Source organism: Xenorhabdus anantnagensis, assembly GCF_028598555.1.
In the GTDB taxonomy this organism is placed as follows: Bacteria; Pseudomonadota; Gammaproteobacteria; order Enterobacterales; family Enterobacteriaceae; genus Xenorhabdus; species Xenorhabdus anantnagensis.
Window position 1 is genome coordinate 230686 of the sequence record NZ_JAQRFN010000003.1, and the last position, 40481, is coordinate 271166.

Here is a 40481-nt window from a genome sequence, read left to right on the forward strand (position 1 = left end):
TCTTGGCGCAACTCACACAATACTGAGAAAATCTGTGCAACTCTTTCTGGTCGATTTGGCTGCCCCTGAAACCCCGACAATGGCATATCAGGTGCATCTGTTTCCAATACCAAAGCTGACAAAGGCAATTGTGAAATAGTGTTACGTGTTTTTTGTGCCCTATCGTAGGTAATTGTTCCCCCAACACCAATGTAAAACCCCAGGCGAATAAAGGCTTGGGCTTGGGACAAACTACCTGAGAAACCATGAACAACCCCTGTTCGTGGTAACTTATGCTTTCTCAAGATTGCAGCCAATTGATCATGGCTTTTTCTGGAATGAAGTATTACGGGTAAATCATGTTGTTTAGCCAGTTTTAGCTGCGCTTCTAACATACTTTTCTGCTTTTCAATCTGCGGATCAGGCATATAAAGGTCAAGGCCAATTTCACCTACTGCTACACATTTAGCATCTTTTTCCTGTAGCTTCTGATCCAACTCATCCAGATGAACCGCTTGATGTTCAGCAATATAGAGTGGATGCAAACCAAATGCAGCATAGATTGGGGAATAATCCTCAGCCAACGCCGTAACTCTCTGGAAGTTCATTTGACTTATCGTGGGAACGATAATTTTTTCCACGCCCATTTGCCTGGCTTGGTTCAGACTCTCTATTTCATCACCCACAAAAGGGAAAAAATCAAAATGGCAATGTGTATCAATAAACATCTATTTGTCCAAGTTATCCATCATGCTCGTTTCTGTCGTTTGCACATTTTCCATCACATCAGATGCTGGGGGTTCCACTTTAGGGCAATGATTGACGCTGTTCAGGAAATGATTTCTCCGAAAATAATTATGACTGACACCATCAGAATTTAATTTCATACGGCTTACCCCATAAATCTTACGTTCTGCATGTCCAAATTTTCCTTCAACAAAAGTATGCCCAATCGTTGCCAGAAAATATCGTCCACAACGCCGTCCCAAATGATAATCCTGATTGAGTGCACTGAGCCTGCTTCCTAATGCCATTGTAACCAATGGTGCTGGTGGATAGATTTCGAAGATTTGTACACCATCCGGTGGATCTTCGATAAATTTCTGTGTTCGGCGATAACTCTGTGCATGAAGGTTGATCATCTTGACCATTTTTTGCAGGCTACTAACTTCTAACCAGCGCTCCATGCGCTTGAACCACTGGGGCGTATAATAAAGTTGTGAAGGAACTGTCCGAATCACGACGATAGTATCCGCTCCTCGGCGATAGGCTTCTTGCACTGGAATAGCATCACAAATGCCACCATCTTGATAAACCACATCACTAAGAGTAACACCATTACGATAAAATCCCGGAATGGCACTTGAGGCTTTGACGATATCCATCCAATTCCGCTCATTAGGATGCAGATAATCCGGCTCAAAATTATCAGCGCGGCAAGCGCACATATAAAATTCACGCCCAGCATCAAACTGACTCATTGCAACAGGAATATTGAGTGGCAATTGCTCAGATATGGTATCAATATACCAATCCAGATCGATTAAATGCCCACCGCGAACAAAACGGAATGGATTAAAGAAGGTTGAATCTGTTGTATAACGGTTGATCACTTTACGTGCATAGCCACGCTGACCACAAATATAGGCAGAAAGGTTCTGAGCTCCCGCCGACGTCCCAAGGAACAACTCAAAAGGATTAAAACCAAGACGGAGGAATTCATCCAAAACACCAGCGGTAAAAATCCCCCTTTGACCACCTCCTTCACAAACAAGCGCAATTTTTCCTGGCTTTATCTGTGACTTATAAGCTAAGGGTTCTATATTACCCAACGTTATTGGAATATGCTTTCCCACACTTCCTCCTCTAAAAGTCAACGACAGCATCAAGGATAACCCACACGCTGAATAGCTAGTTATATAATCAGGATCAGCCAATAAAAATGCAAGTTGGTAGATGAAGAGTATAATTATTAACATAGCAATAAATTATTCGAATACAACGACGAATAGCATTCTCTGTTAGATAATCTACTAATTGAGCAGGGTTTTATTGAGGGAGAAAGAGGTAAAAAGAGTGGCTTATTACTAGCCACTCTTTCAATGATTCCAGTTATTTTTTTAACTATTACTTTATTTTCTAACTACTACTTTATTTTCTAACTACCACTTTATTTTTTAACTACTACCGTATTTTTAACTACTACTAAGGAATACCGCACAGACTTAATGCCTTTCACACTCTTAGCCAGAGCAACTACTTTGGTTTTCTGAGCTTGGCTTTTAACAAAGCCTGCAATATAGACAATGCCTTTGTCTGTTTTCACTAGAATGTCATTAATGTTTAAATTCTTTTGTAGCCGCAATTTATCTTTTACTGCGGTAGTAATCTGAGTGTCATTAACAGAGTTACCTGCATTCGGCAAGCGTTTAACAACTTTTTCCTCTGATTTTTTTAATGGCTGATTAACTTTCTGCGCCGTTCCTTGCGATGATGGTGTATTTCCTGAAAGGATATTATTTGCAAAAGCACTGCTACTTACCAGTACTGATCCTAAAACGACTGCCACTAATGAATGTGCAATTCGAGACTTATTCATACTATCACCTTATTTAACATGGGCTAAGACTTTCAACAAGCAGTGTATTATTTAGACAATCACAGTGTGTCGGTATATCAATTAGACAGCTGAAATCGGCTTGACGCTAATATTACAGAAAGCAACATAAACGTTTATTAAACAAGAATCTTATTCTTAAAATTTATATATAAGTAGAATAAAATAACAAATAAAACAAAAATCAATAGAATCAATGATATTGTCTACTGATAAGGTTGTTGTTTTAGTTGAGTAGTGTTCAAGGTAACAGGAGTAAAAATGAAGGGTTTGATAGGCGATCAAATTGATCTAATTGGGGAAAAATGATCACAACATTTTTCATGCTGATAAACCCCATGATTATTTTAAACAGGGTTTATCAGCGATCTGAGCCAACAGGATTGTTGGCCCTGAAAAGAATATCAGTGTTCCCGTGTCTTACGGAAAGCAACATCAGGATAGCGTTCACTGGTCAAGTTTAAATTGACCATTGTTGGTGCAATGTAAGTTAAGTTATCACCACCATCAAAAGCCAAGTTCTGCTCATTTTTACGCTTGAACTCTTCCAGTTTCTTCGCATCGCTGCACTCTACCCAGCGGGCCGTGGAAACGTTAACTGGCTCATACAGCGCTTCAACGTTGTATTCACTCTTCAAACGAGCAACAACAACATCAAACTGAAGCACACCAACTGCCCCTACGATCAGATCGTTATTGGAAAGAGGGCGGAATACCTGTACAGCACCTTCTTCTGACAATTGCACCAGACCTTTCAGCAATTGCTTCTGTTTCAACGGATCACGCAGACGAATACGGCGGAATAATTCAGGTGCGAAGTTAGGAATACCAGTAAACTTCAGCTCTTCACCTTGGGTAAAAGTATCCCCAATCTGAATGGTGCCATGATTGTGCAGGCCGATAATATCCCCTGGGTAAGCGTGCTCAACATGAGAACGATCTCCCGCCATAAAAGTCAGTGCATCAGAAATGACGACATCTTTCTTAATGCGGACTTGACGCAGTTTCATGCCCTTTTCATATTTACCGGAAACAACCCGTAAAAATGCTACGCGGTCACGGTGTTTCGGGTCCATATTGGCCTGAATTTTGAAAACAAAGCCTGTGAATTTCTCTTCACTGGAAGTCACTTCACGTGCATCAGTCTGACGAGGCATAGGAGTTGGGGCCCATTTAACAAGACCATCCAGCATGTGATCAACACCAAAGTTACCCAATGCAGTGCCGAAAAAGACAGGTGTCAGTTCGCCCTGTAAAAAGGCTTCCTGATCAAATTCATGGGAGGCCCCTTTGACGAGTTCCAGCTCTTCGCGTAATTGGTTCGCCAGCTCTTCACCTACTGCCGCATCTAGTTCAGGATTATCCAACCCTTTGATAGCACGGACTTCCTGAATGGTATGCCCTTGACCAGACTGATACAGGTAAATTTCATCAAAATAGAGATGATAGACACCTTTGAAAGATTTGCCACAGCCGATTGGCCATGTAATCGGGCTACAGGCAATGTTCAGTTCATTTTCTACTTCATCCATCAGCTCCATCGGATCACGAATATCACGGTCGAGCTTGTTCATGAATGTCAGGATCGGCGTATCACGCAGACGAGTAACTTCCATCAACTTACGAGTACGATCTTCAACCCCTTTCGCCGCATCAATGACCATCAAACAGCAGTCAACGGCCGTCAAAGTACGATAGGTATCTTCAGAGAAGTCTTCATGCCCAGGGGTATCCAGTAAGTTAACCAGACAATCACTATAAGGGAACTGCATTACGGAAGTGGTAATGGAGATTCCACGCTGTTTTTCCATTTCCATCCAGTCTGATTTAGCGTGCTGGTTAGAGCCCCGGCCTTTTACCGTACCTGCTTTCTGGATCGCCTGTCCGAACAATAATACTTTTTCAGTAATCGTTGTTTTACCCGCATCGGGATGGGAAATTATTGCAAAAGTGCGCCGTTTCGCGACTTCTTGCAGAAATGGGGAATTTGACATCAATTGGTATCTTCTAGTCTGTGCACGGATTGATACCATTTGGAAGCGCCTCTTGCTGGCGCTTCGCTTTTCAATCCGTCATGTTAATCGTGATTGGCGGTTATTTTCGCTGAACTTGGACTTATAAACAACCAATGATATTCAAGATAGAGCATAAGCCAATCATTAATTAATTCAGTTGAAATTTGATAATGTTACATACTGCTTTACAACAATTTTCATGAGCATCCTTCACCCACCAAACAACGGCAACGCCATAATAATGGCATCTTCTTTCCCTGACTCTGTCGGATAATAATTCTTACGGATGGAAACTTCATTGAAGCCTATATCTTCATATAAACGAATGGCAGATTGATTCGAACGCCGTACCTCAAGCCACAGCGTGTTGATCTGTTTTTCAGGCAATATATTAATGAGATGCATAAGCAATGCCCTGCCGTGTCCACGCGATTGATGTTCAGGATGAATTGCAATATTAAATAGCGTGGCTTCATCCATGACATATTGTGTTATCGCAAAACCGATAATCTGGTTATTCTGCGTTATCTTATAGTTGATATAACGTTCTCCCTGATTGGAGTAAAAGGTTTTTTCACTCCACGGAAACGCATGGCTGGCCTGTTCTATTTGAAATGCGGCTGGAAGATCAACGAGAGTTAATAGAGAAATATTCTTCATAATGGTAAATTTGTTGCCAAAGAGCGCGTTTTGCATTCCCATCAAGAGATAAGTCATTTAATGCCGGGCTTCTCAAAGAAATCCCTTGTATTGATAAGGTAATATCAACCCCTAACAGCCAGCATGGGCAGTGGATTGATTCTGAAAGTAGCTCAACATCTTTTGTCGTGATGCAATATACCGATGAGGCATCAATCCCCATGGCTGTAAAAATATCAGCAAACAATGAATGACTTAAGTCAATTTGATCATAACTAATGATCAATAGACGGGTTGAATCAGGGATGAGGACAGATAATTCACCTTGCAAGGTCATTGGGCTACGCAAAACCCATTGGGTGATCCCCAGTTGGGAGAGTAATCTGTCACGCTTCGTCATCGTGTTTTATTCCATCTGCCATAAAAAATAACAGGTAATATATTATCAGAGGGCTTATCTCTGCGCCAATCAGCATGGCATTCAGTTCTGCCCGCTGATACTTATACTTGGATAAAGATTTATAGGAGCTATACATAGATGTCAGTATTAACCCCGGCCAGCGAAGTTATCCTGCGCCATTATGAGCAATTCCGCGATCATCATCTACTCTTTGCCGGTGATCTTCAGGACAATCTGGCAACGGAAATTGAAGCTGCAAGTGTGCGTGTGCATACTAGCCAATATCACCATTGGCAATCCCTGATCCGTCAGCTTGGTGATAATGCCTGGTTTGGCCTTTTAGCGGACAGCACATTTATTAAAGAGTGTGACACACTGATTTATTATTGGCCGAAAAGCAAGCAGGAAGCGCGTTTCCAACTACGTAATCTGTTCTCCATCCTGCCTCCCGGAACGGATATTTTTATCGTGGGTGAGAACCGTACTGGCGTACGCAGTGTTGATAAATTAATGGAAGGTATTACTACTTTCCACAAAATTGATACAGCACGTCGTTGCAGTCTGTTTTATGGTCAATTGAAAAATCAGGTTCAGTTTGATCAAAACAATTGGTGGAACAGCTATCAGGTGGGAGATGTCACGGTCAATACGCTGCCCGGTGTATTCAGCCAAGATGATTTGGATGTCGGCAGTCGTCTGCTGCTTTCCACTTTTGATGCCCCTATCTCTGGCAGCCTGTTGGATGTTGCTTGTGGTGCCGGGGTACTGGCAACCGTATTGGGTAAAAAGAACCCTGATCTGTCCCTGACACTAAGCGATGTCAATGCTGCCGCTATCACATCCAGCAAGGCAACACTGAAAGCCAATAAGCTGGAAGGCAATGTGGTCACCAGTAATGTGTATTCTGCCATTGAAGAAAAATTCAACTGGATTATTTCTAATCCACCATTCCATGATGGCTTGAAAACTAACTTGGTTGCTGCCGATGATATGATTCGCATGGCACCAAATTACCTTAAACCCGGTGGTAAATTGCGGATCGTCGCAAACGCTTTTTTACCTTATCCTGACCTGCTGGATAATACCTTTGGTAACCATGAAGTCATTGCGCAAACAGGTAAATTCAAAGTATACCAAGCGACGAAGAAATAACTCAGGCATTCAATGCAGCCTTGTTTTGCCTGCTCCAGTTTAATGGGCAGGCAATTTCTATTTTTCAGCATCTTATCTCTGTCTTCCACAAGCATGTCGACATGCCGATTTTTACGGCAATCACACGTTTTCTCACTAAATAATGATTGACGCCAGCTATAAAATCTCTAGAATGCGCCTCCAAGCTATCCGTTTAAGTGATAGTGTCTGATATATGCGAGGGTGGCGGAATTGGTAGACGCGCTAGCTTCAGGTGTTAGTGTTCTTACGGACGTGGGGGTTCAAGTCCCCCCCTTCGCACCAAATCAGATAGCTATCAGTTAAATGAAATCGGTTAAATGAAATCGGTTGAGCAAACAAGATAAATGGCAGTACCTGCGAGGGTGGCGGAATTGGTAGACGCGCTAGCTTCAGGTGTTAGTGTCCTTACGGACGTGGGGGTTCAAGTCCCCCCCTTCGCACCACTGTTTCATTTTTCTTTCCTTTCTTATCTTGTGCTTTCCCTTCTTATGATTTCCTCAATCTTATTTGATCCTTCTAATAATTTAACTGTTGATTTTATTGCTTACTCAAAGCCTCAATTCCCTTTCGAAAGTTTGCCAAAAACATCAATTCCCAACGCCCCATTATAAGTTTTTACTCCCGTTGCCCAAGCCGTGGCAGAAGCGGCTGAATCTGTCACATAGTTGGGTTTCTGAGTCTTCTTGTCTAACTTTCCTTGCAGTCAGATGAATAGGATGAGAAATCATCGTGTTAAGTTGCTCGGATAATAGATATGTCACATGACACTTATTTGAACCTATGACGACATTCTTATGACAGCGCTTTTCTGCAAGGCAAGTTTTTCAAAAAGGCAAGTTTTTCAAAAAGACAAGTTTTTCAAAAAGACAAAGTATTCAGTAAGGCAGGAAGAGGAAAATAAGAGGAAAATGAGCGCTTCAATGACCAAAGACCAAGTAGCGCTCTAGATCAATATAAACTCACTATTCCATCAATAACGCACCATGACCGATTTCAGTTCCGTGTAATGTTCAATAAATGCACTGCCAAACTCACGGCCAATCCCTGAAGATTTCCAGCCACCAAACGGGAGCGCAGGATCTAGGAACGTATGCATGTTGATCCAAACAATGCCTGCTTCAATGCGTGAAGTCATACGCATTGCTTTGCTCATATTGTTCGTCCATAAACTGGCAGACAACCCAAATGGCGTTGCATTCATCATGCCAATTAGCTCTTCCTCATCGTCATAACTGAGGAAAGTACCGATCGGCCCGAATGTCTCCTCTTTCATTAACGTATCTTCGGCACTATTGGCTTTCACGATCGTGGGGGCGACAAAAAATCCCGGCCCTTCCAGTGCGTGGCCTCCGTAGACAATTTCGCAACCTTCCTGACGCGCTTTTTCAAACAGAGACAGAATCTTGTCATAATGCGCTTTGTTTGCCAGAGGCCCCATTTCCGTTGATTCATCAAGGGGGGAGCCGATTTTCATCGCAGATAATCGTTCAGAAAGTAACGTTAAAACATCATCCATGTGAACAGATGGAATATAAAAACGCTCCGCAGCCGCGCAGATTTGCCCTTGATACACGTATCCCGCTTCCAATATGCCATCAACGATTTTCTCAACGGTCATATCCGGCAGAAAAGCCGCTGCGTTTTTTCCCCCAAGCTCCAGTGTTGTGCGCTTCAATCCCTGCTCCAGAGCCGATTTACCTACGATCATGCCTGTTGGAACTGAACCTGTAAAAGTGACTTTGGCACATTGAGGATGACTAATCAGAGAAGATCCAATGCGAGCACCTGAACCATTGACGATATTGATTACGCCATCAGGAATCCCCGCTTCTTTTGCCAGTTCAGCCACACGCAACATGGTTAAGGGAGTATATTCGCTGGGTTTAAGCACAATGGTACAACCACTGGTCAATGCTGCGCCCAATTTCCAAATCGCTATCATGATGGAGAAATTCCACGGAATAATACCGACCACAACGCCAATGGGTTCACGATGAGTAAAGGCGCTATATTTTTCTCCTTTAAGCGATGGCAATGAGACATTCAATGTTTCGCCAGTAATTTTGCTCGACCATCCCGCAAAATAGCGTAAATAATCGGCTGATGCCCCCACTTCCAGCATGCGGGATAATTGAATTGGTTTACCAGAACATAAACTTTCCAGTTGTGCCAGCTCCTCACCATTTTTCTGCAATAGATCAGCCAGCCGATTCAGGCAATTTCCCCGCTCTATAGGGGAGATTTGTGCCCATGATCCGTGAAAAGCGGCTGATGCCGCCTGCATTGCCTGATTAACTTCGGCCTCTCCTCCCTGATTGACCGTCGCTATCATTTCACCAGAAGCTGGGTTAACGATGGAAAAAGTTTCCTTTTCCTGACCAAGAATAGAGACTCCATTAATATAATGACCGTGAGAACGCTGCAAGAAAGCAGTAACCGACTCCAGCAACTTAATTTCACTCATCATCTTTTCCTCTGTCTAGCCGGATATTTACCCGTTTATACAAGCCATGTAGTGTTTGACGAAACGCTCGCCAGTGATTTCCCACAATACTTCCGTCCCTTTTACCGCAAACCACGAGTCGCCTTTATGATATTCAACCGTAACCCCTGTTTTGACATCAGTCAGTTTCACTGAGCCTTCATGCACCGTTGCCATTTCATCAAAGGAATAGGTCATTTTAAATGTGCCCTTGGTACAGGCGAAAATACCACATGTCAGATTATGCGATGGTTCCCCATGGGTCATGGCTACACTCACTTGCGGATCTCCCTCCACCACAATAGAACCAAGATTGGTGATGCTGCCAATTGGCATTAATTCAGGAAGTGCTTTATCTAACAATAACGGCTTTATCATGGCTTTTACCTTTTAATAGTGACTGTTCAAAAAAATAGTGACCGTTCAAAAAATAGTTACTGTTCAAAAAATAGTAAAAAGAAAATAGTGACAAAAAATCTAAACGGCGATAAAACTAACGGCGTCCTTGCCAATAACCTGAAGTTTGGTGCCAAGTCTTACTGGCTGAGAGCAGTAAATTTCTCAATCTGTCTTTCCCGATAATATTGAGGTGTGGAATCGAACTCAGTAACGAATAACGATCTGAGCCTTCACTCATTCCTTCAGCCAGAATTTTGCAGATAATGTGGCTAGGCGTCACACCAAAACCAGAATACCCTTGAACATAGAACACATTTTTATGATCAGGCAGAGAACCAATTTGCGGAAACAGATTGGCGCTGCAACATAATGGCCCGCCCCATGCCAGTTCTATCTTCACATCTTTCAAGTAAGGGAAAGTTTTGAGCATGAGATTGCGGTTCCATGCTTTTAAATCAGAAGGTATATATTCAATGAAATGTGTCGCGCCGCCATATAGCAAACGGTTTTCTTTGGTAACACGATAGTAATCGATGACCGGGCTAATATCGCTGTATGCCCCACGAATAGGACTGATCCTTTCAATCAAATCGTCCGACAGTTCTTCTGTCATCAATTGGAAGGCGTAGGTATTGATCGTTTTTCTATAAATAGTCGGTTCGAGTCCATCCAAAAAACCATTGCATGCCCACAACATCTTATTGGCACGAACTGACCCCATGGGTGTGCGAACTGTGACCCTAGGGCCATACTCTACGTTCACAACCTGGCTGTTTTCAAAAATCTTGACACCGTATTCAGTGACAGCCTTGGCTTCTCCCAACAGTAAATTGAGCGAATGAACATGCCCGCCCCCCATGTGTTTTAATGCACTGGTATAGCGGTCCGAACCAATAATTTTCTTAACATCCGCACCAGTATAAAGTTCAATTTCTTCATCAGGGGAAGCCGAACGAAATTCCTGCAACCAACTATGCAATGTTTTATCATGTCGCGGATTCCAGCCAAGATAAGCATAACCTTGGCAAAAATCAGCCTGAATATCATATTTGGCAATTCGATCACGAATTATCCCTGCGCCCAAGCTACTAATTTTAAATATGGTTTCTAAACCTTTTTTACCCGTATGGCGTTTGATCTTATTCAAGTCATGACCAATACCCGTCATCACTTGACCACCATTACGGCCTGTACCGCCATATCCCAAAGTCCGGCCTTCCAAAATCGCAATATTAGTGATGCCTTTTTCTGCCAGCTCTAATGCCGTATTGATACCAGAAAAACCTCCGCCAATGATAACTACATCAACATCCAAATCTTCTGTCAGCATTGGGAAACGAAGATCATATTTTTTTGTTGCCGCATAGTATGTTAATGAATCAAGTTGATTATTCATGTTATATACCCCATGAGCATCTGCTTATCCCCTGATGGTGTTCAGCTGATCACCTTGCTACTCCGTTTCTCAGGGGGATTTATCACATTTACTGAATATTAGTTATTCAGGTGTATTAACAAAGCAATAAAGGGTCGAAATATTAACAAATTGATATAAATAACAATTAACGCACTTAATGTCTGATATATATATGAATCATATGTAATTGAAATGCTCAAATCATTTGTTGTTTTCATGTTAATCAAATCACAATTATTCAAATATTTATTAACAAGATGTAACTTTTATATTTTCAATTTGTGATGGATTGGGAGGAATTTTTTCTGTTAGTGAATTATTCTGAAAAAAGATATTTATATATGTACCTAGTAGATTTCAAGTTATCACTAACAAAACAACGACTTGAAAATAATGGGTATGTGCCCTTCATCTTTCAAGTTGCCTCTTTGTTGGCTGCACTCACTCACCCCGATCACATAGTTATCTATGCTCCCGGGGATTCGCTCCCTTGCCGCCGCGACGCATCTTGAAATCCATTGGGTATAGTTACTGAAAGGAATAAATATGCTACCGAAGAAAATTATCCTTGACTGCGATCCCGGACATGATGATGCCATTGCTCTCCTGCTTGCCCATGGGAATCCGAATATTGAGCTGTTGGCTGTCACAACCGTTGTTGGCAATCAAACCCTGAGTAAAGTAACCCGCAATGCCCTTTGCATTGCACGCATCGCCAATATTCACAATGTTCCTTTCGCAGCAGGATGCCACCGCCCACTTGTTCGAGAGATCAAGACAGCCCCAGATATTCATGGTGAAACTGGCTTAGATGGCCCCATTCTCCCTGAACCAACAATGAAATTAGATGCTCGCCATGCAGTTGATTTACTTATTGATGTGATTATGGAAAATCCGCCCAAAAGTGTGACTCTGGTTCCAACTGCGGGTTTGACAAACATCGCTATGGCCGCACGCAAAGCACCGCAAATCGTTGAGCGGGTGAAGGAAGTCGTATTGATGGGAGGGGGTTATCATAAAGGAAACAGAAGTGCAGTTGCGGAGTTCAATATTGTGATCGATCCAGAAGCCGCACACATTGTTTTTAATGAAAAATGGCCGCTGACGATGGTTGGTTTAGATCTCACTCATCAAGCTCAAGCAACACCTGAAATTATCGAGGCAATCGCTCAAATTAAGACACATTCCTCGCAATTCGTGTTGGATGCGCTGAAATTTTATGGGGATAGATATCGTGAGCATCAGGGATTTGGTTATCCTCCAGTTCATGATCCCTGTGCTGTCGCTTATGTGATCGATCCTGATGTTATGACGACCCAAAAAGTTCCCGTTAATATCGAGCTAACGGGAGCATTAACAACCGGAATGACAGTGGCAGATTTCCGTTTCCCTCCACCTGAAGATTGCCATACACAAGTTGCTGTCAAATTGGATCACAGCAAGTTCTGGCAATTAGTGATTGATGCCCTGAAAAATATTGGTGAAACTGCTTACTGATTTATTAAAACCAATCATTGATTTATTAAAACCAATTACTGATTTATTAATTAATTCAATATCTTCTTTGGCTGTTGAGCCTACCACTCGCCTCAATGGTCAAAGAAGTCTCTTCAAATTAACCGGAATCCTATCAATATTGCACTGCATAAGATCAAGAACAATGTGGCATATTGTAGTACCTTGTCAGACAAATGCTTCATCAGATACTTGGCAAAAGGGATCGCCAGCAAAGAACCCACAAACAGCACCAACGCCAGTTTCCAATCCGTATATCCTCCATGTGCATAAGCAACAGCAGATGAACCGGATAACATCATTGTGACAAATAAGGAAACACCAACCGCTTGTTTGATACTCATTTGCGCATAGCGTAGTAGTAATGGCAATACCACGATGCCACCACCAACTCCCGTTGCTCCGAGCACCAATCCAGCCCCTGTACCGGGCAGTAAAAGAGGCTTAATCAGTCTGGATTGTGGTTGCATTTGGCCCATTTTTAACTGCGGCTGACGTATTCGACGATAAAAAAGATACAGGGAAAATAAGATAGCCAATAAAACCAATAAATTAATTCCCCATTCAAGTTGTACCTGATAGTGGCTTACATGACTCAACATTGTTACTCCATAACTGGCCAATACCGTACCGGGTATCATGATCAGCAGAATAATCAAAGATTGACGTAAGGGAATATTGCCCATGCGAAAGTGCATGTAAGAAGATGATATTTTCATCAGCATTGAAAGAAGATTAGCCGTCGCTACAGAAGCCAATGCATCCAATCCGAAAAAATAGCTCAGGATCGGCAAAACTACCACACCACCACCAACACCAGTAGTACTGATAATTAAACCAACAACCGCTCCAATCGCAAGCTCAGGGATCAATGACACCATCTTTTCTCCCGCTTATGTCTAATCAAAGTACATTATTTCATCAAATTCCAGCAATCATTGCTCATAATATGACAAAAAAAATATCATATTCAAAAACAGAATATGTATCTCAGCTTCGTATTAAAGAGAAATAACAAGAGAAAAATGATTTTTCAGTCGCAGCTTTATTGGCTGCAACTTGAAAGACGATGGGTAAAGAGAATATTTAATGGGGAGGATGTATTGTTTCGAAATTGAACAGCTCATTAAGTTCAATCTGTAGTCCATTTGCTATTACATAAATAATTTCCAAGGTAGGATTCCTGACACCACGCTCAATGCCACTGACATAGGTTCGATCCAACCCACATTTATCAGCAAAAGCTTCCTGTGACATCCCAGCTTCTCTCCTGAGATACCTAATTCTTTGTCCAAAAAGGGATTTGATGCTGTTCGATTTTTTCATCCGATAAGTATCGATTCGTGTTACTTATCCGACCACGGACTATAAGTCACGTTTCAATTTGAGTTATGCTATGATATGTGACTTATAATCTACTTAACACTTACTTTTTGATTGAAAAATAATAGATAATTGGAGATCTTAAGGATGGAAAAAAAAGACTGGCATTCTGCTGATATCATCGCTGAATTGAAAAAGCGCGGAACCACATTGTCAGAAGTATCACGGGCAGCAGGGCTGGCATCATCCACTCTTGCCAATGCATTGCAACGACACTGGCCAAAAGGTGAGCGTCTTATCGCCGCAGCACTGGAGCGCACGCCAGAAGAAATATGGCCTTCGCGTTATGAAAGAAAATGATGATTGTAAAATAGACCCAGCCTAGCTGGGTTTATTCACATAAGATCAACTCGCCAGCTTTAAGCCAATAATGCCTATCACAATCAAGACAAGGCTCAACACTCTGGCAAAATTCGCCGATTCCCCTAATACCATAATGCCGAAAATCGCCGTACCTACAGCGCCAATACCTGTCCACACAGCATAAGCAGTTCCTGCCGGCAGGTTTTTCATCGCATAGGCCAATAGCCCCACACTGACAGTCATCGCGCTAATCGTAATTACACTTGGCATCAAACGTGAAAAACCCTGAGTATATTTCAGGCCTACCGCCCACACCACTTCCAACAGACCAGCAATAAGAAGGATCAACCAAGACATGCCTTTCCCTTTATATGATGACTAGTGGGGCCGTCCCCAATGAAATGACGTTTATCCAGGTCGTCCAGGATAACGATAAGAAATGAAACTGAATTATAGCTATCCGATCTGGCAGTCGCAATAATAACGACCGATGAGCTACAACAAAAAAACCGCAACCTCTAGACGAAGAGGCTACGGTTTTTTTAAATAACAAACGCGGTTATTTTACGCGAGATACATATTCGTTAGAACGGGTATCAACTTTGATGATTTCGCCGATCTGTACAAACAGAGGTACTTTTACCACAGCACCAGTGCTCAACGTTGCAGGTTTACCACCAGTACCAGCGGTATCACCTTTCAGACCTGGATCGGTTTCAACCACTTCCAGCTCAACGAAGTTTGGGGGAGTAACAGCGATAGGACGGCCATCCCACAGAGTCAGAATACATTCTGCCTGATCGATCAGCCATTTTGCATTGTCACCAACGGCTTTCGCATCCGCAGCCAGCTGCTCGAAAGTTTCGTTATTCATGAAATGCCAGAATTCACCATCGTTGTACAAATAAGTCAGGTTGGCATCCATGACATCTGCACTTTCAGCAGAATCTGTTGATTTAAAAGTTTTTTCCAGCAGTTTACCAGAAATCAGTTTACGAATACGAACACGGGCAAATGCCTGACCTTTACCTGGTTTAACAAATTCACTGTCCAGAATAGCGCACGGCTCGCCATCTAACATGATTTTAAGACCTGAACGGAATTCATTGGTACTATAAGTAGCCATGGAGATCCTCTAATTTTTAACAAAATGGCTTAGCCAAAAAATGGCACACATTATAACCCATATTCACCCCCTCAGAGAAGTCTGGCTAAAACAACTTGCGGATGTTATTACTGATCCCAACGAGTTGTTACAACTATTATCCTTAAACACGCATGCAATGCTGCAAGAAGGCAATGAAGCAAAGCGTTTGTTTCCTCTGCGTGTACCAAGAGCATTTGTAACACGAATGAAAAAGGGCGATCCCCGAGATCCTCTTTTATTACAAGTTCTGACCTCACGGGAAGAATTTGCTACGTCCTCTGGTTTCTCTACTGATCCACTGGATGAACAACGCAGTGTCGTTCCTGGTCTTTTACATAAATATCGCAATCGGGCTTTGCTATTGGTCAAAGGAGGATGCGCAGTCAATTGTCGTTATTGTTTCCGTCGCCATTTCCCTTATGAAGGCAATAAAGGTAACAAAAACAACTGGCAGCTTGCTTTGGATTATATTGAACAGCACCCAGAGCTTGACGAAATTATCTTCTCTGGTGGTGATCCGCTCATGGCCAAGGATCATGAACTGGACTGGTTAATCAGTCGAATTGAATCCATTCCACACATTAAGCGGTTGCGGATCCATACGCGCTTGCCGGTTGTAATCCCCGATCGGATCACTCTTTCACTGTGTGATCGTTTAGCACAAACCAATTTGCAGGTGATCATGGTGACCCACATCAACCATGCAAATGAAATTGATGATGCGTTCCGCGAAAGCATGATAAAGCTAAAGCAAGCGGGTGTGACACTTCTGAATCAAAGTGTGATGCTACGTGATATCAATGATAATGCAGATACTCTGGCTGATTTAAGTAATGCGCTATTCGATGCAGGTATATTGCCTTACTACATTCACGTTCTGGACAAAGTTCAAGGTGCCGCACATTTTCTTGTGGGAGATGAAGAAGCAAAAGCTATCATGCGAGAATTATTAACTAAAGTCTCTGGCTATCTGGTTCCGAGTCTGACAAGGGAAATTGGTGGAGAGCCAAGCAAAACGCCTCTGGATTTAGGGCTAACCCAGAACCAGTGACATTCCTCATACCAGCCAATCACTGATTAATTTCACGCCATCATTGAAGATCTTTTGGATGGGCAGCGCACAGAAACCGAATGTATATACCCTTCGTCTTTCAAGTTGCCTCTTTGTTGGCTGCGCTCACTCACCCCGGTCACATAGTGATCTATGCTCCCGGGGATTCGCTTCCTTGCCGCCGCGACGCAGCTTGAAATCCATTGGCTATATGCAACCCTTGATATTTTGAAACATTCTTTCTGAGCATTGCCCAAACCACTTTCTCACCAACCTCATCGATTTTTTACATCCACATACAGATAAACCGCACCATTTCATCTATGAGGCTACATTTTTTGCTTTTTGTTTTTTTATGGCATTGACTATATGTCATTAGTGCTTATGGACACTTATAGACCTGACCCACCATTTTGCTATCAAGGGGAACAAAACTAGCCAATAATCCCTCTGATGGGCTGCTTACACCATAAATAACATTGCCACCTATTTCAGCCGCTTTATTGCGTAAATCATTGGCGGCACTACGCATAGAGCTGCTCTCATTGCTAACGCCATTGAGCCAGTTGCTTTGCATACCAGCAACTTCCCCTAACCGCTGGCATTCGCTGCCTGGTTGAGTATCGACAAAACGCACATTAGCACCGGCAGAAGTTAATTGATGATTTGTTGTACAGCCTGCCAACAATAATACTGACGCCCCAAGCAACATTTTGATTCGCATAACTTTCCTCATTGATTATAGGGATTCCTACCATGATGATAAATATACCCTTTCGTATCCGATTAAGACAAAAAAATAAAAAGGCGAGCAGTGTTTTTCTGCTCGCCTTCAAAGTTTTATCCTAGTAGATGGAGAACTCACTCCATCATCAGGGTAAACAGCATTACATCATGCCGCCCATACCACCCATGCCGCCCATGCCACCAGCAGCACCTAAGTCAGCTTTGTCATCTTTAGGCAGTTCAGTCACCATTGCTTCGGTAGTGATCATCAGACCTGCGATAGAAGCTGCGAACTGCAGTGCAGAACGGGTTACTTTAGTTGGATCCAGGATACCCATATCGATCATATCGCCGTACTGTTCAGTTGCAGCGTTATAACCGTAGTTGTCTTTACCCGCTTTCACGTTGTTTACAACAACAGATGGTTCTTCACCTGCGTTGTCTACGATCTGACGCATTGGCGCTTCCATTGCACGCAGTGCAACACGGATACCTACGTTTTGATCTTCGTTGTCACCAGTCAGCTCAGAAATAGTAGCAGCTACGCGAACCAGAGCAACACCACCACCAGCAACAACACCTTCTTCTACAGCCGCACGGGTTGCGTGCAATGCATCGTCAACGCGAGCGCGTTTTTCTTTCATTTCAATTTCAGTTGCTGCACCGACTTTGATTACTGCAACACCGCCCGCCAGTTTAGCTACGCGCTCTTGCAGTTTTTCACGGTCATAGTCAGAAGTAGATTCTTCGATTTGCTGACGGATTTGAGTAACACGTGCAGCAATTGTGCCTTCTTCACCTACGCCATCAATGATAATTGTGGTGTCTTTGTTGATAACAATACGTTTTGCCTGACCCAAATCTTCCAGAGTCGCTTTTTCCAGCTCCAGACCGATCTCTTCAGAGATAACAGTACCGTTAGTCAGGGTAGCGATATCTTGCAGCATTGCTTTACGGCGATCACCGAAGCCAGGTGCTTTAACCGCAGCCACTTTCACGATACCACGCATGTTGTTAACAACCAGAGTTGCCAGCGCTTCGCCTTCAACATCTTCAGCAATGATGATCAAAGGCTTGCTTGCTTTAGCTACGCCTTCCAGAACTGGCAGCAGTTCACGGATGTTGGAGATTTTCTTGTCAACCAGCAGGATGTATGGGTTTTCCAGTTCAACAGAACCAGACTCTGGTTTATTGATGAAATAAGGAGACAAGTAGCCACGGTCGAACTGCATACCTTCAACAACATCCAGCTCGTCTTCCAGACCAGTACCTTCTTCAACGGTGATTACACCTTCTTTACCGACTTTGTCCATCGCTTCTGCGATCAGTTTACCTACGGTTTCGTCGGAGTTTGCAGAGATAGTACCAACCTGTGCAATAGCAGTGGAATCAGAGCAAGGCACGGACAGTTTTTTCAGCTCTTCAACAGCAGAAATAACCGCTTTATCGATACCGCGCTTCAGGTCCATTGGGTTCATGCCAGCAGCAACAGCTTTCAGACCTTCAGTGACGATAGCTTGTGCCAATACGGTTGCTGTGGTAGTACCATCACCTGCTGCGTCATTGGCTTTAGAAGCGACTTCTTTAACCATCTGAGCGCCCATATTCTCGAATTTGTCTTCCAATTCGATTTCACGTGCTACAGATACACCGTCTTTCGTGATGACAGGTGCACCGAAAGATTTATCCAGAATTACGTTACGGCCTTTAGGGCCTAGGGTCACTTTAACTGCATCAGCCAGTACATTTACACCACGTAGCATTTTGCTGCGAGCATCATTACCAAATTTAACGTCTTTTGCTGCCATTGTGTCTTTCCTTTAAATTCGTTCAATTAAGAAGATCTGAATGTAACAAGATACTCAATTACGCTTCAACAATTGCCAGAATGTCACTTTCAGACATGATCAATACTTCTTCATTATCGATCTTTTCTGTTTTAACGCCGTAACCTTCATTAAAAATGACGGTATCACCCACTTTTACATCCAGCGCTTTCACTTCCCCATTTTCAAGGATGCGACCATTGCCGACTGCCAAAATTTCTCCACGGGTAGATTTACCCGCAGCAGAGCCTGTCAGAACAATCCCGCCAGCGGATTTTGATTCAACTTCTGTACGCTTGACGATAACGCGGTCATGTAATGGACGAATTTTCATTGGTAGATCTCCTATAAATAATAAAGTCCATATCAGGTAAGAGGATTGATACCAGACCTCAACAGAACCAGTACCATGAAGCTACAAGTTGGGGCTTGAGGTCATTACTTCAAGGGCGGGCTGCAAAAAATATTTTACTTTTTTCTTCCCCCACCGAAATTTCAACCAAAGCAGAGATCATTATTTCTTATTGTGCTCGCTGTCATGTTCGCCATGATTTTTTTGCTCACCGGATTTTTGATCATCCAATGTATAGGAAGAGCCATCTTGCCTGCGCTCATATTCTCCCTCAAATGTCTGCCCATTCTGACCATAACCACCGGCCTGATGACCAGAGCCAGATTTACCAGAACCATAAAAAGTATTCGGACGGTAAAAATTAATATGGGGCAATAACTTCGCTGTCAGGAGTTTTTGTACTGGGGACAGCAACAACAATAATCCGATAAAATCGGTGAAGAAGCCGGGCAGTATCAGCAAGAATCCAGCGATTACCAGAGAAACACTTTTGACTGCTTCTTCCGCTGGACTCTCACCCGCTGCGATTTTTTGCTGCATAGACATAAAATTCTTGATGCCTTGATTACGCACAAGGGACACACCAAGACAAGAGGTAAGGATAACCAACAACAGAGTCAACAGGACCCCAACTTCAGAGGCAACCCGAACAAACAGGACAGACTCGATGTAAACCAGAAGGCATATAAGAATAAGTGGGAGCCAGCGCACGTGGGTCTCCTTTCATCATTATTGAGAGTTCACACTATTTGATCATGCACACTATTTAATCATGCGCACTATATTAGATCACATAATATGGGGTTAGATAATACATGTGGGGATCATGGTGGCAGTTTTCAATACTTCGGATACTTAACTTTCTCCCTCCGTAATTGTGACTTTAGTCACACATATGTTATTTCATTAGTAAAATAGCATTATAAAGTGATCCAGGTTCAAGGCATTTCTCACAAATCCACATATGATCGCGCCAGCAATTCCATGATAAGTGATTAATATCAGGGAAATTGTTGTCGGCAACATTATTTCTCAACAAACACATAATAGAACAGTAAAAAACGCATCTAATTTAAGAAGGTTCTCATGTCAAACAACATTCGTATCGAAGAAGACCTGTTAGGTAAACGAGAAGTTCCTGCTGAAGCCTACTATGGTATTCACACTCTACGTGCGATTGAAAATTTTTATATTAGTGACCGTACCATCAACAACGTGCCTGAATTTATCCGAGGCATGGTGATGGTAAAGAAAGCCGCAGCACTGGCAAACAAAGAACTCCATACTATTCCGGGAAAAGTGGCGGACATTATTGTCAAAGCATGTGATGAAGTCCTCAATGCAGGCAAATGTATGGATCAATTCCCTGTTGATGTCTTTCAGGGTGGCGCAGGTACTTCACTGAACATGAATACCAATGAAGTACTGGCAAATATCGGCCTAGAGTTGATGGGGCATCAAAAGGGTGAATATGAGTACCTGAACCCAAATGATCACCTGAACAGAAGCCAGTCAACCAATGATGCTTATCCTACAGGCTTCCGTATTGCTGTTTATAACTCCCTGATGCACTTAATTGGTTCGATTGAGCTGCTGAAAGAAGGTTTCGACAAGAAAGGGGTTGAATTCGATGACATCCTGAAAATGGGCCGTACCCAGCTGCAAGATGCTGTCCCCATGACTCTGGGCCAAGAATTCCGTGCTTTTTCCATGCTGTTGAAAGAAGAGATCAAAAACATCACCCGTACGGCAGAACTGCTGCTGGAAGTCAATCTTGGCGCTACCGCTATCGGTACTGGTTTGAATACTGCACCAGGTTACCAACAACTGGTTGTTGAAAAATTGGCGGAAGTGACAGGCCTGCCTTGCCTGCCAGCAGAGGATTTGATCGAAGCGACTTCTGACTGCGGCGCTTACGTTATGGTTCACGGCGCGTTGAAGCGTCTGGCTGTTAAGATGTCCAAGATTTGTAACGACTTGCGCCTGCTCTCTTCCGGTCCCCGTACTGGCCTGAATGAAATCAACCTGCCAGAATTGCAGGCGGGTTCTTCCATCATGCCAGCTAAAGTTAACCCAGTTGTGCCAGAAGTCGTTAACCAAGTTTGCTTCAAAGTCATTGGTAACGATATGTGTATCACGATGGCAGCAGAAGCCGGTCAGTTGCAGCTTAACGTAATGGAACCAGCGATTGGTCAGGCTATGTTTGAATCTATGTCTATCCTGAGCAATGCATGCCGTAATCTGGTTGAAAAATGTGTCAACGGTATCACTGCCAATAAAGAAGTCTGTGAAAACTTCGTGTTCAACTCTATCGGCATCGTTACTTACCTGAATCCATTCATTGGCCATCATAATGGCGATATCGTGGGCAAGATCTGTGCTGAAACTGGCAAAAACGTCCGTGAAGTCGTGCTTGAGCGCGGTTTGCTGACCGAAGCTGAACTAGATGATATTTTCTCCGTTGAGAACCTAAAACATCCAACTTATAAAGCAAAACGTTTTGATGACTAATTAAATGATTATAATAACGAGTTCGTCTTAATTATTAAGGCACGCAATTCCAACCGGAAGCGTGCCTTTTTAATTTTCAGCAAACACAAAATATTAACCATTGATTTTCATAAGACTAAATAAATGAAGGAGTATTTAACATGTTAGCCGTAGAATTGGTTATTGTTCTGCTGGCCATTTTTCTGGGGGCAAGATTAGGGGGAATAGGTATTGGTTTCGCTGGTGGACTTGGTGTGATAATTCTCGCCGCCATTGGTGTTAAACCAGGCAGTATTCCATTTGATGTTATCTCTATAATCATGGCTGTCATTGCTGCGATATCAGCCATGCAAGTGGCTGGGGGGCTAGATTATCTAGTTCAGCAAACTGAGAAGTTACTGCGCAGGAATCCCAAATACATCACAATCCTTGCACCTATCGTCACTTATTTTCTGACGCTGTTTGCAGGTACGGGAAACATCTCACTGGCAACACTGCCAGTTATTGCAGAAGTTGCCAAAGAGCAGGGCATAAAACCATGCCGTCCACTCTCTACCGCCGTTGTCGCGGCCCAGATCGGGATCACTGCTTCCCCTATTTCTGCGGCTGTTGTTTACATGGCATCCATTATGGAAGGACAAGGCATCAGTTATATCCATCTGTTAATGGTATTATTGCCTTCAACATTTTGTGCCATCATCCTCATGTCATTCATTATTTCATGGCTTTTTGATTCCAAACTGTCGAATGACCCTGTTTACCAAAAACGCCTTGCAGATAACTTGGTTGAAATGCGCGGAGCCAGCCGGATTCAAATCAGGCCTAAAGCAAAACGCTCTGTTCTGTTGTTCCTTCTGGGTGTCGTTAGTGTCGTCATTTATGCCATTATCAACAGTCCGGGTGTCGGCCTTGTTGAGAAACCCCTGATGAACACTACAAATGCAATTTTGATCATCATGCTCAGTATTGCTACCCTTACCACCATTATTTGCTCCGTCGATACCGATGCCATCCTGAACTCAAGCACTTTTAAAGCTGGCATGAGCGCATGTATCTGTATTTTGGGAGTTGCGTGGTTAGGAGATACATTTGTTCAAGCTAACATGGGGTGGATCAAAGAAACTGCGGGGAGTTTGATTCATGCCCAACCGTGGTTGTTGGCAATTATATTCTTCTTCTGTTCAGCTTTGCTCTACTCACAAGCCGCAACAGCGAAGGCCTTGATGCCAATGGCTCTGGCGCTGCATGTCACGCCATTAACAGCGATCGCATCTTTCTCTGCCGTATCTGGCCTGTTTATCCTGCCAACTTACCCGACATTAGTTGCAGCCGTGCAGATGGATGATACCGGAACCACCCGTATCGGGCGTTTTGTTTTCAACCATCCATTCTTTATTCCAGGCACTATTGCCGTTGTATTGGCTGTCGCATTCGGTTTCCTGTTTGGTGGTATGATCTTATAGATTCATAAGAATATTTTGAAACGTTATTTCAGGGGGCTGTCATGCCCCTGAAATACCCCTTCCCAGCATCTTCTTCCCTTTCAAAAACATAGAATTGCCTTAATATTATACAATTAACTTTCTGCTATGAATATCATCGGTTATAGTTCAGGTTCTGATAAAGTTTACGAATCAAACCCACGATACAGGCAGGTTAAAGATTATCTTATGATGAAACGTATTCTCATGTTGTTTCTCCTGTTCAGCGGTATCGCTCTGTCTCCTAACAAAGCTAGCGCACTGTTTGAACAATCCGAGAAAAATCTCTACCTTCCTGCTGATCAGGCATTCATGTTTGATTTTCAGCAACAAGGAAATAAACTCACACTGAACTGGGATATCAAACCCGGTTATTACCTCTATCGAAAACAATTCAGTATCACTCCCAGTCAAGAAGCATCATTGGGTAAAATGACGTATGCCAAAGGCATCGATCATAAAGATGAGTTTTTTGGTGAGACAGAGGTTTATTTTCAATCAGCGCGTATTGATATCCCTATCCTATCAGCCACCAACGATGGCTCTCTTCAGGTTACTTATCAAGGATGCGCAGAGGCGGGTTATTGTTATCCACCTGAAACCCTGAACGTACCATTACAAGCCGTTGTTGCTTCCACCCAACCCAATAATGAAACCGCGATTTCAGCCAATACCGCGACAAATACAAATAAAGAAAACAGCCTCCCACAAGAATCTATGCAACAGGGAGATGCTCTCTCCAAGCCTCATGACACCCCATTTTCGCCGCTCTGGGCATTGTTAATTGGCATAGGAATCGCTTTTACTCCCTGTGTACTGCCCTTGTATCCGCTGATTTCCAGCATTATTTTGGGCCAAAAACGCCCTGACAGCTTGAAGCGAATTTTTTGGCTCGCCATGAGTTATGTTCAGGGGATGGCGCTCACTTATACTATACTTGGTGTAGTCGTAGCGACCGCTGGCTTACAATTTCAAGCGGCCCTGCAAAATCCTTATATCCTTATAGGGCTGTCCGTACTGTTTATCTTGCTCTCCTTATCAATGTTTGGGCTATATACATTACAACTTCCTTCTTCTGCCCAAACTCGTTTAGTAAATTGGAGCAACCAACAGCAAAGCGGCTCTTACATTGGTGTGTTCGTGATGGGAGCTTTAGCGGGGTTAATAGCCTCTCCCTGCACTACCGCACCGCTCAGTGCTATTTTGCTTTATATCGCCCAAAGCGGTAACACATTGGTCGGAGGATTGACTCTGTACCTCTACGCATTGGGAATGGGGTTGCCGCTTATCGCAGTCACACTATTTGGTCACAAACTCCTGCCACGCAGTGGCCCGTGGATGCAGTACGTCAAGGAAGCCTTCGGATTCATTATATTGGCTCTGCCAGTCTTCCTGCTTGAACGCGTGCTTGGCGATACATGGGGCATAAGATTGTGGAGCTTATTAGCTGTATCTTTCTTTGGTTGGGCACTTACATTAACACTAGGTAGCAAAAATGGCTGGATGCGTGTATTGCAGATTATCCTACTGGCTCTGGCTCTTATTGTTTCACGTCCTTTGCAAGATTGGGTGTGGGGAAACCCTACGGCGGAACAGCAAAAAACCACCCTGCAATTTCAAAAAATCAATAATTGGCAGGAATTAAGCCAAATTTTAGCTGAGAATCGCCATCAACCGATTATGTTAGATCTGTATGCTGAGTGGTGTGTAGCTTGCAAGGAGTTTGAAAAATATACTTTTAGTGATCCACAAGTACAGACACAATTGAACCAATTCCTTTTGTTACAGGCGGATGTCACGGATAACAGCCCAAAACAGAAAGAATTGTTGCAAAAACTGAATGTGTATGGACTTCCCACTATCTTGTTTTTTGATACGCAGGGAAAAGAGCTAACCGATTTTCAAGTCAATGGATTCATGGACGCACAGCGTTTTAACCGGCAGCTACAGCGACTACAACAAAACCTACAACAAAAATAATCTGGAAGGAGAGCAACTGTGCAACGTGAATATGTGCTTAGACATGTTCTTAACTCATTGGAACAGCATGGACTGTCAGCAACACTGGAGACACTTTTAACTCCCCTGAATATCGACATTAGCCAAATAAAGTATTTTTGGCCCGATCGTGAAGCGCTGCTTTATGATTGTCTTCGCTATCACAGCCAACAGATTGAAATCTGGCAGCGCCAAACCCTACTGGATGAGACCTTAAGTCCTGAGCAAAAACTATTGGCACGTTATGATGCCCTCAAGGAGAAAGTCCAAGAATATCGTTATCCGGGCTGTTTGTTCATTGCTGCTTGCAGTGCTTTTCCTGACTTTGATCACCCAATCCACCAATTGGCAGAATTGCAAAAACAAAATTCTTTCCATTACACGGAAGAGTTATTGCAACAACTTGATATTAATGACAGTAATCAAGTCGCCAAACAGATGGAACTTATCCTTGAAGGATGTCTCAGTAAGTTATTAGTGAACAGAGAGCTTGAAGATGTCAACATAGCGAAACTGCTGGCACAGGATATACTAACCATCGCAAAATGCCGAAAAAATGGGGCGTTAAGTTAACAAAAAACAGCCTTAGCTGAATAACCACACTAAATTGGTATAAAAATACAGCAAACAATCAATTTTAATAGTTTTTTTGCAGAAAGTGTTTGACGGACTGGGCTGAATACGGTTTAATGCGCCCCGTTAGCCCGGATAGCTCAGTCGGTAGAGCAGGGGATTGAAAATCCCCGTGTCGGTGGTTCGATTCCGCCTCCGGGCACCACTTCAACTTCCAGTGAAGTCCAGCCCAGTAAAACAATTCCTGCTAAATCCAGCAAAATCAACATCCATTCTTATTTTTAGGTCCAGTTTCGTCTGTTGCAATCAAGATGCAGCGAAGGGCATAATTCGGGGCACTTACCGTTCGATTAAAGGAATGCCCTTAATAATGAAACTAAACGCACGACAAATCGAAACTGCAAAACCCAAAGAAAAAACCTACAAACTCGCCGATGGCGGGGCCTTTATTTAGAAGTCTCGTCACGCGGTTCAAAATACTGGCGCATGAAGTATTACCGCCCGACCGATAAGAAAGAAGATCGTCTGGCATTTGGTGTTTATCCGGCAGTATCGTTAGCCGATGCCCGCGCCAGACGGGATGAAGCCAAAAAGCTGATGGCACAGGGCATCGATCCCAAAGCTGAGAAAAGAGGTGCCCCCTCTCCTGCCAAAGTAAACACTTTTGAACAGGTCGCCCGTGCATGGCATGCCAGTAACAAACGTTGGAGCGACAGCCACCGTCAAAAAATCCTGCACAGCCTTGAGCAATATATTTTCCCCCATATCGGCGCCAGAGATATTACCACATTACGCACCATCCAGCTTTTAGCGCCCGTCAAGGCCATTGATGAGCAGGGCAAACACGATATCGCCCAGCGGCTGCGCCAGCGTATCACTGCCATCATGCGCTACGCCGTCCAGAATGATATTCTGGAATCCAACCCGGCTAATGACATGGCAGGCGCACTTACCACCGCAAAATCTCGTCACCATCCCGCCCTACCCCATGAACATTTGCCCGATTTTCTGACTCGCTTATCTGCCTATCGTGGCCGCCTGCTGACCAAGATCGCGGTAGAACTGGCACTACTAACGTTTGTCCGCTCCAGTGAGCTGAGATTTGCCCGCTGGCAGGAAATCGACCTTGAAAACGCGGTGTGGAAAATTCCTGCCACAAGGCAACCCATTAAAGGCGTTCGCTTTTCTGAGCGCGGCATGAAAATGAAAACCGATCATATTGTCCCCTTGAGCCATCAGGCGGTTCGGCTTATCAATGCTTTACACAAACTGAGCGGTAACTGTGACGTGATGTTCCCCAGCGATCATGGTTCCGCGAAAGTGATGAGTGAAAACACCGTCAACAAGGCGCTACAGGCGATGGGCTACGACACCCAAACCGACCTCTGCGGGCATGGCTTCCGCACAATGGCGCGCGGTGCAATGGGCGAATCCGGACTGTGGAGCGATGACGCCATCGAACGCCAGCTCAGCCATATCGAAAGAAATAACGTCCGGGCGGCGTATATCCACACGTCTAAACATCTGGACGAACGGCGGCTGATGATGCAGTGGTGGGCGGATTATCTGGATGCGAACCGGGAAAAATCCATTACACCGTATGATTTCGCCAAACCGCAACGCGACAGAAAAAACCGCTAGTACAACTTGCAACCCATTAATTCTCATCGAGAGAAAAAGAATTAACGCTGTGCATTTAATCTTGCTTTTTAAATAATCCGCCTGTCATTAAACAACGTCCACGATGAGCGCTCAAGGACTCGGTAACAGGAGAATTAAAATGACAGTGGCAGCATTAAAAATAAGCCTGATTCGTTTGCCAGAAGTTCAACGCAGGACGGGTTATAGCAAGGCGTGGATCTACAAACTGATTAGCGATGGAGCATTCCCAAAACAGGTCAAAATCGGCTCGCGCTCAGTCGCTTTTATCGAAGCAGAGATTGATGACTGGATTGCACAGAGGATCGCGGAATCACGCGCGGCATAACAGACAAAAGAGTATGACATAAGAAACAGAATATAAAACACAATGCCCCGAAGTGCGTCCAACACTACGAGGCGTTTCACCAACAATCATTAAGCAAGGTAAAAATGATGGCTGATACACAGCATACCCAAACTCGCCCTGAATTTACAGTTCAAAAAACAGCAAGCACCCAAAAACCGCTTGACCTGATCCAGACAGTGAAAACATCCGCGATGTATTCCTGGGGAAACCTGTTGCCTGCCTGTGGCATCAATATCCCGACAAAAGGAAAACATGGTGCCTGCCCTGTCTGCGGTGGTACTGTCCGCTTTCACTTTATCGACAACCATCATCACGGCAACTGGCACTGCCGCCAGTGCGATGCTCCGAACTATGGTGATGGGCTGGATTTAGTGGCAAGAACCAACCGGATCACAATTACGGAAGCAGCCAAAGTTGTCGCGGATGCACTCGCATTACCTTTGCCCGAACCCAAGCCCGCCAAAGAAAACCTCTATCCAACACAACCCATTGCCGAAAGAGTCGCGGCACTGATAGCGCAGACTGTCGCCGGGCAATCTCCCTATTTGATTGCAAAAGGACTGCATTGCTCTAATCAACGGTTGTTGCCTGATAATTCGACAGTATTGGCACTGACAATACCGGATAAAAAAGTCACAGGTGCGCAGATTATCAAACCCAATGGAGAGAAAAAACTACTGTCTGGCAGCCAGAAAAAAGGGGCGTTTATTTCTGTCTCAGAACTGGAAGAAAACTCCGATACGGTGATCATTACCGAAGGCTATGCTACCGCACTCACTGTCAGTCAATTATATAAAGGTGCAGTTCTGGCGGCATTGGATGCAAGTAATTTGTATTCTGTCGCTAAAGCCGTTCGGGAACGTTGGCCAGACACGAAAATTATTATTACAGCAGATAACGACTGGCATCATCCCGACGAACTGGATAAGCACGGCAAACCGAAAGTGAATATCGGCAGAATCTCAGCAGAAAAAGCAGCTATTGCGGTTAATGGTTGGGTGACGTTACCACCGACAGAGCACAAAGCCGACTGGGACGATTACCGCCAACAGTATGGTGTGGAAGGGGCAAAGCTGGCCTTTACTCAGGGGCTTTATCAACCCGCGCCAACCAAGAAAAAAGCAGACGCTCAATCTAATGATACCGAATCTTTCAAGCTGACATTATGCCAGATGGGAGCCAGCCAGCGCGGAGAAGTCTTGCTGGCACGTTATGACGGAAATTTGGCGCTGGATGGCGCTTCGGAAACCGTGCATCACTATGACGGCATTGTCTGGCGTCCGGTCAGTGACCGCGATTTAAAACGGGAAATGGTCGCTGCCTTTATGGAAGAGAAACTACCGTACTCACCGCATGGTATCGGCTCTGCGGTAGATGCCCTGAAATTGCAGCTTCCTATGATGCAACCGCCAGAACGCCACTTAATCGGATTCAGTAACGGCGTATTTGACCTGAAAACGTGCCGATTCAGACCTCATCGTAAAAATGATTGGTTGCTGTTGGCTAATGACGTTGAATTCAATTCTCCTGCCTCGGGGGAAATCCTGAAAGACCATGCGCCACAGTTCTGGCAATGGCTCAACCGGGCGACAGCCAACTGTGAAAACAAATTTGATCGGGTACTGGCGGCCCTGTTTATGGTGTTGGCAAACCGTTACGACTGGCAGTTGTTTCTGGAAGTCACCGGCGCTGGGGGCAGTGGCAAAAGTATCTTTGCTGAAATCTGTTCAATGCTGGCAGGCAAAGGCAACACTGTTTCTGCGAGTATGGCTGCACTGGAAAACCCACGGGAACGGGCGCTAATTGTAGGATATTCGTTGATTATCCTGCCAGACCAGACCCGCTATGTGGGCGATGGCTCCGGTATCAAGGCGATTACTGGCGGTGATGAAGTTGCTATTGATCCGAAGCATAAACAACCTTATTCAACCCGTATCCCTGCGGTGGTTCTGGCAGTAAATAATAATGCCATGAGTTTCAGTGATCGCAGTGGTGGTGTATCTCGGCGTCGGGTGATTTTCAACTTTTCCGAAGTTGTGCCGGAAAATGAACGCGATCCACTTCTGCGAGATAAAATCGCAGCAGAATTGCCTGTGATTATTAGGCATCTGCTGCATCGGTTTGCTGACCCACAATCAGCAAAGCGTTTACTGGCAGAGCAACAGAAATCTGTGGAGGCGCTGGATATCAAACGCGGCACAGATCCATTGGTCGATTTTTGTGGTTATCTTATTGTTTCCCATGAAGTTGACGGCCTATTAATCGGCAATGCGGAAATTATGCCGTTCAATCCCCGTAAGTACCTTTATCACACCTATCTTGCTTATATGAAAGGCAATAACCTGAACAAACCTGTTTCCGTGACTCGCTTCGGAATGGATATGCCGGGCGCACTGGCGGAGTATGGGCAGTATTACCTGCGCAAGAAAAGCAAATACGGCATTCGCAGCAATCTGAGCCTGAATATCGACACCGCTATTGAGTGGATGCCAAAACTGGCAAGGGATAACCAGCCAGAAGAATAATTTTTTCTTTATTGATGATAATTTTAAAAGAAATATAAAAAAATGTTCACCACTATTCACCTTGTAATTTAAATCAGATATATCAAGGTATTATAAGATGAATAGTTATTTTTAAACTGTTCACCAGTCTTCATCACTATTCACCTTTAAATCAGGAAAAGGTGAATAGTGATGAAGACTGGTGATGAGTCTGATTTCAAGTCATCACCATTTAACAACATGAATTTAAATGAAAATAATCAAAGGTGAATAGGGTGAACAGTTTTATTACTAGTTCTTTAATAGGGTAGGCTGTGAAAATGTTTTTTCTGGCAGGCATAGTATTTTTCAAAGTCTCTGGTTTGTCTGGTTAATGTATTAGCCGGACAAACCAGAGAAGACAAGTGTAGCGCGTCAGTGTGATTTTAGATTTATCATGCACATCAGACAAATAAGATATGTGGACACTTACTTATCCCTAATACCACAGGGTGAGAGCGTGAATGATAGTAAAATGAGCTAAGTGATTGAAAATGACTTTTTGACACAGGCAGATATATTTATTTTTGTACAAAATAAAGACATTGTTGCTAACAAAGATTATTTATTCAGAGTAAAAAACGTTCATGCTCTCACCCTGCCTAATACCACGATAAGCAAGAATACTTCCATATTTGAATGTCTCACTATTAATGAAACAGTATTTAGGGTAATTGTTTTATAATACTCTTCATATGAGTGATAGTGATATCATATCCCAAATAGTTTCTTAATTTAAAAATATTCTCATTTGATTGTTTTAACGGAAATATTTTTACATCTGGAAACCATAAACTACTTCCAACAACTTATTAGAATATTTATTTTTATTACTTGCTTATTTTTATTACTACATTAATAATGCGTCTTACATAAGGTTTTTTATTTTTCTGTTTAATTTTAATATTTACACATTGAAATCATAACTTTTGTCAAAAATAATATTACAATTAATTAGGGTAATTATTTTATGTATGAGAACATTCTTAATGAAAAGCTAATGAAGTTAAAGGAAAATGGGCAATATCGTGAATTTGTAACATTAAATCGCATCTGCGGACAATATCCTTTGGCAAAAACAAATCATATGGAAAATGAAAATTCCGTTGTCGTTTGGTGTAGCAATGATTATCTAGGAATGTCCCAAAACCCTATTGTAATTGATGCTATGCATAAGGCAATTGATTTATTTGGTGCCGGATCTGGTGGTTCTAGAAATATTGGAGGGAATCACTATCAATATAAAGAATTAGAATCATCATTAGCTGAATGGCATAATAAAGAATCCGCATTAGTATTTCCAACAGGTTACAGTTCGAATGATGCAACTTTGCAATGTTTACTACGCCTATTTGAAAACTGCATTATTTTCTCTGATGAGCTAAACCATGCATCTATTATTAATGGGATACGTAGTACAAAAGCAGAATGTTTTAAATTTAAACATAACGACACAAAGCATTTAGAAAAATTACTATCAGAACAACCTTATAACCGACCTAAGATCATAGTTTTTGAATCAATTTATTCTATGGATGGTGATATTTCTCCAATTAAAGAAATTGCAGACCTTGCTAAGAAATATAATGCGTTAACTTATCTTGATGAAGTACATGCTGTTGGTATGTATGGCCCTAGAGGAGCAGGAATTGCTGCTGGGCTAGGTATTTCCGATTCAATAAATATTATTCAAGGTACTATGGCTAAAGGAATTGGTGTTATAGGTGGGTATGTCGCTGCCTCTGATACAATAATTGATGCAATTCGTTCTTTCGCTTCTGGTTTTATATTCACAACTTCATTACCTCCGGCCATAGTAGCGGCATGCTATGCAAGCATTGAATACTTAAAGACTTCTTGTATAGAAAGAGAAAAGTTACATTCAAAAACTGAAACACTTAAAAAATATTTTAAAAATGCAGGTATTCCGATTATGAATTCCAGTGAATCACATATACTACCAGTATTAGTTGGAGATGCAAAAAAATGCAAATCTGCAGCACAGCAGCTATTGATGAAATATAACATATATTTGCAAGCAATTAATTCACCTACAGTACCCATTGGAACAGAAAGATTTAGAGTTAATATTACTCCAAATCACTCCGATGAAAAAATGATACAATTAACGGATGCATTAGTTGAAGTTTTCTCTCTATTTAATATACCTTTTTCACATTCAATGAGTAAAAATATATAATAAATTATTTTATCATGTCACAATAAAATAATTCCACATCACTAAAACCTTATTAAAATTATTATGTTGGACTAACTATAATGAAAGAAAAATTATCAATTAGAAGAGCAATAATTGAAGATACTGAAGATTTAGTTGAGCTACGAAAAGTATTATTATCTAATGGAAATCTTCATTATTCAGCAAAAAATAAAGAGGATGATCTAGCTTGGCAAAAAGCATATCGCTCTTGGATTAAAAAGAACATATCAAATGAAAATGTATTACTTTTAGTTGGTACATATGGTAAAGATAAAAATATTTGCTCATGCGTAATAGGAATCATTGATTTACGTCCACCTATTGTAGGAGTGCTCGATGGCCGAATCTGTTGGGCACAATCTCTTGTAGTGCGTAGTGATAGAAGAGGTTTAGGAATTGCAGAGGTCATGGTGAATAGCTTAGAGAATTCTCTAATAGAGAATAATGTCCATAAAATACTTATGCAATCTAGTAAAATTGCAGAAAAATTCCATATAAGAAAAGGTTATATACACACTGGAGAAGAGTTATTTTTCAAAATAATTTAATGGGTAAACAGTATGATGAAGGTGCTAATTATTGGCATGGGTTTTTCAGGGAAAATATTTGTTGAATCATTTAATAAAATTTCTCATGAATATGAAAATGGCATTGACATAGCTTATACGTGTAGAACAGAAAAGAATATTAATTTAGTGTATTACCCTACTGTAAAGTCAGCATTAGAATTATTTAATCCTGATGTATTAGTAATATCTGTGAACGATGAAAATCATGGGGAGATATTATCTTTAATTAAAGATTATAAGGGATTTGTTATTTGTGAAAAACCCTTTGTAGATTCCAACTTTAAACTAAATACCGCAGAATATTTATTGAAAAATGCATCAGGATTCTGTTTAAACATGGTTGCGAGATATACAAAAGCATCTAGACTACTAAAAAAATATGTTGAAGATAATAATTTAAAATTAGTAAGAGCAAACTTTTTATGGAAGAAGAACAGAATTAATGATTATAGACCAACTACAGGTGTTATCAGCGAAATAATTCATCCATTAGATCTTATTCAGTGGATTAACAATAGTCTATTATCATTAGATGAAATAAATGGTGTAAAATCGGACTACTCAATATCCGGGGATGAAATTCCCGATAGTTCATTTATAGTTGGTAAAATAAATGGCTCTCTTGTTACCGGATATAGTAGTTTTGTTAGCTTATTTAGAAGAAGAGAATTAGATTTTGTTTTTCAAGACTCTTTAGGTAAATTAATATTTGCTCAATTATCGTTTGATACACCAAACTGGCATGAGCATTCAGTAAAAATTTGGACAGAAGAGAAGACCCACACTGATAACATTTTATACTTTAACTCTCTTGACCATGAATATATTGGAGACCGTAGATTAGAGCCTATTGTTAATATTATAAAGGATGTTACTGATTTCGTTATTCTAGGAAAAAACCCTGATTTCGATTTCCCGAACCTAAAAGATGCTATATATCTTCAAAAAAATCTTAATGAAATTAATAATAAGAAAAAATCATTTTATAAAGTAAAATACAATAACACAGAAGAAAGAATTTTACTAAGTGAGAATAGTGGGCTTGATCGATTAGGGTGAAAAATAGCAAGGGGTTTAAATTAAACCCCTTGCTGCTTTTTTAACCTCCCCAATAAAAAAATGATCTACTCTATCAAAATAATGTTTCTTATGAGAAAGATATATACTTCTATGTAACTTAATAGGTAAATCATGCAATTTTATCTTTTCAAAAGATTGTAAGAATAACTTTGGACCGATGGAAACACCAATTCCTAAATCAACCATTTTTGCAATTGTATTACAATCACTTACATGGGAATAAACATTAGGACTTATATTATTTTCATTGAAAAAAATCTCTATTTTATTTTTATATGGTGCCATTGGCATAATGAATTTATTGATATTGAAAAAACCGTTTAATGATACACCGTCTAAAGGTGACTCCATGTCTATCTTTGTTGCCATCACTAACTCATCCTCTAATATTGGAATTGACTCACACCCAAAATCATCACTAATTGTAAAACCAAAATCTATTAAATCATTTATAATCCATTCCTTAATTTCATCATACCCCCCTTCAAATAGTATAATATCAATAAATGGGTATGATTTATTTATCTCCTTTATAACTGAGGGTAGAATTGTTCTCTTTACACTCTCAAAAACTCCAATCCTCAAAACATAAGGAATATTTTCATCAATAAATTTCTTTTTCATCAAATTTCGGTTAATCTCTAATATCCTACATATATATGCATAGGCATTTATGCCATGATGAGTTAAACTCACTTTTCGGCCATTTCTCACAAATAAGAAAACCCCTAGTTCTTTTTCTAAAGCTGAAACCGCATGGCTTATTGCAGACTGTGTTTTGTTTAACTTTTCAGCAGCCTTAGAAAAACTTCCTGTCATAATCACTGTTTCAAAAATTTCATATTTAGTTATACTCATGATTTTTTTTCATACCTTCGCATTTAAATATTTCATTTTATTTATTACATCTTGTTGTATATACTAAAAAATGTACTAACATGAGGCTTTACCCTATTTAATGATTAACCACAATAACATTTTTACATAAAATATTATTACAACTTTATTAAATGCAAATAACCTTATTTACATAGGGAAGTGTAATTAAGCTAAATTACAAACTATTTGGGTGTAGACCTGTACTCTATATACTACATTTAAAATGGCATCAAGTTCATCACCATACTAATTAGTCACATTAATGAATTAAAATATGATATAAAGGCATAGCTGCATGAAAAAAATTATTTTTTTAGCTATAGGTATGTTTGCTCTGGGGTTTAATACCTATATTATAGCAGGAATTATACCTGGAGTTAGTGAGACATATCAAAAAAGTGCATCTCAAATTGGACAGGCTGTAAGTATATTTACTTTATGTTATGCAATTTCAGCCCCATTATTTGCTTCTCTCTTAGCAGGAAAATCGATTAAAAAAATTCTATTAATTTCTATAATAATTTTTGGGGTTGCAAATGCCTTAACCGCCATTGCTCCAAATTTTTCTGTATTCCTGATCTCTAGAGCGATTGCTGGGGTTAGTGCTGGCTTATTCTCTCCATTAGCTATAGCAGGCTCTACATTGCTAGTTTCTGCCGAAAAGAAAGGACGTGCCCTTGGATTAACAGTAGGTGGAATGAGTATCGGAACTGTGTTAGGCGTTCCTGTTGGCCTTTATCTCGCAAATCAATTTGGTTGGCAAGCTACAATGTGGTTTACTGTTATCCTTAGCTTTATCGCAGCCTTAAGCATATTCAAATTTTTCCCTTTTATCCCAGCAACCGCCCCTCCATCCATGAAAGATAGGGTTGTAATGTTTTTAGATAAACGAGTGACAATCACAGTGCTTATAACTCTTTTTGCTGGCCTTGCAAGTTTAGGGTTATATACATACTTATCTCCTTTATTACAGGATATTAGCGGTTCAAATAATATAACATCATATTTATGGGCATGGGGATTAGGTGGATTATTTGGAAGTTTATTAGTTGGGTACTTAATAGATTATTTTAAAAAAACAAAGTTATTAATTTTACTTATTTTAATATTATTAGCATGTTCTGTCATATGCATCCCGATAATGATTCACATACCATTAATAAAGTATCTACCATTCTTCATATGGGGCGCGATGGGATGGGCTGCGGGAGCACCTCAGCAACATCTTTTATTGTCTTATCAACCTAAACATGGCAGTGCAGTCATTGCTCTTAATAGCTCAATCAACTATCTGGGAAGCTCAATAGGTGCGATGTTAGGTGGTGTTGTCATATCTCTTGGAATAGGTACTATGGTTTTAATCTATTTTGCAGTATTTTTTATTTTAATTTCATTAATTCTACAATTTTATAGCATGAGAAATAGTGCGTTCAGAACAATATCTTCCGAGCAATGATTTATCACTCATAGTGACAATCGCTGCCACATTATTTTATATACTCTATGGATTTTGAGTTACCTCGCGATAGCAAGGGAATGCCCCCGTGAGCCTAGTACTACAGCCGTGATCCATATTGTGTCATGATGACTCTCTTCTTCCTAACACCAAGGGAGGTGTCCTATGACCTCACCTATCAACCTCTGGGAACAGGAGCTACGGGGCGTGCATTCCCGTCTGGCTCCGCTGTTTCACTCTGTCGGCTCTCAACACCGTTGTCTGGCTTATCTTCGTGGACTGCTCAGTGATGTAGAGCGTAAAAATAGCTGGCAACTGGCTGAATGGCTGGGCGAACACTCGCCTGATGGCATTCAATATTTTCTGGAACGTGCCCACTGGGATGCGGGGGCGGCCCGCGATATCTTATGCGACTATGTGACTGACCATCTCGGCGATGAGCAAGGCATCCTCATCATCGATGAAACCGGTTTTGTCAAAAAAGGCACCCACTCGGCTGGGGTACAGCGTCAATACAGTGGCACCGCTGGGCGCATTGAAAACAGCCAGATAGGCGTCTTCCTGTGTTACGCCGGCAAAGGCGGCCATGCCTTTCTTGATCGGGCCTTATACCTGCCCGAACAGTGGACCGAGGACCGATCCCGCTGTGCGGCCGCGGGCATACCTGACTCCGTGAGCTTTGCCACGAAACCCCAACTTGCCCGGCACATGCTGGAGCGGGCATTGGAGGCCGGAGTGCCCTGTCGTTGGGTCACCGCCGATGCCGTGTATGGGCATGACCGCCGCCTGCGATGCTGGCTGGAGTCGCGGCATCAATCCTTTGTATTAGCGATCCCCAGGAATGAATGGCTCTGGTGGCAAGGCCCACGCGATATCAGGGCGGACGTGATTGCAGCCAGTCTGACGCCTGACGATTGGAAAACCCAGTCCGCGGGGTTAGGGACAAAGGGAGAGCGTTGGTATGACTGGGCATAGATCCCGCTCTGGCGTTTGCAGATAAGTGAAGAAGAACAGCGTTATGGTCATTATCTGCTGGTCCGGCGTAGCCGGGCTGATAAACAAGAATGCGCTTATTATGTGGTGTATGCGCGTAAAGAAGAGACTGACCTGAAAACCCTGATTCAGGTCGCAGGACACCGCTGGGAAATTGAGAGCGGCTTTGACGAAACCAAAGGGGAATGTGGGCTGGATCATTACGAAGTGCGGCAGTGGCAGAGTGGGTACCGGCATATTACGCTGTCTCTACTGGCCCATGCGGTCCTGGCGGTCTTGCGGCTACAGGAGAAAAAAAACACCGGAGGGGCTGATAGCCCTGAGCGTATCGGAACTACGTAATCTGCTGTCAAAACTGATGAAAAAGCCAAGGGAAACCGTCGAACAGATTTTATCTTGGTCAGACTGGCGACGACGACACCAGTACCGCGCACAACAATATCATTATCGTCGTCGTGATAATCCTGTGCTTACAGATCAATTACGGCTGTAGTACTAGATACCTATTTGATAGGAACGAGTAAGTACAGCCAACAAAGGGACTCTAGACAATGTCGTCATAAAACCGGCCACCAAGTACTTTTCTGTCCTCTGCGTCATAAATCATGACGGTCAGCGGAAAAAAAGCATGCAGACTGACGGGATGACGTTTCCGGCAGCGGCCAGTCACCCAGCAGGTGGATGACTTTCAGCCGCTGCACGGCTTCCGTGAGGGTGGGTGATTCGCACACGGTCAGGGTGTTCTCCCGCAGAGACGGTGGCTTTTGGGGGTGCTGCATCAGGCCGGTCACCTGCACAGTAAACAGCTCTTCCCGTAATGCCGGTTCAGTATTGTCCGGTACGGGTAAAAAAATCGGGTTCATCTGTATTTCCTTGATTTGATGTCAAATAAAGAAAACACCCGCCCGATAGCGGGAAGGTGTTTTCGGCTCCCCGGTCAGGCGCTTAAGAAAAGGGTTAACAGCCTCATGGTCTGATAACGTCAGTGATGATTATTGTTGTTATGGATAAGTGAGGAACTGATAACTTCCTCTTTGGGCTTCATTGTCATGACCGACCCTATCAGGCCGTTTTCCGGGTGCTGCTGTGCATACTCCCGCAATTCACAGAACCGACAGGTATCCGCATTCGGCTCATTCAGCACGGCGATACGGGCAAGCACGATGGATGTCACTGCCAGCCCGAAAGCATCCGCAGAAAGCGTGGCTGTCAATTTCGTCTCCGGCAGATAAACCGAATAGGTTGTTGCCGCTGTGGGTATCATATACGCCAGTGATTCAGACACTTTCCGACTGCTCCATTGCTCAGGACAATACTCACCACACAACTGTGAGGCGGTATTCGCCAGCAGGAACCCCAGAAACAACCGTTCCAGCGGGGTTTTGCCGGGAAACACGACAGACAGCGCCAGACTGTCCAGCATAATCAGTTCATTGTCTGGCATCACGTTCTCCTGTTATGCACCCTTTAAGCCCAAAGCCGCCCGGATACACGAAGCCTGAGGATGTTGCCGCGCATATTCACGCAGGTCGCAAAACCGTTCAGCGTACCCGTCCAGCTTCATCAGGGCCGTCAGATAACCCAACACGCTCAGGGTTACCATCAGCCCAAAGGCATCGGCGGAGACTTCGCCTTTAAAGTCAGTCGCATCCACGTTGACAGCAGAGGAATCCAACCGTATCGGCACGACATAGACAATATTGTCTGACACTTTCCGGTACTGCCATCGGTCACACCGGTCATCGTCACAAAACACAGCGGCGGCTTTAATGAACGTGTGCTCCAGCAGCATCAGTTCCAGTGAACTGGTGTGCGGAAAAATTTCAGCAAAAGGGGATAATTCAGCCGCGGACACAGTGTGTGCCGTTGCCGGGGTGGTATTTTGTTGCATGGTATTCTCCTGACAAAACAACGGAGAACACCTGACCCAATGGGAAACGTGTTCCCCGTTGGGTGACTGGCCTGTTGGCCATGATGGATGAGATTAAGAAACCTTCATCGTCATCAGACTGACGATATCTGCTTCCAAAGGTGCGCAGATGTACCACACCGTGGTGTACTCCCTTGCAGGCTACAGGAGTGTTGCTGTCGCTGCCCGAAGGTGATCCTCACAAGCGACCGGATCATGGATAAGACTGACTACGCTAATAAACGGAAATCATCAGGTCAATGGGTAATTCATTTCCCGGGACAAAAAATAATGTCAGGAGCACGACGGGATTTTGGGGGAGTCAGGGGGAGTCAGGGAGAGGCAGTCAATACGAGGTGACCCGTTCTGGTCGTTTGTCTAAATCATTTATGCCCCATTTCAAGTTAAGTTCTCAAGAAAAATTAATTGCAAATTGATCACCATAACCTTCCAATAGCGTATTTAGCTCATACTCCATGGTATCTTGAGTCCAGGTGATAAAACGTCGCCAGTGGTATTTGGCTTGTTTCCAGACGACTTCAATCAGATTCAGCTCTGGGCTGTAGGCGGGAAGATAAAATAAAAGCATATTGTGCTCTTGTAACCAGCGATGTCTGATTTTTTCCGTGATCCCATGGTGGATACGCGCATTATCCAGCACTAAAAAAGTCAAACGGTTGTCTCCTTGTTTGGCGACCTGCTCTAAAAAATCAATCACATCAGCTCGCGTAATACTGCCTGAGGTTGTCTGGTAAAACAGCGTGTTGTCCGGGTAATTTAACGCCCCCATAACTGACCATCTGCCATGGGCTTGAGGCTCAGTCTCATGGGGTTTACCCCGTGGACTCCAGCCCTAT

The 40481-nt window shown here is 42.7% G+C and carries 37 protein-coding genes, 3 tRNA genes and 4 pseudogenes (1 of these 44 running past the window's edge); 20 read left to right on the forward strand and 24 right to left on the reverse strand.

What is annotated here, in order from left to right; translation table 11 throughout:
- The 6 genes from PSI14_RS04095 to PSI14_RS04120 all read right to left on the reverse strand — a co-directional run.
- A protein-coding gene (locus PSI14_RS04095; RefSeq protein WP_273574540.1) for a TatD family hydrolase crosses the window boundary here: on the reverse strand, positions 1–707 show its 5' portion. The gene continues 64 nt to the left of window position 1, outside the view; only the first 707 of its 771 coding nucleotides appear in the window; its start codon is at positions 705–707; its stop codon lies beyond the left edge, outside the window.
- Entirely contained in the window at positions 708–1835 is a 1128-nt protein-coding gene (locus PSI14_RS04100) for a patatin-like phospholipase family protein (protein WP_273574541.1), read from the reverse strand.
- A 314-nt stretch (positions 1836–2149) separates the two neighbouring features.
- Positions 2150–2578: a BON domain-containing protein gene (locus tag PSI14_RS04105; RefSeq protein ID WP_273574542.1), complete on the reverse strand. Its 429-nt coding sequence runs from the start codon at positions 2576–2578 to the stop codon at positions 2150–2152.
- 422 nt (positions 2579–3000) lie between these two features.
- Positions 3001–4590, reverse strand: a complete 1590-nt coding sequence (gene prfC, locus PSI14_RS04110; protein ID WP_273574543.1) for a peptide chain release factor 3 — start codon at positions 4588–4590, stop codon at positions 3001–3003.
- A 231-nt stretch (positions 4591–4821) separates the two neighbouring features.
- Complete coding sequence (rimI, locus tag PSI14_RS04115; RefSeq protein ID WP_273574544.1) at positions 4822–5271, reverse strand: ribosomal protein S18-alanine N-acetyltransferase; 450 nt, start codon at positions 5269–5271, stop codon at positions 4822–4824.
- Positions 5240–5650: a DNA polymerase III subunit psi gene (locus PSI14_RS04120; protein WP_273574545.1), complete on the reverse strand. Its 411-nt coding sequence runs from the start codon at positions 5648–5650 to the stop codon at positions 5240–5242. Before PSI14_RS04120 ends, rimI begins: the two co-directional genes overlap by 32 nt.
- Positions 5651–5788: 138 nt before the next feature.
- Here PSI14_RS04120 and rsmC point away from each other — a divergent pair, with 138 nt between their 5' ends.
- From rsmC to PSI14_RS04135, 3 genes are all read left to right on the forward strand, one after another.
- Positions 5789–6802, forward strand: coding sequence for a 16S rRNA (guanine(1207)-N(2))-methyltransferase RsmC (gene rsmC, locus PSI14_RS04125; protein WP_273574546.1), 1014 nt, complete (start codon positions 5789–5791; stop codon positions 6800–6802).
- Positions 6803–7018: 216 nt separating this feature from the next.
- Positions 7019–7105 (forward strand) — tRNA-Leu (locus PSI14_RS04130).
- Positions 7106–7179: 74 nt separating this feature from the next.
- Positions 7180–7266, forward strand: a tRNA-Leu gene (locus PSI14_RS04135).
- 131 nt (positions 7267–7397) lie between these two features.
- Here PSI14_RS04135 and PSI14_RS04140 read toward each other — a convergent pair.
- From PSI14_RS04140 to PSI14_RS04155, 4 genes and pseudogenes are all read right to left on the reverse strand, one after another.
- Positions 7398–7514, reverse strand: a pseudogene (locus tag PSI14_RS04140) (alkaline phosphatase); the annotation flags it as partial.
- Between the two features lie 279 nt (positions 7515–7793).
- Complete coding sequence (locus PSI14_RS04145; protein ID WP_273574547.1) at positions 7794–9287, reverse strand: aldehyde dehydrogenase family protein; 1494 nt, start codon at positions 9285–9287, stop codon at positions 7794–7796.
- Positions 9288–9314: 27 nt separating this feature from the next.
- Entirely contained in the window at positions 9315–9683 is a 369-nt protein-coding gene (locus PSI14_RS04150) for a cupin domain-containing protein (protein WP_273574548.1), read from the reverse strand.
- Positions 9684–9798: 115 nt separating this feature from the next.
- Entirely contained in the window at positions 9799–11100 is a 1302-nt protein-coding gene (locus PSI14_RS04155) for an NAD(P)/FAD-dependent oxidoreductase (protein WP_273574549.1), read from the reverse strand.
- Between the two features lie 567 nt (positions 11101–11667).
- On the opposite strand from PSI14_RS04155, the gene uriH reads away from it, so the two are divergent.
- Complete coding sequence (uriH, locus tag PSI14_RS04160) at positions 11668–12618, forward strand: uridine-preferring nucleoside hydrolase UriH (protein WP_273574550.1); 951 nt, start codon at positions 11668–11670, stop codon at positions 12616–12618.
- Between the two features lie 113 nt (positions 12619–12731).
- Here the strand turns inward: uriH and PSI14_RS04165 are convergent, their stop codons facing one another.
- Complete coding sequence (locus tag PSI14_RS04165) at positions 12732–13514, reverse strand: sulfite exporter TauE/SafE family protein (protein WP_370688813.1); 783 nt, start codon at positions 13512–13514, stop codon at positions 12732–12734.
- 208 nt (positions 13515–13722) lie between these two features.
- Positions 13723–13962, reverse strand: coding sequence for a helix-turn-helix domain-containing protein (locus tag PSI14_RS04170; protein WP_092517211.1), 240 nt, complete (start codon positions 13960–13962; stop codon positions 13723–13725).
- A gap of 144 nt (positions 13963–14106) precedes the next feature.
- Here PSI14_RS04170 and PSI14_RS04175 point away from each other — a divergent pair, with 144 nt between their 5' ends.
- A complete protein-coding gene (locus PSI14_RS04175; RefSeq protein WP_273555175.1) occupies positions 14107–14319 on the forward strand; it encodes a helix-turn-helix domain-containing protein in 213 nt (70 codons plus the stop codon).
- Between the two features lie 45 nt (positions 14320–14364).
- On the opposite strand, the gene sugE is transcribed toward PSI14_RS04175, so the two are convergent.
- Positions 14365–14679, reverse strand: a complete 315-nt coding sequence (gene sugE / locus PSI14_RS04180; protein ID WP_273574552.1) for a quaternary ammonium compound efflux SMR transporter SugE — start codon at positions 14677–14679, stop codon at positions 14365–14367.
- A 202-nt stretch (positions 14680–14881) separates the two neighbouring features.
- Complete coding sequence (gene efp, locus PSI14_RS04185) at positions 14882–15448, reverse strand: elongation factor P (protein WP_273574553.1); 567 nt, start codon at positions 15446–15448, stop codon at positions 14882–14884.
- Positions 15449–15488: 40 nt separating this feature from the next.
- Between efp and epmB the strand changes: the two genes are divergently transcribed.
- Positions 15489–16520, forward strand: coding sequence for an EF-P beta-lysylation protein EpmB (gene epmB, locus PSI14_RS04190; protein ID WP_273574554.1), 1032 nt, complete (start codon positions 15489–15491; stop codon positions 16518–16520).
- Between the two features lie 382 nt (positions 16521–16902).
- On the opposite strand, the gene PSI14_RS04195 is transcribed toward epmB, so the two are convergent.
- The 4 genes from PSI14_RS04195 to PSI14_RS04210 form a co-directional block, all read right to left on the reverse strand.
- Positions 16903–17244, reverse strand: a complete 342-nt coding sequence (locus PSI14_RS04195) for a DUF4156 domain-containing protein (protein WP_092517205.1) — start codon at positions 17242–17244, stop codon at positions 16903–16905.
- Positions 17245–17407: 163 nt separating this feature from the next.
- Positions 17408–19054 carry a chaperonin GroEL gene (gene groL / locus PSI14_RS04200; protein WP_273574555.1) on the reverse strand — a complete coding sequence of 549 codons (1647 nt, stop codon included), beginning with the start codon at positions 19052–19054 and terminating at the stop codon, positions 17408–17410.
- A gap of 58 nt (positions 19055–19112) precedes the next feature.
- On the reverse strand, positions 19113–19406 hold the full coding sequence (locus tag PSI14_RS04205) for a co-chaperone GroES (protein WP_010846340.1): 294 nt from the start codon (positions 19404–19406) through the stop codon (positions 19113–19115).
- Between the two features lie 180 nt (positions 19407–19586).
- Complete coding sequence (locus PSI14_RS04210; protein ID WP_273574560.1) at positions 19587–20135, reverse strand: FxsA family protein; 549 nt, start codon at positions 20133–20135, stop codon at positions 19587–19589.
- A 375-nt stretch (positions 20136–20510) separates the two neighbouring features.
- On the opposite strand from PSI14_RS04210, the gene aspA reads away from it, so the two are divergent.
- The 11 genes and pseudogenes from aspA (at position 20511) to PSI14_RS04265 (ending at position 34366) form a co-directional block, all read left to right on the forward strand.
- Positions 20511–21935 carry an aspartate ammonia-lyase gene (gene aspA / locus PSI14_RS04215; protein ID WP_273574562.1) on the forward strand — a complete coding sequence of 475 codons (1425 nt, stop codon included), beginning with the start codon at positions 20511–20513 and terminating at the stop codon, positions 21933–21935.
- A gap of 140 nt (positions 21936–22075) precedes the next feature.
- Positions 22076–23377, forward strand: a complete 1302-nt coding sequence (locus tag PSI14_RS04220; RefSeq protein ID WP_273574563.1) for an anaerobic C4-dicarboxylate transporter — start codon at positions 22076–22078, stop codon at positions 23375–23377.
- A gap of 207 nt (positions 23378–23584) precedes the next feature.
- A complete protein-coding gene (locus PSI14_RS04225) occupies positions 23585–25375 on the forward strand; it encodes a protein-disulfide reductase DsbD (RefSeq protein ID WP_273574564.1) in 1791 nt (596 codons plus the stop codon).
- 18 nt (positions 25376–25393) lie between these two features.
- Positions 25394–25966, forward strand: coding sequence for a division control transcriptional repressor DicD (gene dicD, locus PSI14_RS04230; protein WP_273574565.1), 573 nt, complete (start codon positions 25394–25396; stop codon positions 25964–25966).
- Between the two features lie 129 nt (positions 25967–26095).
- A tRNA-Phe gene (locus tag PSI14_RS04235) sits at positions 26096–26171 on the forward strand.
- A gap of 165 nt (positions 26172–26336) precedes the next feature.
- Positions 26337–27607, forward strand: a pseudogene (locus PSI14_RS04240) (tyrosine-type recombinase/integrase).
- Positions 27608–27746: 139 nt separating this feature from the next.
- Positions 27747–27953: a helix-turn-helix transcriptional regulator gene (locus PSI14_RS04245; protein WP_273574566.1), complete on the forward strand. Its 207-nt coding sequence runs from the start codon at positions 27747–27749 to the stop codon at positions 27951–27953.
- Between the two features lie 107 nt (positions 27954–28060).
- The gene (locus PSI14_RS04250; protein WP_273574567.1) at positions 28061–30499 is read left to right on the forward strand and encodes a toprim domain-containing protein; all 2439 of its coding nucleotides are present in this window, start codon (positions 28061–28063) and stop codon (positions 30497–30499) included.
- Positions 30500–31487: 988 nt separating this feature from the next.
- Positions 31488–32717, forward strand: coding sequence for a 5-aminolevulinate synthase (hemA, locus tag PSI14_RS04255; RefSeq protein WP_273574568.1), 1230 nt, complete (start codon positions 31488–31490; stop codon positions 32715–32717).
- Between the two features lie 80 nt (positions 32718–32797).
- Complete coding sequence (locus PSI14_RS04260) at positions 32798–33286, forward strand: GNAT family N-acetyltransferase (protein ID WP_273574570.1); 489 nt, start codon at positions 32798–32800, stop codon at positions 33284–33286.
- Between the two features lie 12 nt (positions 33287–33298).
- Positions 33299–34366 (forward strand): Gfo/Idh/MocA family oxidoreductase, encoded by a 1068-nt coding sequence (locus PSI14_RS04265; RefSeq protein WP_273574571.1) that lies wholly within the window; start codon positions 33299–33301, stop codon positions 34364–34366.
- A gap of 15 nt (positions 34367–34381) precedes the next feature.
- Here PSI14_RS04265 and PSI14_RS04270 read toward each other — a convergent pair whose 3' ends face one another.
- The gene (locus PSI14_RS04270; protein ID WP_273574572.1) at positions 34382–35245 is read right to left on the reverse strand and encodes a LysR family transcriptional regulator; all 864 of its coding nucleotides are present in this window, start codon (positions 35243–35245) and stop codon (positions 34382–34384) included.
- Positions 35246–35561: 316 nt separating this feature from the next.
- Here PSI14_RS04270 and PSI14_RS04275 point away from each other — a divergent pair, with 316 nt between their 5' ends.
- From PSI14_RS04275 to PSI14_RS04285, 3 genes and pseudogenes are all read left to right on the forward strand, one after another.
- A complete protein-coding gene (locus PSI14_RS04275; protein WP_273574573.1) occupies positions 35562–36722 on the forward strand; it encodes an MFS transporter in 1161 nt (386 codons plus the stop codon).
- A gap of 165 nt (positions 36723–36887) precedes the next feature.
- A pseudogene (locus PSI14_RS04280) lies at positions 36888–38057 on the forward strand (IS701 family transposase).
- Between the two features lie 16 nt (positions 38058–38073).
- Positions 38074–38208, forward strand: a complete 135-nt coding sequence (locus PSI14_RS04285) for a hypothetical protein (protein WP_273574574.1) — start codon at positions 38074–38076, stop codon at positions 38206–38208.
- A gap of 103 nt (positions 38209–38311) precedes the next feature.
- On the opposite strand, the gene PSI14_RS04290 is transcribed toward PSI14_RS04285, so the two are convergent.
- From PSI14_RS04290 to PSI14_RS04310, 5 genes and pseudogenes are all read right to left on the reverse strand, one after another.
- Positions 38312–38578, reverse strand: coding sequence for a hypothetical protein (locus tag PSI14_RS04290; protein ID WP_273574575.1), 267 nt, complete (start codon positions 38576–38578; stop codon positions 38312–38314).
- Between the two features lie 119 nt (positions 38579–38697).
- A complete protein-coding gene (locus tag PSI14_RS04295; protein WP_273574576.1) occupies positions 38698–39159 on the reverse strand; it encodes an antirestriction protein in 462 nt (153 codons plus the stop codon).
- Positions 39160–39171: 12 nt separating this feature from the next.
- Complete coding sequence (locus tag PSI14_RS04300; RefSeq protein ID WP_273574577.1) at positions 39172–39606, reverse strand: antirestriction protein; 435 nt, start codon at positions 39604–39606, stop codon at positions 39172–39174.
- Complete coding sequence (locus PSI14_RS04305; protein ID WP_273574578.1) at positions 39557–39763, reverse strand: hypothetical protein; 207 nt, start codon at positions 39761–39763, stop codon at positions 39557–39559. Before PSI14_RS04305 ends, PSI14_RS04300 begins: the two co-directional genes overlap by 50 nt.
- A 273-nt stretch (positions 39764–40036) precedes the next feature.
- Positions 40037–40465 (reverse strand): annotated as a pseudogene (locus PSI14_RS04310) (IS630 family transposase); the annotation flags it as partial.
- Positions 40466–40481 lie beyond the last annotated feature (16 nt).

What these genes read in the sequence shown, in the direction of transcription:
- PSI14_RS04245 (WP_273574566.1), top strand. Translation starts at nt 27,747, where the DNA reads ATGACAGTGGCAGCATTAAAAATAAGCCTGATTCGTTTGCCAGAAGTT.
- PSI14_RS04300 (WP_273574577.1), bottom strand. Translation starts at nt 39,606, where the DNA reads ATGCAACAAAATACCACCCCGGCAACGGCACACACTGTGTCCGCGGCT.
- efp (WP_273574553.1), bottom strand. Translation starts at nt 15,448, where the DNA reads ATGGCTACTTATAGTACCAATGAATTCCGTTCAGGTCTTAAAATCATG.
- uriH (WP_273574550.1), top strand. Translation starts at nt 11,668, where the DNA reads ATGCTACCGAAGAAAATTATCCTTGACTGCGATCCCGGACATGATGAT.
- aspA (WP_273574562.1), top strand. Translation starts at nt 20,511, where the DNA reads ATGTCAAACAACATTCGTATCGAAGAAGACCTGTTAGGTAAACGAGAA.
- PSI14_RS04275 (WP_273574573.1), top strand. Translation starts at nt 35,562, where the DNA reads ATGAAAAAAATTATTTTTTTAGCTATAGGTATGTTTGCTCTGGGGTTT.
- PSI14_RS04295 (WP_273574576.1), bottom strand. Translation starts at nt 39,159, where the DNA reads ATGCCAGACAATGAACTGATTATGCTGGACAGTCTGGCGCTGTCTGTC.
- hemA (WP_273574568.1), top strand. Translation starts at nt 31,488, where the DNA reads ATGTATGAGAACATTCTTAATGAAAAGCTAATGAAGTTAAAGGAAAAT.
- PSI14_RS04175 (WP_273555175.1), top strand. Translation starts at nt 14,107, where the DNA reads ATGGAAAAAAAAGACTGGCATTCTGCTGATATCATCGCTGAATTGAAA.
- PSI14_RS04285 (WP_273574574.1), top strand. Translation starts at nt 38,074, where the DNA reads ATGAAAAAGCCAAGGGAAACCGTCGAACAGATTTTATCTTGGTCAGAC.
- PSI14_RS04270 (WP_273574572.1), bottom strand. Translation starts at nt 35,245, where the DNA reads ATGAGTATAACTAAATATGAAATTTTTGAAACAGTGATTATGACAGGA.
- PSI14_RS04265 (WP_273574571.1), top strand. Translation starts at nt 33,299, where the DNA reads ATGATGAAGGTGCTAATTATTGGCATGGGTTTTTCAGGGAAAATATTT.
- rimI (WP_273574544.1), bottom strand. Translation starts at nt 5,271, where the DNA reads ATGAAGAATATTTCTCTATTAACTCTCGTTGATCTTCCAGCCGCATTT.
- PSI14_RS04220 (WP_273574563.1), top strand. Translation starts at nt 22,076, where the DNA reads ATGTTAGCCGTAGAATTGGTTATTGTTCTGCTGGCCATTTTTCTGGGG.
- PSI14_RS04170 (WP_092517211.1), bottom strand. Translation starts at nt 13,962, where the DNA reads ATGAAAAAATCGAACAGCATCAAATCCCTTTTTGGACAAAGAATTAGG.
- groL (WP_273574555.1), bottom strand. Translation starts at nt 19,054, where the DNA reads ATGGCAGCAAAAGACGTTAAATTTGGTAATGATGCTCGCAGCAAAATG.
- epmB (WP_273574554.1), top strand. Translation starts at nt 15,489, where the DNA reads ATGGCACACATTATAACCCATATTCACCCCCTCAGAGAAGTCTGGCTA.
- sugE (WP_273574552.1), bottom strand. Translation starts at nt 14,679, where the DNA reads ATGTCTTGGTTGATCCTTCTTATTGCTGGTCTGTTGGAAGTGGTGTGG.
- PSI14_RS04290 (WP_273574575.1), bottom strand. Translation starts at nt 38,578, where the DNA reads ATGAACCCGATTTTTTTACCCGTACCGGACAATACTGAACCGGCATTA.
- PSI14_RS04120 (WP_273574545.1), bottom strand. Translation starts at nt 5,650, where the DNA reads ATGACGAAGCGTGACAGATTACTCTCCCAACTGGGGATCACCCAATGG.
- rsmC (WP_273574546.1), top strand. Translation starts at nt 5,789, where the DNA reads ATGTCAGTATTAACCCCGGCCAGCGAAGTTATCCTGCGCCATTATGAG.
- PSI14_RS04105 (WP_273574542.1), bottom strand. Translation starts at nt 2,578, where the DNA reads ATGAATAAGTCTCGAATTGCACATTCATTAGTGGCAGTCGTTTTAGGA.
- PSI14_RS04195 (WP_092517205.1), bottom strand. Translation starts at nt 17,244, where the DNA reads ATGCGAATCAAAATGTTGCTTGGGGCGTCAGTATTATTGTTGGCAGGC.
- PSI14_RS04205 (WP_010846340.1), bottom strand. Translation starts at nt 19,406, where the DNA reads ATGAAAATTCGTCCATTACATGACCGCGTTATCGTCAAGCGTACAGAA.
- PSI14_RS04250 (WP_273574567.1), top strand. Translation starts at nt 28,061, where the DNA reads ATGGCTGATACACAGCATACCCAAACTCGCCCTGAATTTACAGTTCAA.
- prfC (WP_273574543.1), bottom strand. Translation starts at nt 4,590, where the DNA reads ATGTCAAATTCCCCATTTCTGCAAGAAGTCGCGAAACGGCGCACTTTT.
- PSI14_RS04145 (WP_273574547.1), bottom strand. Translation starts at nt 9,287, where the DNA reads ATGAGTGAAATTAAGTTGCTGGAGTCGGTTACTGCTTTCTTGCAGCGT.
- PSI14_RS04155 (WP_273574549.1), bottom strand. Translation starts at nt 11,100, where the DNA reads ATGAATAATCAACTTGATTCATTAACATACTATGCGGCAACAAAAAAA.
- PSI14_RS04260 (WP_273574570.1), top strand. Translation starts at nt 32,798, where the DNA reads ATGAAAGAAAAATTATCAATTAGAAGAGCAATAATTGAAGATACTGAA.
- PSI14_RS04225 (WP_273574564.1), top strand. Translation starts at nt 23,585, where the DNA reads ATGATGAAACGTATTCTCATGTTGTTTCTCCTGTTCAGCGGTATCGCT.
- PSI14_RS04150 (WP_273574548.1), bottom strand. Translation starts at nt 9,683, where the DNA reads ATGATAAAGCCGTTATTGTTAGATAAAGCACTTCCTGAATTAATGCCA.